The sequence below is a fragment of the Paenibacillus sp. Leaf72 genome, assembly GCF_001422685.1.
GTDB lineage: Bacteria > Bacillota > Bacilli > Paenibacillales > Paenibacillaceae > Pristimantibacillus.
Map to the genome: position 1 here is coordinate 576,717 of NZ_LMLV01000001.1, position 57,671 is coordinate 634,387.

Annotated in this window: 42 protein-coding genes (2 of these 42 cut by a window edge); 7 read left to right on the top strand and 35 right to left on the bottom strand. The window is 47.1% G+C overall.

The window, feature by feature from the left end; genetic code table 11:
- The 8 genes from ASF12_RS02605 to ASF12_RS02640 all read right to left on the bottom strand — a co-directional run.
- A protein-coding gene (locus tag ASF12_RS02605) for a carbohydrate ABC transporter permease (protein ID WP_056029153.1) crosses the window boundary here: on the bottom strand, positions 1 to 877 show its 5' portion. 35 nt of this gene lie to the left of the window's left edge; the window shows 877 of its 912 coding nt (coding positions 1–877); it begins with the start codon at positions 875 to 877; its stop codon lies off the left edge, out of view.
- Entirely contained in the window at positions 874 to 3,426 is a 2,553-nt protein-coding gene (locus tag ASF12_RS02610; RefSeq protein ID WP_056029156.1) for a DUF5696 domain-containing protein, read from the bottom strand. Before ASF12_RS02610 ends, ASF12_RS02605 begins: the two co-directional genes overlap by 4 nt.
- A 16-nt stretch (positions 3,427 to 3,442) precedes the next feature.
- Positions 3,443 to 4,078 carry a YIP1 family protein gene (locus tag ASF12_RS02615; RefSeq protein ID WP_155972734.1) on the bottom strand — a complete coding sequence of 212 codons (636 nt, stop codon included), beginning with the start codon at positions 4,076 to 4,078 and terminating at the stop codon, positions 3,443 to 3,445.
- Complete coding sequence (locus ASF12_RS02620) at positions 4,059 to 5,522, bottom strand: hypothetical protein (RefSeq protein WP_056029159.1); 1,464 nt, start codon at positions 5,520 to 5,522, stop codon at positions 4,059 to 4,061. The genes ASF12_RS02615 and ASF12_RS02620 overlap by 20 nt, the downstream gene beginning before the upstream one ends.
- 16 nt (positions 5,523 to 5,538) lie before the next feature.
- Complete coding sequence (locus tag ASF12_RS02625) at positions 5,539 to 6,408, bottom strand: carbohydrate ABC transporter permease (RefSeq protein ID WP_056032706.1); 870 nt, start codon at positions 6,406 to 6,408, stop codon at positions 5,539 to 5,541.
- A gap of 8 nt (positions 6,409 to 6,416) precedes the next feature.
- Entirely contained in the window at positions 6,417 to 7,376 is a 960-nt protein-coding gene (locus ASF12_RS02630) for a carbohydrate ABC transporter permease (RefSeq protein WP_056029162.1), read from the bottom strand.
- 16 nt (positions 7,377 to 7,392) lie between these two features.
- Positions 7,393 to 10,281, bottom strand: a complete 2,889-nt coding sequence (locus ASF12_RS02635; RefSeq protein WP_056029165.1) for an extracellular solute-binding protein — start codon at positions 10,279 to 10,281, stop codon at positions 7,393 to 7,395.
- A 96-nt stretch (positions 10,282 to 10,377) separates the two neighbouring features.
- Positions 10,378 to 11,790 carry an ABC transporter substrate-binding protein gene (locus ASF12_RS02640; RefSeq protein ID WP_235533022.1) on the bottom strand — a complete coding sequence of 471 codons (1,413 nt, stop codon included), beginning with the start codon at positions 11,788 to 11,790 and terminating at the stop codon, positions 10,378 to 10,380.
- A 283-nt stretch (positions 11,791 to 12,073) separates the two neighbouring features.
- Between ASF12_RS02640 and ASF12_RS02645 the strand changes: the two genes are divergently transcribed.
- Positions 12,074 to 12,826 carry a response regulator transcription factor gene (locus tag ASF12_RS02645; protein WP_056029168.1) on the top strand — a complete coding sequence of 251 codons (753 nt, stop codon included), beginning with the start codon at positions 12,074 to 12,076 and terminating at the stop codon, positions 12,824 to 12,826.
- Positions 12,827 to 12,909: 83 nt separating this feature from the next.
- Here the strand turns inward: ASF12_RS02645 and ASF12_RS02650 are convergent, their stop codons facing one another.
- The 10 genes from ASF12_RS02650 to ASF12_RS02700 all read right to left on the bottom strand — a co-directional run bounded on the left by ASF12_RS02650 (position 12,910) and on the right by ASF12_RS02700 (position 33,013).
- On the bottom strand, positions 12,910 to 13,914 hold the full coding sequence (locus tag ASF12_RS02650; protein ID WP_056032711.1) for an endo-1,4-beta-xylanase: 1,005 nt from the start codon (positions 13,912 to 13,914) through the stop codon (positions 12,910 to 12,912).
- 53 nt (positions 13,915 to 13,967) lie between these two features.
- The gene (locus tag ASF12_RS02655; protein WP_056029171.1) at positions 13,968 to 16,670 is read right to left on the bottom strand and encodes an endo-1,4-beta-xylanase; all 2,703 of its coding nucleotides are present in this window, start codon (positions 16,668 to 16,670) and stop codon (positions 13,968 to 13,970) included.
- A gap of 306 nt (positions 16,671 to 16,976) precedes the next feature.
- Complete coding sequence (locus ASF12_RS02660; protein WP_056029174.1) at positions 16,977 to 18,488, bottom strand: glycoside hydrolase family 43 protein; 1,512 nt, start codon at positions 18,486 to 18,488, stop codon at positions 16,977 to 16,979.
- 35 nt (positions 18,489 to 18,523) lie between these two features.
- Positions 18,524 to 19,519, bottom strand: coding sequence for a glycoside hydrolase family 43 protein (locus ASF12_RS02665; RefSeq protein ID WP_056029177.1), 996 nt, complete (start codon positions 19,517 to 19,519; stop codon positions 18,524 to 18,526).
- A 45-nt stretch (positions 19,520 to 19,564) separates the two neighbouring features.
- Positions 19,565 to 21,004, bottom strand: a complete 1,440-nt coding sequence (locus ASF12_RS02670) for a glycoside hydrolase family 43 protein (protein ID WP_056029180.1) — start codon at positions 21,002 to 21,004, stop codon at positions 19,565 to 19,567.
- 1 nt (position 21,005) lies between these two features.
- A complete protein-coding gene (locus tag ASF12_RS02675) occupies positions 21,006 to 22,667 on the bottom strand; it encodes a response regulator (protein WP_056029183.1) in 1,662 nt (553 codons plus the stop codon).
- Complete coding sequence (locus ASF12_RS02680) at positions 22,660 to 24,402, bottom strand: sensor histidine kinase (protein WP_056029184.1); 1,743 nt, start codon at positions 24,400 to 24,402, stop codon at positions 22,660 to 22,662. The genes ASF12_RS02675 and ASF12_RS02680 overlap by 8 nt, the downstream gene beginning before the upstream one ends.
- An 80-nt stretch (positions 24,403 to 24,482) precedes the next feature.
- Positions 24,483 to 26,156: an extracellular solute-binding protein gene (locus ASF12_RS02685; RefSeq protein WP_056029188.1), complete on the bottom strand. Its 1,674-nt coding sequence runs from the start codon at positions 26,154 to 26,156 to the stop codon at positions 24,483 to 24,485.
- 289 nt (positions 26,157 to 26,445) lie between these two features.
- On the bottom strand, positions 26,446 to 32,184 hold the full coding sequence (locus ASF12_RS36265; protein WP_327204890.1) for a family 43 glycosylhydrolase: 5,739 nt from the start codon (positions 32,182 to 32,184) through the stop codon (positions 26,446 to 26,448).
- A 394-nt stretch (positions 32,185 to 32,578) separates the two neighbouring features.
- Entirely contained in the window at positions 32,579 to 33,013 is a 435-nt protein-coding gene (locus ASF12_RS02700) for an Hsp20/alpha crystallin family protein (protein ID WP_056029191.1), read from the bottom strand.
- A gap of 219 nt (positions 33,014 to 33,232) precedes the next feature.
- Here ASF12_RS02700 and ASF12_RS02705 point away from each other — a divergent pair, with 219 nt between their 5' ends.
- The 6 genes from ASF12_RS02705 to ASF12_RS36270 all read left to right on the top strand — a co-directional run bounded on the left by ASF12_RS02705 (position 33,233) and on the right by ASF12_RS36270 (position 35,339).
- On the top strand, positions 33,233 to 33,472 hold the full coding sequence (locus ASF12_RS02705) for a spore germination protein (protein WP_056029193.1): 240 nt from the start codon (positions 33,233 to 33,235) through the stop codon (positions 33,470 to 33,472).
- A complete protein-coding gene (locus ASF12_RS02710; protein ID WP_046229874.1) occupies positions 33,469 to 33,672 on the top strand; it encodes a spore germination protein GerPB in 204 nt (67 codons plus the stop codon). Before ASF12_RS02705 ends, ASF12_RS02710 begins: the two co-directional genes overlap by 4 nt.
- An 18-nt stretch (positions 33,673 to 33,690) precedes the next feature.
- On the top strand, positions 33,691 to 34,350 hold the full coding sequence (gene gerPC / locus ASF12_RS02715; protein WP_056029197.1) for a spore germination protein GerPC: 660 nt from the start codon (positions 33,691 to 33,693) through the stop codon (positions 34,348 to 34,350).
- Positions 34,343 to 34,558 (top strand): hypothetical protein, encoded by a 216-nt coding sequence (locus ASF12_RS02720; protein WP_056029200.1) that lies wholly within the window; start codon positions 34,343 to 34,345, stop codon positions 34,556 to 34,558. Before gerPC ends, ASF12_RS02720 begins: the two co-directional genes overlap by 8 nt.
- Positions 34,555 to 35,001 (top strand): spore germination protein GerPE, encoded by a 447-nt coding sequence (locus ASF12_RS02725; RefSeq protein WP_056029203.1) that lies wholly within the window; start codon positions 34,555 to 34,557, stop codon positions 34,999 to 35,001. Before ASF12_RS02720 ends, ASF12_RS02725 begins: the two co-directional genes overlap by 4 nt.
- A gap of 245 nt (positions 35,002 to 35,246) precedes the next feature.
- Positions 35,247 to 35,339 carry a dihydroorotate dehydrogenase gene (locus ASF12_RS36270; RefSeq protein WP_099521728.1) on the top strand — a complete coding sequence of 31 codons (93 nt, stop codon included), beginning with the start codon at positions 35,247 to 35,249 and terminating at the stop codon, positions 35,337 to 35,339.
- A 160-nt stretch (positions 35,340 to 35,499) separates the two neighbouring features.
- Here the strand turns inward: ASF12_RS36270 and ASF12_RS02735 are convergent, their stop codons facing one another.
- The 17 genes from ASF12_RS02735 to ASF12_RS02815 form a co-directional block, all read right to left on the bottom strand.
- Positions 35,500 to 37,176, bottom strand: a complete 1,677-nt coding sequence (locus tag ASF12_RS02735; protein WP_056029208.1) for an extracellular solute-binding protein — start codon at positions 37,174 to 37,176, stop codon at positions 35,500 to 35,502.
- Positions 37,177 to 37,237: 61 nt separating this feature from the next.
- Complete coding sequence (locus tag ASF12_RS02740) at positions 37,238 to 38,659, bottom strand: response regulator transcription factor (protein ID WP_056029212.1); 1,422 nt, start codon at positions 38,657 to 38,659, stop codon at positions 37,238 to 37,240.
- Positions 38,652 to 40,406: a sensor histidine kinase gene (locus tag ASF12_RS02745; RefSeq protein ID WP_056029215.1), complete on the bottom strand. Its 1,755-nt coding sequence runs from the start codon at positions 40,404 to 40,406 to the stop codon at positions 38,652 to 38,654. The genes ASF12_RS02740 and ASF12_RS02745 overlap by 8 nt, the downstream gene beginning before the upstream one ends.
- 316 nt (positions 40,407 to 40,722) lie before the next feature.
- On the bottom strand, positions 40,723 to 42,510 hold the full coding sequence (locus ASF12_RS02750) for an ABC transporter substrate-binding protein (RefSeq protein ID WP_235533023.1): 1,788 nt from the start codon (positions 42,508 to 42,510) through the stop codon (positions 40,723 to 40,725).
- A 210-nt stretch (positions 42,511 to 42,720) separates the two neighbouring features.
- Positions 42,721 to 43,620 carry a carbohydrate ABC transporter permease gene (locus ASF12_RS02755; RefSeq protein ID WP_056029218.1) on the bottom strand — a complete coding sequence of 300 codons (900 nt, stop codon included), beginning with the start codon at positions 43,618 to 43,620 and terminating at the stop codon, positions 42,721 to 42,723.
- Positions 43,621 to 43,647: 27 nt separating this feature from the next.
- Positions 43,648 to 44,601 (bottom strand): ABC transporter permease, encoded by a 954-nt coding sequence (locus ASF12_RS02760; protein WP_056029221.1) that lies wholly within the window; start codon positions 44,599 to 44,601, stop codon positions 43,648 to 43,650.
- A 288-nt stretch (positions 44,602 to 44,889) separates the two neighbouring features.
- Entirely contained in the window at positions 44,890 to 45,684 is a 795-nt protein-coding gene (locus ASF12_RS02765) for a Cof-type HAD-IIB family hydrolase (RefSeq protein ID WP_056029224.1), read from the bottom strand.
- A gap of 131 nt (positions 45,685 to 45,815) precedes the next feature.
- Entirely contained in the window at positions 45,816 to 47,006 is a 1,191-nt protein-coding gene (locus tag ASF12_RS02770) for an MFS transporter (protein WP_056029230.1), read from the bottom strand.
- A 186-nt stretch (positions 47,007 to 47,192) separates the two neighbouring features.
- Entirely contained in the window at positions 47,193 to 47,849 is a 657-nt protein-coding gene (pyrE, locus tag ASF12_RS02775) for an orotate phosphoribosyltransferase (RefSeq protein ID WP_235533024.1), read from the bottom strand.
- Positions 47,850 to 47,869: 20 nt separating this feature from the next.
- Complete coding sequence (locus ASF12_RS02780) at positions 47,870 to 48,889, bottom strand: cysteine synthase family protein (protein ID WP_056029233.1); 1,020 nt, start codon at positions 48,887 to 48,889, stop codon at positions 47,870 to 47,872.
- Positions 48,890 to 48,893: 4 nt separating this feature from the next.
- Complete coding sequence (locus tag ASF12_RS02785) at positions 48,894 to 50,093, bottom strand: Xaa-Pro peptidase family protein (RefSeq protein ID WP_327204891.1); 1,200 nt, start codon at positions 50,091 to 50,093, stop codon at positions 48,894 to 48,896.
- A 12-nt stretch (positions 50,094 to 50,105) separates the two neighbouring features.
- Entirely contained in the window at positions 50,106 to 50,486 is a 381-nt protein-coding gene (locus tag ASF12_RS02790; RefSeq protein ID WP_056029242.1) for an NUDIX hydrolase, read from the bottom strand.
- A complete protein-coding gene (locus ASF12_RS02795; protein WP_235533026.1) occupies positions 50,473 to 51,918 on the bottom strand; it encodes a 4-hydroxyphenylacetate 3-hydroxylase family protein in 1,446 nt (481 codons plus the stop codon). The genes ASF12_RS02790 and ASF12_RS02795 overlap by 14 nt, the downstream gene beginning before the upstream one ends.
- Positions 51,919 to 52,393: 475 nt before the next feature.
- Positions 52,394 to 54,355: a glycoside hydrolase family 15 protein gene (locus ASF12_RS02800; protein WP_056029245.1), complete on the bottom strand. Its 1,962-nt coding sequence runs from the start codon at positions 54,353 to 54,355 to the stop codon at positions 52,394 to 52,396.
- Positions 54,337 to 55,794 carry a glycogen synthase GlgA gene (glgA, locus tag ASF12_RS02805; protein WP_056029248.1) on the bottom strand — a complete coding sequence of 486 codons (1,458 nt, stop codon included), beginning with the start codon at positions 55,792 to 55,794 and terminating at the stop codon, positions 54,337 to 54,339. The genes ASF12_RS02800 and glgA overlap by 19 nt, the downstream gene beginning before the upstream one ends.
- 104 nt (positions 55,795 to 55,898) lie before the next feature.
- Positions 55,899 to 57,008, bottom strand: a complete 1,110-nt coding sequence (gene glgD / locus ASF12_RS02810) for a glucose-1-phosphate adenylyltransferase subunit GlgD (protein WP_056029251.1) — start codon at positions 57,006 to 57,008, stop codon at positions 55,899 to 55,901.
- Positions 57,005 to 57,671, bottom strand: the 3' portion of a protein-coding gene (locus tag ASF12_RS02815; protein ID WP_056032723.1) for a glucose-1-phosphate adenylyltransferase. 500 nt of this gene lie beyond the right edge of the window; 667 of the gene's 1,167 nt are visible here — the last part of the coding sequence; its start codon lies off the right edge, out of view — the gene reads right to left on this strand; its stop codon occupies positions 57,005 to 57,007. The genes glgD and ASF12_RS02815 overlap by 4 nt, the downstream gene beginning before the upstream one ends.

The window sequence follows — 57,671 nt, forward strand, 5'->3', positions numbered from 1 at the left end:
ACGAGCTGATCAGCAAAATAATCATGATTGCCAGAAAATAGAGCCATGCCATCGCTGAGCTGAGGCCAAAGTTAAAGGTGGTAAAGCCTGTCTCCCGAATCAATTCCGTCATGTCATTCCTTGAGAACGAATCGATAATCGTATAGATCATATTGACGAGAATGAGCGGGCTGACCATCGGAAACGTAATCTTCCAAAATGCTTCATAGCCGGTAGCTCCCTCCATCTTGGACGCCTCATATAACTGAGGAGATATCGTCTGGATGCCCGCTAGAAAGATCAAAAGCTGCACGCCCGATTGACTTACAATCTGGTAAATACGGTCGACTGCCCCTGTAAGATACAAGACAATGTCTTCATTAACTCCCGCATCAAGCATTAATCCGGCCAGCTCATAAGCGCCAAAGGCATTGATGATGCTGGAGCCCGCATTTTGATCATTGACAGCTTGAATCAAGCTTGTGCTCTCAAGCGTCATAATAACCCCCGAGGCCAAAATGACAGGCAGAAAAAAGATCGACCTTGCAACGGCTCTGCCGAAAAATTTCTGATTCAGCAATACAGCTAAAAACAAACTGAATATAACGATCAACGGTACATTTACGACCATATCCACAATCGCTTCCGTCAATATGCGATTAAAGCTCGTATTGATCGTCAAAGCCTCCACAAAGTTTGAAAATCCGATATATTGGATGCTCAGGCCCTCCGAGTTAGCCGTTATAGAACTAAAGCTGTAGCGTAAGGAGGAGACCATCGGAATAAAAAAGAAAAAAACAAATCCAAGCAGCCAGGGCAGTACAAAAATAAAACCTAAAAAAGCCTTCTGCTGCGCATAAGTCTGCTGCTTCAACCCGAGCTTCGTTATAAGCTTCAAGAGCGCTCACCACCCGTAATATAGCTCTCGGCTTCTACCGTCCTGCCTTCAACCGTCACTTGAGTGCGGTTATAGTTCACAATCACATATATTCCATTCTCATAAACCGTCTTAAATACGCCTTCATCCAGCTTTTCATGCGCGGTAATCCGCTCGTTTCGAACGCTCCTCAGAACCGCATTCACTTCTTGATAGATCTCTGAGGCTTTATCGATCCATAGCTTGTAATTGACGGCGTAGAGGTGATTGTATTCACTATCCTTCACCTTATCGTTCGGCTCGTAAATCCATTCGAAATAAACGCCCGCTCCATATTCCAAATTTTTCAGTACATATTGCTTTTCATTCGTATAAGTAGAAAGATTATACGGTGCCCCCGCGTATTCGATAAATCCACGAATGACCATCTGATAGAAAGGAATTTCTTCATCCTCAAGCTTAAATCCGCTGCCGGACAACGGTGCATTCGTAATATCGGTCAAATAAGGCAGCGCATAGGCGTTTCCGCCGTTAGCCATCACCTTCAACTTTTCATCCCGAATTTTGTCCAGTGCTTCGCCCGATATGGCTTCGGACACCGTTCGATCCATTTGCTTGTTTTTACGGAAATCACTATTTAATTGATCGGCCAAATCCTGCAGCGAGAGGCCTCCAGTCTGCAAATCACGAATGCCTTTGAGCAAGGAATCCGTATAGCCTACTACGAGCCGTGGGGATATGACATAGGACGGCGATTTGGTTATATCACGTCGATTCAGTGCCAGATCAAGCGGATAAAGCATAGCAGGAACCTCTCTTAGCGTTCTTGAAGCATCATCCGACTCATCGAACCCTTCTCCTGTAAGCGCAGTCAAAATGGCAACCTCCGGGAACAAAGAAATCCCTTTGCTCTGGGCAAACGAAACCAATTCCTGCAATCCCTTGCTCCCCCCAATCTCCTTATCGACCCTAACATGGTCCGGGACTTTATGATCGAGACCTTCATTGAACCAGCCCGAATACTTGAGCTTAATATCGCTTATCTCACGCTGCTGCAGCTGCTCGACAATGGTTTGCGCTTGCTCGAATGTCGTAAGCGGTTCAAGTGCCTGATAGGGAATGCCCACGAAGTGCTTCTGCTTGGATATGCTTCCAACTAGCTGCAAATAGAAGGGAGTATCCACTGTCGTATCGTCTGCTTCGTCCTTAACCAATCCATTATTTTTCTCCAAATATTGCTGATAATAACGAGCCATTCCTTGGTAAGAAGCTTGCTTGCCACTTAGAAATGCATAGCGGATCGTATAATCGCTTTTCATCGGGTTTTCTTGAAACCTCGGGAGAGAACGCTGCTGCCCATTCCCATCCAGGCTTACTGTGCCCTTATTGATCACATAGAAATTCGGATAGACATAGTTGTAGCTGTTCAACCTGCCTCCAATGTCCGCATGGATGGTAGCAACAGATGCGCCCTCCTCAATGATCCCGAGAAAAGCTCCGCCCTCCCGAATAATTCCAAACACAGGGAGCCTCACCTTCTGTTCTCTAGCTGCATTCTCGGTTCTGTCTATCGTTTGATCCGCCCCATAGACAAGCTGCTGATAGGCCGGATATTTGGTTTTTCCATTGTTAAAGTGGATAAGTGCGCCTGAGCCGTCTGGAACGAACATCGAGCCGTTCTCATCCGTCCCACCTGCGCCAAAAAAGCTGAGAAGTGAAATCGTGTTTACGGGATATTCATCGGGATAGCGAATGCTGGAAACGGGAATTTTGGCAACTAGGCTATCCGCATCCAGCGCATATTCAATCGATGCTTGAAAAATGCGCGCGGCGGGCTTCTCCTGCGTAAATTGAAGCGCGGCCATGTCCTCCTGCAGCTCCGCTTCCGTATAACCCGATTGTTCCATTGCAGTGAGCGCCCGCTCTAATTGAAGCCCATTCAATGCGCTGTCATTTCTTGTATATACCGCTTTTTCCGTTTCCTCTGTATAAGCGATGAGCAAGGCTCTTTTTCCTGCTTTCTCCAGCTTGCCCGACAATTCCTCGAAACGAGCCTTGCTTAACATTTGGGGTAAATCCTCTGCCGTTTTTGCGGTCGTACCAAATTGATAAGACACGCTGATCCCACTTGGAATCTCTGTGACATTAATCTGTTTATGGGCGACACTGTCTGTGTAGGAATTAATAGAGTTGATCTGACCAAAGCTGTTATAAAAATCAATCTTTATTTGAGAGGACAATAGATCCTTGTTTACTCCCGTAGCAAGCGAATCCGAGCCTCGATCAAGCGGATTGCTGTTCCATATTTCACCCGTTTGTTTGATAAGAACGGCTATCGCCCCAGTCTGATCATCTACGAATAGCCGCAGTTGGTCGTTTTCAGCTACTCCCTTCATACCGGCGATACGAGAGTCCGTGAAAGTAGCGCTCAAGGCCTTCCCCTGCGAAAATACCGGCAAAGCCTGCCCCTCTTCCTCCCTATGATTGCCAGATGGCGTATCGGAGCAGCCTGCAAGGATAATCCCGACCAGGAAGCATGCGATCAACAGGGCATTTTTGGCTATATTCATCTCTATGCCTCCTCCCTTAACTTCTCAAAACCATTTCTTGATAAATAACCGATATAAAAGCCAGCATCTGCTGAATTAAACTAAAGAACAGTAAGCTTAAGAAGGCCATGAATCCCATAGCTGCAATAGTCAAAATGATGGTCCCAATCGTCTTGGACGGCGTATATTGATGAACCGTCATATTGCCGACAAAGAGCAGAAACATACACCATATCATGGCGATGCTGCTGGAAAATTGATAAAACGTCGTCTCCTGCAGCGAAATTAAATTACTCAACCAGATCCATGGAAAATGAACAATAACGAGCGGAATTAAAGCAAAGCATGTTGAAGTAAAGATGTCGACAAATTTCCCTTCCCCATCCATTAACGTCGTCAGCGACCAATTGGCCACGCACCAAAACAATACGGGAACAACGACATACAAAATCTCCATAAAGCTGTTCATTCCATTTGGGTTAACGAGATTGACCACAAACCCGCTGTACTGGCTCTGCATAATATTGGTCAAGGCCAGCAAAAACAGAATCACAAAAGAAATGACGATGTTCGCCTTTTGGCTGCGGTCATATTTCAACTCCCAATAGCCATTAAAGGGATGCAAAATGAGATAGAAAGGGTACTTATACAGCTCACTGTTCAATGGAGGCAACCTGACGTCCCCCTTTCTTTTTTCGATACTTTTTCATAAGCAAGGCAACTAACACAAGTCCAAGAATACCCGTCATAATCGCAGTAAAATGCTCTCGAAGCACTTGTTTGCGATAGAGCAGAAATGCCTTCGAATATCCTCGTTGATCCATGCTTTGTTTAAAATATTTCATGGCCTCGCCATAATCTCCCTGGCGAATCAGTGCTTTGCCAATTCCTGCATAAGCGAATTCCAGATTTGCATTCATGTTGATCGTCTGTTGAAACAACGTAAAGGCCTGCTCTTCATCGCCTTTATAATAACTCCTGACCGCTTCATTCAATGTGCGGCCGTATTCCGTCGATTGAAATACCGTGATTTCACCAAGCGCCTTATCCAATATGAGGTAATCATCACCAACGCGCTCAATCGCCACGGGTGTATGGAATTCACCCAATTGATTGCCCAGCCCACCGAAAACATACATGAAGTGTCCGTCACCATTGTAAGTGAAGATTCGGCCTCTGTTGGCATCCAAAATGGCGTACATCTCGCTGTCAGCGACATCGATATCGACCAATCGGGTAGGGCCATCAGCCGTCATGAAACGAATGTCTCCTTCCGGAGGAAAATAACCTTCCTCCCTTAAAATGTCGCTCCCCTGCGCATTCAATTTTCTGACGTTGTTTTGCGATTGACTATTTGTCGCGTAAAGAAAGCCTTCATCGTTAATATCCAAATTCGAAAATTCCGTTGGCGTGAACATCACCATTTGGCTCCGCTGCGCTTGGGTGGACAGCATTTTCCAGAAATACTCGACTGGGCTGAAAAACACCCGGTTTGCGCCGATAAACGATGTGAATTCGCCATTCGCATTAAACTCCATAAACCCGTCAAATACCCCAGCTGCCATCACATAAATTCGCTGCGCCTTATCCACGACAACTCTAATAGGTTCAAATTTGAAACCATCTTGCAGCAGCTCGGACTTCGGCGCTTCGATAACCTTCACCAGCTTGTCGTCCTGATCAAGATGAACCACCCTTTGATTTCCCGTATCAGCAACGAACACCTGCTTCTCATCCGTTACGAATAGACCTTGCGGGTTCTGGAACGTTTCCTCTTTGCCCTCATGGACGTATGAAGTAATCATTCGCACCAGCTCAAATTGCTGATTCAAAATGACGACACGATGATTGCCTGTGTCGAGCAAATAAATCTGCTTATCAGCCGTAACGTGCAAATCGCTCGGTTCCTTTAACGGTCCAATTCCCATGCTCTCGCCGTTCCATAAGCTTGTTGCTTTGTAGGCCGCAGGAGCGGCTACCGTATTGCCCCAAAATGAATAATTGTAAGAACCCGCATCCTCCGCCGCCTTGGCCATCGATCCTCCGATGCCCATGCTTATCAGGCAGCACAGGGCAATGAAAAGGTATACCTTCGTCTTTAATCTGCCTTTCAACATCCTGCACGACTCCCTTCTACTCTTTCATTCCGGAAGTTGCCATCGTCTGAATGACGCTGCTCTGGGAAATGATAAAGAGTGTGATCGGAACCACCATCAAGATCAGCGCGACTGCCGCTCCAACTCCTGCTCTGGCAATTCCCCCTTGCGTAATTTGACCCAAAGCATAATGCAGCGTCTTTAAATTCTCACTGTAGATAAAGCTGCCTCCATCGGTCCCCCATAACATAGGAAACTGTAAAATCATGAGCGTTAACCATGCAGGCTTCACATTCGGCATGACAATGCTCCAGTAAATCCGATATTCATTAGCACCATCAATTTTAGCCGCCTCCAGCAAGGCATCCGGTATTTGCTCCATAAATTGCTTCATAAGAAAGAGGCCTAACGGAAAGGCGAGTGATGGCACAATAATCGACGCATGCGTGTTAATCCATCCAAGCCAAGACATCACCATATAGTTGGGAATGGCCGTCACATGCCCGGAAAACATCAAGGACAGCACGACAATGGAGAAAAGCGTTTTAGCTCCCAAAAATCGGTATTTGGCCAGCGGATATGCCGCTGCCGAAGCAAGCAAAATATGCCCGGCCGTACCGACAATTGTAATAATTACCGTATTAGCGATATATCGCGTGAGCGGGACCCACGAATTGCCCATAATTGCCACCAGGTCAAAAAAGTTATCCAGCGTCGGGTTGTGCACAATTAGGCGTGGCGGGAAAATAAACAGCTCATCAAGCGGCTTAAACGCATTGTTCACTGCATAAATCAAGGGCATTGCCATAAACGTACCGAATAAGGCCAGAAGCGCGAATAGCAAAAAGCTGACTATAAAGGAACGATTGAGCTTTTTGGGCGTTCGCAGAACCGCGATCATTTTCATGGCCAACGTCACTCACCGACCTTTCGCAGCATTTTCTGTGTCAGCATATTTGTTCCAATCATAATGGCAAAAAGAACCGTCGCAATAGCCGACGCATAGCCCATCTCAAAGCGAATCGAGCCATAATCCATCAGGTGCGTAACCACCGTATGCGCAGCATAGTTGACACTTGGAAAGCCAGCAAGCGCAATGGAGATATCCGCAACCGCAAATGCTCCGGTAATCTGCAGGACGGCCCCGAATAACAGCTGCGGCCTCATGGAAGGCAGGGTGATGTACCATAATTCCTGCCAGCGGTTGTTAATGCCGTCGACGGCGCCCGCTTCAATCAACGTCTGATCAATCGTTTGCAGGCCCGCGATAAAGGCGAGAAAGCTCGTGCCCAGGCTAAGCCATAACTGGACGAGAATCACGATCGGCAAAATATATTTCTCATTCGTCAGCCATAAAATCGGTTCCAGCATAAATCCATATTTGATCAGAAATCCATTCAAATAGCCGTAGCTATCCCCGGAAAATACGATCAGCCATATAAAAAACACATTTCCGGAAATGGATGGCGCATAAAAAATCAAGGTCATGATCGCACGGATCTTCGGTGACAGCTCATTGATGATCCATGCAAATAGAAAACAAGCGATATAGCTGACCGGACCGGTAATGACCGCGAACATAAAAGTATTTTTCAAGGCAATCATGAATACATCGTCGTTAAGAAACAGCCTTGAATAGTTTTGCCAGCCAACAAAACGCGGAAATTCGAGCATATTAAAGTAAAAGAAGCTTAGACCTAAAGAGAATACGACTGGAATGACCGTAAATAAGAAGAAAATGAGCATATACGGACTCATCAAAATATAGTAATGCTTGTTTCTTTTTAACTCATTTAGCGTATGTGCCCATTTGGACATCTTCGTCGGCTGGACGAGTTTAGGAACGGCTTTATCTGTTGCTGCTTCAGCTTGCATCGGCTTTCACCCCAATCTAGTACGGTAAGTTGAATTCCTTCCGTTTGATCGCAATTTCATCGTTAATGTACAAAATATAATCGGATAACGCCTCGCGAGGATTCTCTTTTCCGTTGACAACTTTTCGGAAGGCATTATCCAGATGCCTGCCCGTGAAATAGCCGCCTGGCACCTGCGGGATTCCTCTCACCCACTGCCACTGGCTCTCCAAATTTTTATAGTCCTTAATCGGCCAAGGCAATTGCTGAAGCGCCTCCATATTAGCTGTCGGATAACGTGCGGCTTCACCCATAAGCCCTTCCATCTCGCGTCCGTATGCCACTTGGGTTTCCTTGTCCGTCCACCATTTCATAAATTCCCATGCCGAAGCCTTGTCACTCGCATTCTCAAGCATCATCACTGCGGTTGTATGGCTGGCGACTTCATGATTGATCGAGCCGTTCTGCTGCTCCATGCCGGGCACGATTGTAAAGTCCCATAGCCCTTTTATTTCCGGTGCCATGACCGTCAGTGCATTGTAGGTCGTATAATCCGCAATGCCGACTGGCATCTCACCCGTCCGAAAGCGATTAGGGAAGTCCGCCTGCAGCGGAAACTTGTAGTTCGTATAAAACTTCGACCATGTCTTGAAGGCTTCCATCGATATCTCGGAATCCAAAGCGCTTTTTTTGTCCTCATCCCGATAGAACGCTCCGCCATTTTGATACAGCAGCATCGCGAAGGTCGCATTCGGAACGAGGTTCGCGTTATTTGTTGCCGCCTCAATAGGTAAATAAAATTCCATATTATGCTTTTGAAGAACGGAAATCATGTTGTATACATCCTGCCAGGTTTTAGGCGGCGTCAATTCCAGCTCCTCCAAAATATCCTTGCGATAAAACAGCATCGGGAACGTCTGCTGCTCCGGAAGGGCATACACCCCGTTGCTGTACGCATACGGTGCCAGTGCGCTATCGCGGAATCGGGACGCTACCTCCTTGAAATCAGCAAAGCTCGATAAGTCCGCCGAGGCGTTCCGCATCGCATAGTTGACGGGTACATCTTCGCCAATTTGCATAGCAACGTCCGGCCCCTCTTCGGCTAAAGTGGCTGGCAGAAGGATGTTGCCCGGGACGAGCCTGAGCTTCACCGAAATATTCGTTTCCGCTGTAAAGGAATCGTCAATCAAGCTTTTCAGCACCTGCGCTTGGTCACGTCCTGTCGTAATCCAGACGGTTAGATTTTCTCCTGTATTGCCAATGCTGTCATAGTCTTCGGTATAAGAGGCGATATAGCCGCCAAGCTCGTGCTTGATTCGCTCGATTGCTGTCGCCTCCGCCTGAGGAAGCTCCCGATCCGGCGAGGAGACGACCAAATAATCAAGCGTAAGCGGTTGTTCGCGTACGGTCAAAATCCATGTTCCAAGACCGCCGACATTGATTTTGAATGCATTCAAGCGCCTTGCGACGGTTTCCGGTTTGTCCACCATTTCTTCCAATTGACGAACCATCGTATGCAGAACAGCTACTTTGTCGCTTCGCTCCCCCGTCGCTAACTCCAAATAATCGGCCACACGTTGAATCGTTGCCGCTTGCTCCTTGAATACCTTCGTCATCTCCGGTATCCGCTTCTCCAATTGATAATCGCGATAGGGATCCGGCGTATTTGAGGTAATGATCAATATTTTCCTGAACATCTCATTAAGCTGCAGCACGCTGGACTCGACCGTCCGCAGCAGCGGTGCAATTTCGCCGAGAGTAACCGCCATCCGGATCCGATGCGTGCCTTTCGTCAGATGGAATAAATACGGCTGCGCTCCTCCGAGTACATTCATCTGCCAGTTCATATCGAATTTAAACGGGATTTGCTTCATTTCCTTAAACGGGTACTGCCCGTCAATCATCAGGCTGCGCGTGCTGTAAACGCCCCGGAGCTGATCCTGCTTGCGCTTCAAGGCAATTTGATAGAGGCCATCCTCCTTCACCTCTACTTCCCACTCTATCCACTGCCCGGGCAGCTTCCAGTTCAGTCCGCCAATCGTATTGATTCTGAGCTTGGAAACATCGTACGGGATAACAGACGAACTTGATCTGTCGGAAAGCGGGCTTAAGGTTGGAGATGACTTCAGCACGGCCTCTTCCGCCTGAATCGTTACGTATTGATCTTTAACAGGCGCTAAACCTGCGGCTTCATATTCTTTTTTGATTTCCGCATAAGCTTTTGCGGTTTTCTCCTGATACAGCTCGATATAATCGATAGCCATTGGCTCCCTTGATGAAGTCAGCGATAAGGTTTGCTGGCCTTTGTCAAAAAAGAATAAATACGGCTCGTCATAATAACCGCCGCTATCCGTTAAAGTCTTGAGCTGCCACGACGGCTTCTCAACCTGTCTCGGGCGCAGATCGTTTCCTCTATCGTCACTTCTTATAGCATCCTCCAGATTACCCCACAGTCGGTTAAACAACAGCATTTCCGCACCCTTGAATGGCACTTTCTCATTAATAGCAAGCTGCCTTTCGATCGCAGAGCTTTTTCCCTCTATTGGGTAATAATGAATTCTGACGTTGTAAAGTCCCGGCTCTGCTATCTCCAGATTCCAGCTAATGGTTCCAGCCTCTGGCGTAATCACCGCTTTTCCATCCAAGCCTTCAAACCGATCTGCCATTTCAAAGCCGTCTCCAACCGTTTTTGAAAAGCTTTCCCCTTCGATTCGGATAACCTCAGCCGGACGCTCGGCATTCGAATAGCTGTTCAAATAGTCGTCATAGCCGCCCTTGGCATAGGAATGCTCTCCCATCTCAAAAGCACTCTTGGCTTGAACTCTCCCCATGTCAGATTGATTCGGAGGGTTATAGCTCCAAATGGACAAAAAAAATAAAACTAGAGCAAGTATGGCGATTGCGTATTTCTTCGCTTTGCTGTTCAATTCTTCTCCCCTCCTGCTGCTAGAGATAAAATATTCCGAACAGCCCCCATTAATAGAATGGCTAATTAGGGACTGTTCGACATTCGAAAGGAATCGCTATTTTTTATACACTTCGTCAATTGCTGCTTGAACATTCGCTTTAAATTTGCTTATTACGGTAGAGACCGAGTTGCCAGAAGTAAGGTCGCCTATAATATCGTAATAAGGCAATTTCGGGAATGTATTGTGATCGAGAACAAGCATGCCTTTTCCGGAAATGATTGCGTTCTCAATATCATCCTCATTCGTAAAGTTACTCTCCAGCGTAGCTTGGTCAGGATAATCATAAATCGAATCGACATCGTTTATTTTTTCCCAAATGTACATGAGCTGCTCTGGATTCTCGACTTTTTTGGGAATCGCCAGAGACTGGAAGAGAGCTTCTCCAGAATGATAGGCGGAAGCACTCGGGCCTTTAGGGAAGGGAACAAAGCCAATGTCATAATCCTTCATATCATTCTTGAGTCCTCCGATCTCCCAAATAGCGCCTGCATGCATCAGCGTATTGCCCTGACGAAAAAATTGGCCAGGCTCTGTCCAATCTCCGCCTTCCGTAGCTCTTGCAACCTTCTCGGTTGCCACACGGGAAATGAAATTAAAGGCTTCAACCGTTTTGGGATCTTCTAAATTTTGTTTATCTCCTAGAGTAAGACTTGCTTCATTGGAGTACAGCGCCTGATCCATCAGCGAGCCTTGTGAAAGTCCCCATCGATCCAGCTTCCCATCATTATTCGTATCCTTGTTGGCCTCTTTGGCAACTTGAATGAACGTATCCCAATTCCAATTATCTTCATTTACATAATCCTGAAGCGGCTTAAGTCCTAGCTGATTCAGCAGAGTACGATTATAGAAAATGCCAGAAATCAGATCAGACTGATTTTCCGTAAAACCATAGCCTCTGCCTTCATACTGCATAAACTCATTTGTAACCTTCTGGTTGAATACCTTCGTATTTTTCGTATACTCATCAATCGGCCAAATTAAATCTTGTTGGACCAATGTCGGAATCATATAGGCTTTACCCAGTCTGACGATATCGCCCAGTGGCTCGCCTGCCACCAAAGATGCGACAGCTTTCTGCTGATACTCACCGTAGTCAACAGCGACGTATTCCACTTTAAAATTATGCTTCCTCATTAGATCTTCCAGATTTTTCTTGCGCTGAATGTTGTCTGGATTGTCCTCGGATATCGTCATGTCCCACCACGATACGATTTTGATCACCCGTCCGCCCATGTCGAAATCCATCTCTGGCGTCGACAGCTCATCTCCGGTTTCCGTCCCAGCCTCATTAGTTCCAGTTGGATCGGCTGTCTCCAAACCTTCGTTTACGCTTGCCTCTGCTTTTTCCGTATTGCCGTTACCGCCGCTGCTTCCAGTGGCATCACCGCCTGAATTTCCGCTGCATGCTGCCAATGTAAATATCAACATTAAACTTAAAAAAACGACTGCCATTTTTCTCACTTGCACATGGATCCCCCCTGAAAATGGATTACATAAAAAGTTTAGCGCTTACATTTCTGAGCAACAACCTGCCTGTATCTAGATCAATTACCCGCCAAGGTATAGATTCGGATGAAATCGCTTTCTCGCTTTGCCTCTCTCGTTTTCAAATGGTAAACAAATGGTTGAGGGATAAAGAAATGCACGTTGTGGCGAAGCCGCACGTTGAACATAATGGAAACATAATTACTTTATTCGTGCGGAAATTCACCCGCAGACTACTATCTATTATGAAAGTGAGGTTCTTACCGTGTATAAGATATTGCTTGTTGATTCAATGATTCATTCGAGGGAACGAACGCAGAACATGCTTGACTGGAGCCATTTAGGTTTTATCATACAAGCGTATGCGGACAATTCCTCGGACGCCCTGGCTTTATTGGATAGGGAGCCACTTTCCCTTGTTCTGATTAATATTAAAAACACTCAAGCTGATAGCATGCTGCTCTGCGAGCATATCCGCGAGCAGAGCCGTGTTCCCATTATCCTCTTGGAGGGCAGCGATGATTTCCAGTTGGCGAGGAAAGCTTTGGCTTATCAAGTAAGCGATTACATTTCACAGCCCGTTCTCGCAAGCGATTTAACGGCAAGTTTACTTGCTGTAAAAAAAGAGCTCGATTCCTTTTCAGATGATCCACCTCTTGCAGCTTCAGCGCCGCTTCCCTTCAAGAGAAAACCTCATGCTGCGTCCATTATCGATGTCGTGAAAAAATACGTGGAGGAAGAACTGCACCTTAACATTACGTTGAAAAAAATATCAGCCCTATTGCACTTCAACTGCGCTTACTTAGGTCAAAAATTCAAGGATCATGAAAACATGTCGTTTAATGAATACCTCCTTCAGCAGCGGATGGAAAAAGCAAAGCTGCTGCTCGAAAAAACGGATATGCGCATCTATGAAATTGCTAATGAGGTCGGTTACACCGAAATCGATTGGTTCTACAAAAAATTCAAAGCGTATACAGGAGCCAGTGCGAACGAATATAGAAAGCAAATCTCTTAAATTCATCGCTGTAATGGCAAGCATAAAAATACAAGCCAGCTTCCCTTGGGTGAGGAAGCTGGCCTGCTGCATGTGTGGTAACGTTAAAATCCAGCAGATAGATTGACAACCTCGTAATAGGCGCCTTTCGGCCGCTGCTCCGTATCAAACAATAGCGGCCAATTTTTGCGTCCTCTTACCGGGAAATAATCCAGCCACGTATAGTCGTCTGCTGCTCCCCAGAAGGTAACGCCGGTCAGCACATCCCGATATTCGCGGAAAAGCTCAAAAAACTGCCGGTAACGTAGTTCCTGCTGACGCAGCATTTCGGCTGTCGGTGCTGCCAAATCCGTACGTCGGTCGTCAAAGGCGAAGACCGACACATCCATCTCCGTTATTTGCAGCTTCAATCCAAGCGATGCATAACGCTCGATTGCCGTGCGAATGTCAGCCAAAGACGGCTCTGTTAAATTCCAGTGCGCCTGCAGACCGATGCCGTGTACTGGCGCTCCCTGCTCAAGCAGCGATTTGACGAGCCGATGAATTTTCTCTCGCTTGCCCGGGTTGCACTCGTTGTAATCGTTGTAGAACAACAGCGCAGCAGGGTCGGCTTCATGGGCAAAACGGAATGCTTGGGCCATATAATCGTCGCCAATGCCCTCCAGCCACCTTGAGGGCCGCAGCCATTCCTCCCCATCGTCAGTGACCGCTTCGTTGACGACATCCCAGCAGTAGATCGTATCGCGGTAACGCTGTACAACCGTCTCGATGTGAGCCTTCATCCGGGCAAGCAGCGTTTCCCGAGCTGCCGAACCGCCGTTTCCATCGTCGAATACCCAATCCGGCGTCTGATTATGCCACACCAACGTATGTCCGCGCAGCTTCATGCCATGCTCGCTGGCAAACTGGGCAATTCGGTCAGCCTCCTCGAAGGTATACGTATTTTCAGCAGGGTGAACGCTCGCGAATTTCATCTCGTTCTCCGCCGTTACACTGTTATAGTGCCTCACCAGCAGCTCGCGTTGGCTTACGATTGTGTGACTATTAACCGCAGCACCGATCAGAAAATCATTTTTGAAGCTTCCCGCCAGACTATCCGTCGCATTCATATGGTTCTTCTCTGCCATTCTTCTGCCACCTTTCGCTTCTTTATATGACGACGCTACTTTCCGTTCACGCCCGTCAGTTTCAAGACCCCAAAGCCGAATGTATTCTGGTACGACTGTCCGGACCGATCATTCCAGACGGCCACACTATCGCGGTCCCCGTCGCCATCCTCGTCATTGTTGACCTGTACGTCAAAGCCGATCAGATCTCCGGCTTTTGGAGCCTTTCCGATCCACGCGATAGATGCTTCCACTACATAACCATTCGCTGTCCGCTTCGCAGCTGAGATCAGATTTTCGCTTAGTGAAACCGGACTGACACTCTGCTCATTAACGAAGTTAATCCGGTACTGTCCGTCATCGGACTCGTAGTGGCTGCTCGCTGCATTATTTTGATCGATGAAAATTTCCACCGAATCCTGCTCCCACGCATTAGCACTCTTTTTCGAAAGCAGCGAGTCCGTTACTTCGGCCAGCACGTACAAACGGCGGCCGTCCCATAACGTCCTGACCTTGGCCTTCGATCCACTTGATCCATTGACCCAGCGTTCGGTCACGATTGATTTTGCATTTGCCCATACCGCATCAATGCTGCCATCAATGACTGGCGTACCTTTTACAGCTTTAGCGTATTGAGGTCCTTCAACCAGCTGTAAAACACCGAATTTGGACGTATCGGCATCCTGCGAATTCGTCGTGTCATTCCAAGATGTCTTCGTTACTATGCTGCCGGATTTGTCAACGATTCGCACATCAATCCCAAGCTCTTTGCCAAGCACCAGACCGTTTATTGGAACCGCAGCTTCTATTCGGTAGCCGCCAGCCGTCTTGACTGCTATATAATTCACGGTTTTATCCTTATTCGCTCCACTGCGCCGGAATGTATATTTTTTGTCGTCCGCCTCGTAAGACGTTGTCTTGCCATTGTTGCCGTCCATATAAAGCTCGACCGCATCGCTGCCATTCGTCGTTTTATCCAACACATCTACCGTTACATAAAGATACCTTTTATCCCATAGCGTCTTAATCTTGGCAATCGCATCGCCTTCCTTCAGCACGGATATGAGCGGTGCTCTATTCCACGCCTCCTCCAGCTTGCCATCGATCTTCGCGCTTCCCTCTGTCGCCGTTGCTTGCATCGTTTCGACTGGCACCTTGCTCGGATCAACGAGTGCCCAATACGCGAATTTCGCCTGAAGCCGTTCATCGAACAATAGCGGCCAATTATTGCGCGTGACAGGGAAGGTACGGAGCCATGTATTAATGTCGTCCTTGCCCCAGAAGATTACTGCAGTGATCTGGTCCTTGTGCTTCTTAAACACTTCGAAAATTTCCTTGTACCGGTTCGCCTGCTTAATCTGCAGCTCAAGCGGAAACGTATCATAGGAATCCGTGTCATTCGTATAGACACTCATATCCAGCTCCGTGATCTGCTGCTCAATGCCTAGGTCCCGGAAAGCCTGAAGCATATCATCAAGAGACTGAATGGACGGATCCGCAATGCCAATATGTGTCTGATGGCCGACACCGTCCACAGGGATGCCCTTATCCTGCAGGCGCTTGATCAAATCATGCAAATATTGCCGTTTTTCAGGAATATTCGTATTGTAGTCGTTAATGAACAGCTTGGCCTCTGGATCCGCTTCATGCGCATATTCGAACGCCTTCTCGATAAATTCCTCGCCAGCTATTTGATACCATAAGCTGTTGCGCAGGCCGTTCGGCTTCTGGTCACCGGGCTCAAGAACCTCATTTACAACATCCCAAGCGTAGATTTTGCCTTTGTATCGGCCGACTACCGTCTCAATATGCCGCTTCATCCTTGCAAACAGCAATTCCTTGCTGGCTAAGTTGGCGTTCTCATCGTAGAACACCCAATCCGGCGTTTGGGAATGCCAGATGAGCGTATGGCCGCGTAAGGCAATGTCATTGTCTAAAGCGAAATCAACGATCTTATCCGAGCGTGTAAAATCAAATTGTCCTTCCTTCGGCTCGGTAGCATCCCACTTCAGCTCATTGCCTGCGGTCAGACTGTTGAAATGCTTTTGAAGCAGCTGGGCATCCGGCCCGGCAGCATCTTCAATTTCACCCACGAGCAAGGAGGATCCGAGTAAAAAATCATCGGCAAATACATCTTTTAGAGCTGGAATATCCTTTTGAATTTCAATGGGTACCGAATCTGGCATACGCTCAATAACAACATCGTCCACATTGAATTCCAGTTTCGCATGATCTATGGATTCAAAGTAAATACCTAGGGTCTCAATCGGATGGAGCAAGGTGTACGCACCCGTTAGCTTCACCCAGCCGCTTTCCGTTACCGTTTTGGCAGCAACTGGCTCATAAAACAAATTCCCATTCGTTTTCCGCTCAATCATCATAGAGATAGAGGAATCAGGCATTCCCGCAGGCAGGCGAACCCAGGCCGAAAACGCGTAGGTTTTGCCAACCTCCATAAACGATGCCAGATCGAGCATCGGACCGTTCCATCCTTCCGTTCTCCCCGTAACCTGAAGACCGTATGCTCCCGAATGGGCGGCCGAGGAGGCTGCTGTCAGACTTTCGTTGCCGCCGCGTCCATGCCAGCCTTGTGTAGTGCCGTCTTCAAAATCCGTCGCGAGCCGTTCCGCTTCGCTTGGCGTCTCTGCGCCAGCTTCCGCATTCGTCTGCTTTGGCAGCAAACTAAGCGACAAGGCCGTCATCATCAAAATGGTAACCAATAACAATGAAATAGAGCGTTTCAATCGATTTTTCTTCATTAAAGACACCTCGCCTTTCAACTTTTATTCCATAAAGTCCCCACTCGGGGCGTGTCATGGCAGCCTTTTAACCAAATCCACCCTGATTCAGCTCCTCCATGAAAGTATAGCGCTTTCATATTTCAGCAACTACCCGTCGATCTTTGTGAATTTACCCGATAAATCATAGATGCTAAAGCGTAGCAACAGGAGAAAAAAGCAAACGAGCGGCCCCTTCGCACAGGCCGCTCGCTCATTTGCTTCATCTCATCCAGTATATGCTCAGTTATACTTCACATCACCCGGTAAAAGCTAGATTGTACTACGTTAGATAATCTTGCAATAACGGAAATAATCGAAATCGACATATCCGCCTGCTTGCTCGGTGGCGTAATTAAACAGCCCAATCCGATAGCCCATAAAATGCTCCAACCTATATTTCATAGGTAAAGAACGGCCGACTCGTATCCATTCCACTCCATTCGCAGAATAGTAAAAGTGAGCGATATCCGCACTGTCCTTAAAATTAAAATCGATTTTCAAATGTATTTGGCTGCCTTCGAATGGACTTTGCTCAACCGCTTCTTCACCGCCGTCGCTCTGATTCATACATGTGACCACATAGCGGTCGCCATTGTCCGCAGCCCGAATGCCTACTGTCCCGAATAAATGCTGCAAGGCAACCAAGCCTGCATAGTCACCCGGTTTCATCTGGGAAACATCCATCATTGTCATCCCGCTGCAGACCGGGCCTTCCGTCCGCTGTGTTAACGTATTGCGGGCATATGCAATACTGCTTGCCGGATTCCCCGTCATCAATCGCAAAAAACCCGGCCTAGCCGTTACGGACCAAAGTCGATTATCCGGGTTATGGTTCCACTGCCAGTTCAAGGCCAGTTTGTTTTCCGCATACTCAAACTCATCGCTAATGACTAACGGTTTAGGCTCCGAATTCGGCAAGTGCACGTCAAATGCTGGGGGAACTTCACCGTCTATGCCGATAACCGGCCAATCATCTATCCAGGAGACAGGCAGCAGGCAAGGGATTCTGCCTACGGCATCATGGTCTTGAAACAGTATTGCAAACCAGTCTTCTGCGGGTGTGTCGACAATGCCGCCTTGCGCGATGCCATTGTTGCGATAGCCCATATCATCATCTAGCAGCAGCTTGCTCTCATAAGGGCCCAGAAGCGCTCGGGAACGGTAGCATAGCTGTCGTCTGCGCCGATTTCCGGTATTCGGCCATTCGATGAAAAACAAATAATAGTACCCATTCAGCTTGTAAGCATGACAGCCCTCGCAGCGCAGCCCAATTCCATCCCGCTCCGTCTCAAACAGCAATTGATCGATCCCGCTCGGTTTGAGAGCCGTCGCATCTGCTGTGAGCTCCGTAATACGGATATCCCCGTTCCCGTGGATGACATAGACGCGTCCTTCGTCAAACAGCATGCTCGGGTCATGATGGAGTCCTGGAATGGCGGAGCGTTCCCAACATCCATTCTCGATATCCGTCGTCTGGTAAACATAGAACTGGTTCATGTCGAGGCTCGAGAAGCATACATAAAACCTGCCGTTATGATGGCGCAAGCATGCGGCCCACGAACCTTTGCCATAAATACCTTTCCCGTCAAGCAAATTATGAGCAGCATTATCCTCGAAAGTATCGAACACATAGTTTACAATTTCCCAATGCAGTAGGTTCTCCGACTTCATGATTGGGCACCCAGGCATCGTGTGCATGCTTGTGCTAACCATATAGAAGGTCGTTCCCACTCTAATGACGCTTGGATCAGGGATATCTGCCCATATGATTGGGTTGGTTATCATCGTCTTGCTCACACGATTCACTCCTCAAGCATTATCGTATTTATATGCTATGCTTTGCTTTCCTTCGCATAAGGATCGATCATCTGAATCGTCCCGTCCTCATTGTAGTGCAATTCTGTAAATTTAACACAGCGCTTGTGATTGACTCCTTCAGAGAGGGAGCTGTCGTGATAGAATAAATACCATTTGTCCTCGAACTGCACGATAGAATGATGGGTTGTCCAGCCGATTACCGGCGTAAGAATGGTCCCTTTGAACGTATAGGGACCCATCGGGTTACGGCTAACCGCGTAAACCAGCTTATGCGTAGTCCCTGTTGAGTACGACAAATAGTACCAGCCGTTATACTTATGCACCCAAGGTCCTTCGAAATATCGTCGATCCTCATCACCAGCTAAAATCAGGCTGCCGTTCTCGTCGAGAATCGAAATCTCCTGTTGATCCTCTTGGAAAGACAGCATATCCTCGCTCAGCAAAGCGACACGCGGACCCAGCGCTGTCTCCCCCTCATTCGGACCTGCTGCGTCTGCCTCGAAGACGCCGTTCTGCCATTTTTCCAATTGTCCTCCCCAAAGACCTCCAAAGTAGATATAGGACTTATCGTCGTCATCCACGAATACAGCCGGATCAATACTGAAGCTGCCCGCAATGTAGTCTGGCTCTGGGGCAAAGGTACCCGCTGGTGTCGTGCTTGTGGCTACGCCAATTCGAAATATCCCTTCATGATCCCGAGCGGGAAAAAACAAATAATACAGATTGTTCTTATAGGCAGCATCCGGCGCCCATAGCTGCTTGGAGGCCCATCGTACATCCTTTAGATGCAAAACCTCGCCATGGTCAACAACAGCCGTTTCAAAATTATCTAGGGATAGCACATGATAATCCTCCATCGCGTATTGATCCCCATTATCGTTGTCAGGGCCATCGTGGTCGAGGTCATGAGACGGGTAAATATAGATTTTGCCTTCAAATACGTGTGCAGAAGGATCTGCCGTAAACATATGGGTAACAAGTGGTTGATTAGGTACTGGTGCATGAGACATAGGAATTCTCCTCCAATTCAAGGTCATTTCAAGCTGATATACCGCTTATTCGCCAAACTGCCAATCGTAAAATTTAAACAATGGATTGCCAGGTTCCCCGCAGAATACAAAGTACAAATCGTGCACACCGTCAGCACCCGAGACTTCTGTTTGCCATTCCATCCAGCCCTGACCGGTCATGTTCGGAATCGCGAGCGTCCCAACCAGCTTTCCGTCCGGGGCATTCAAGCGGAGCTCCATTTTGCTAGCCGCACCTACATTCAAGACGGAAGCCTTAAAAGCCGCGGCTCCTTTCCCCCCAAATTCCACCTTGGATAAAGCGAGCCAATCCCCGTTATTAATGTCCGTTACAGCCATTAGCGGGCTTTGCGGATCGTTCTCGCTTGCGATGGCTTCCACAGCAACGCCCGCACTCCACCCCATCGTCACCGCGCCAACACGATCGTAGGGATTAAATGCCTTTACTTGCCGGACACCTTCATAATCAGCATGGATTTCTTGAATCAAACCATCCTTAAACGCAAGCTGGTTCAGGTGCGTGGAGCGATAGCCGTTCGGAACGCCAAGCGTTTTGGATAAGGTCTGGGCATGATAAGCGATATACCAAGCATCATGGAACTGGAAAATGGCATGATGGTTGTTTCCGCCAATACCGAAGAAGTGCACTGGATTTTTGAGAATCGTTCCACGATAAGTCCATGGCCCCATCGGCTTGTCGCTTGTCATATAGGCAATTTCGCCTGCGGGCGGACTCCCCTCCAGGCGAGCGCCATTATAGAAGTTCGAGCAATAGGTATAGTAGTAAATCCCATCCCGCTTATTGAGGCCGGCATCCTCGAACATATACGGGGCAGGAATGACGGCTGCCTCGCCGACAACGCTCGTCATATCATCACCTAACTGCATGACGCGCGCAGTATTGGGCATCTCATCCTTCCCCTCGGGAACGCCCCCGCCAAAATAGATATAGCCCTTTCCGTCATCATCGACCAATACGGCAGGATCGAAAAGCCACGTCACATTCTCCACGCCAGGCGTTGATCTCGAAATTAAGGGCTGCCCAATGGGATCAACCCACGGGCCTACCGGGCTATCGCTTGACAATACGCCAATTCCGCTTGCATTGTTGGCAAAATAAAGAAAATATTTATCCTTGCCGTCGATTATTTTATGCGCTGCTGCTGGCGCCCACGACTGCGTGGCCCATTTGGCTGCGCCCTGCGGGCCTGCCACCCGGATTTCGCCATGATCCGTCCAGTTCATCAAATCATCCGAGGAAATAACCGTGATTTTGTTGATGGTTCCATACGTATTTTCTTTCATATTTCCATCTTCGCCATATTCCAAAACATCGTTCGTCATATAGAGATAGACGCGCTTCTCTACTACTAAGGCATACGGGTCTGCTCCAAACTTGTGGGAGACAAGCGGATTGCCTTGTGGCGGCACCTTCCCGAATGCACTCGCGGGCAATAGGTCATTCATTTCATATCCTCCTTGTACGTTCGCTTTCATTTATTCCTGTAGGAAAGGTATCCCGATATTCTTGCGGCGTTATTCCCGTAGCCTTCTTGAAAAAGCGCGTAAACGAATGTGCCGCTTCGTAACCGACGGCGGACGATACTTCTCGAATTTTAAGCTCCCCGTTCCTTAGCAGCTCTCTCGCTTTTTTCAAGCGGCAGCTATCTATATATTCAGATAAATTCACTCCGCGCTCCTGCTTAAAAAAACGGGATAAGTAGGATGGATTAAAATAATTAATTTCCGCCAGCCGCACTAAGGACAAATCCTCGCTTAAATGTTCTTCGATATATCGGCATATACGGTCGATTACACTGGTTGCCCGCTCTAGCTCGCCGTTATGCTTAACTTTGAATAGGCGTTCGGCAATGACATGCAAATAGGCAATCCCCTCCTTCATGGATGAATGCTCATCCAGACGCATCAGTTTTCCATAATCACCGATCTGGTGATAAAGTCCCCCGCGATTAATGGAAGAAAGCAGCACGAGCGCGATAGAATAATAGCTTTCTATCGTTCGGTGAACATGGGCCGTTGCATGCAGCATGCTGGCCGTCAATTCCTCCAGCACTTCACAAAACTTATCTTTCCTCCCAGCCTCAAGATAGGCTTCCATTAACTCTATTTTTTGAGCAAGCATACCGTCTTCTTTCCTGTTTGAAGGCTCAAGCTGCTCCGTGCGATCCATTAAAATAATCGATAACCCGTCGGCAATTGTCATTTGATGCAGCTGGCGCAGCCTTTCATATTGCTGCGTTACCGCTTCCCATTCACAAGAAGCACCGCTTATGGTGAAGGCAATCGTTAAGCCGAGCGATTCCAAGCATGTCTCCTGGATGAGCTCCAGCGTTCCTTCCAAATAACGAATCAAATGATTATATAGCCTCTCCTCGACATGTTCTGAAGGCTGAAGCAGCCATAACAAATCTCCGTGCTTATCAACAATTCCAATATGCCGCGTCTGCTTTGACAAATAGGAATGCCAGATCATTCTGGTGGAATGAACAAGCTCGCTTCTATCGGAGTAAGTGGCCTCAGCTGGATAGGACAAATGACCAACTACCATTACAACCGGAATCAAAGGATTCAGATCGATGTTCAGTTTGCCGAATTCCTTGACCAGCACCTCTTGCTCAAGGCATAGAAGATGGCTTTTTTGCAGAAGATGTCTGATATACTCTCCTTGCGCCATAAATTCAAGCGCATCAACCTGTTCGCGGGATTGCTCGACTAATGCGCTCAATTGATTGTTTTGATGAATCTCTTGAATGACTTCCTGTACAACTTCAGTAACTTTCGCATACCCTTCTGTTTTCAATAAATATCGAACATTGGACATTTGAATCGCCTTATAAGCATACTGAAACTCGCTATAGCCCGTTAGGAAGATGATTTTGCATCTTGGCCAATACATCTGAATCTCATCCGACAATTCTAAACCGCTCATGCCTGGCATGCTAATGTCAGTCAGAACGATATCAATTCGGGTACGTTTCAACCAATTTAGCGCTTCTTTGCCAGAGTACGCTTTACAGACATCGAGCTTGTCTGGCATCCATTGCTGGAACACTTCATATAACCCATCCGTAATGATATCTTCATCATCCACGACTAACAGTCTAAGCAATCCATTTCTCCTCCTTCAGCTTGATGCGAATGACGACCTTAAGACCGTTCAGCTCGCTTCTAGACAGAAGCAATCCGCTATTTTTTCCATACGTTAAAAGAATGCGCCTATGAATGTTCATCATGCCTGTCATTTCATAGGATTCTGAAGGGCTGTCCAGGCGATTCTGTAAGTCTTCAATTTCGGTATCGCTCAGTCGATTCCCATTGTTCTCCACGATAATTTGAGCTGCAGTCTCATCCAGCTCAAAAGCAACTCGAAGCAGACCATCTTCCGTCATTTTCTCTAGACTATGCTCATATGCGTTTTCGATAATAGGCTGAATGATAAGCCTGGGCACACGGATATTCGCCATTTCCTTTGGCAATTCATCAAATTCCACACGAATCCGCCTTGAAAACCGGAGCTTCTGAATTTCGGTGTACATGCGGGAGTGCTTCGTTTCCTCAGCTAGCAGCACATTATCCTCCCCATTACGGGTAATGAACCTGAAATATTCCCCTAGCATATTTGTAAATTCTTCAATGCGCTCCGTATCTCCGGTTCTAGCCAAGGAATTGAGAATAAAAAAGCTGTTATAAAGAAAATGGGGATTGATTTGAGATTGAAGCTGCTTCAGCTCTGCCCGCTGCATCATCAGCTTTTGCTTGAAATCCTGATCAATCAGTGCCTGCAATTTATTCAGCATTTGGTTGAACCGATTATACAGGTAGCCGAATTCATCCTTTTCCTCATGCTCAATATGAATATCCAGTGCACCTCCCTCCATTCTCCTAAAGCTCTGAACGAGGAGCAGCAATGGTTTATGAACGAATTTATAAGTGGAATAAGAATAGATAGCGATGGCAATGAAGGTCATGATCGCGAATAGCCAAGCCCAGATTACAAATTTGCCCAGCGGTTTGCGTACGGTTTCCTCGGGCAAATACGAAGCGACGGTAACACCCAATTTATCCGAATGTGCTTTGTCAATATGATACTTTTTGCCATCAATAATCAGCTTGGTCGTGCTGGCTTCTTCTACTTCTCTTATATCGCCTTGAAGCCTTCCACTTAATTGCTCGTCGCTCATCAATACAAATCCCGTTGTATCCGAAATGAGAAATGACCCGCTTTCCGGATAAATATTGACTTGGTCCAAGGCATATCTCAGCTTTTCCCTATCTAATTCAATTTGTATGACGAATAGCGGCTCTTCTCCCTTCATGCCGTTATACTTTGAGGTGCTAAGATGAAGGGTGTTCCCCCACTTTACAAGTCGCTGCTCGCTCCTCCCAATACTGAAGCGAAAGTAATTGAACTTTTCAACGTCAAGATCAGAGATCGCATTGCCGAACGAAATTGTTTTGTTAACAGGACGGATATGCACATAAACATCTTTAATATAAACACTGCTATTTTTAAAAGAAGTTAAGCGACGGATCAAATAATTTAAGCTCGCTCTTTTTTCAACATTGTCCATCATCTCCCAAGTGACAACGAGCCTATTCAATTCATTATCTTCCAACAAGTCGAACTCCTGCAGCTCCATCCATTCAATTTCCCGATTAAAGGCTTCCAAATAATTCGATAATTGCGCCTCGGAAGTTCTTGACAGGCCTTCGCTCGCATTTTTATAGCTCCAATTATACAAATAGACGCCTAGCAGGATGATAGGCAGAATCACAATGAGATAAATAATGACCTGTCGCATGAATATCGTATTTCGCCATGAATGGGCGGGAAATTTAAGCAAACCAATTCCTCCGATGCTGCTTTAATAAGTGATGAGCAAGTGTCTTGTCTTCTAGCATACAGAGTCGAAGGAGAGTCTTCTTACTTAAAATCACTGCCTCTTTCCGCATACCACTGATTTACCTCCGCTGTTATACGACTCCCGCCCAGCTTATTCCAATCGTCTACAAACCGATCAAACTCGTCTATGGGACTGCCAAGTATAATATTCACGAACGTTTCGATCTGTTGATTATACAAAATGGCTTGCTTCACTATCATCGTTTCCGTTGGAGGCCCTACAAAGCTTTCGTACAATAGCTGATTATTCTTCATGTATTGATCAAGGATCGCAAAAGCCCCATTCGGCCCATAGGTCCGCTCCCATCCCCATCCTGACTCCTTGTTCACATGGCCAGTACGGTAGGTTTGAATGTTTTTGTAGATGGAACTGGCTTCATCCTTTAAGACAGAATGATCGCCGGTTCTTTCTGACTCAGCAATTTGGCGATACGCCTCCAAGTTTTTCATCGCTGGAAAAGGGGTAACCGGTGAAAGCTTCCATACCGGTAATGGAGAGCTGTAATAGGTTTCATATTCAGCCGTTTCCCCCCAGTTTTTCTCCAAATGCAAATTAAAAAGCTTAACGATTGCTTCAGGATGGGGATAAGCTTTTCTAACGGCAAGAAACTGGCTCGTGCTGAACCGCAGCGGTACCATCGGCTCTTCTCCTGACACAGAAACGATCGGAAATGCCTGCCACTCTGCATTTGGTTGAGCAGCACGGCTGGTTTGAGCTAATAAAGACCCCCATTGCTCTCCATAAAACATGCCAATATGGCTCTCAGCAATTAGCTTTTCTTCTTTCAAACCATCCTTAAGCCCAAACTCGCTATCGATTTGACCATCCCGATACGTATTTTGAAGCACCTTTAACGCCTCTTTCACTTCGGGTTGAATCCCGCCATATAAGAGTTTTCCCGACTTGTCCTTGATCCATAGGTTAGGGTAAGCCTCATAGCCTGCCATAAAGCCTGCCAAGCCCATAACGGGATCGAATAAATATTGGGTCACGGCTAGTCCAAACGTATCATTAATGCCATTATTGTCAGGGTCATTTTCTGTAAACGCTTTCGAAATAGCTAAAACGTCGCCCATCGTTTTCGGCGGTTTTAAACCGACTTGCTCCAACCAATCTGTACGCAGCCAAATAAACATCGCCCCTTCAATAGAAGAGCTGGTCTCTGGTATTCCCATCAGCCTACCATCGACCGTTGCCGCTTCGAAAGGGCCCGTCCCTTCTTGGCTTAAAATTTTCTTCGTAAACGAAGAGGCATATTGCTCGTAAGCAGCAGATAGATCTTGAATCAGTCCAGCATTGCTGAGCATCCTCAGCTGCTGCGCATTGACTCTGACGACATCGGGTATATCTCCTGAAGCAAATGCACCGCTTAGTTTCTGATGATAAAGGTCCCCCTTGGCAACCCAATCATATTTAATTTTAATGCCCAGCATCTGTTCATATAGTCGATTCCACCTATTATCCTCAAACGTTTCTTCTGGCAATTGGCTGATTAAATTCTCCAAGCTATCGTCGCTTTCTCTTGCAAAGGTTAATTCAATAGCTGGATTATATTGGCTTAGCGCGGCACCCTGATAGGCAGTCTCTCCTTCAAATTCACTAGATACTTCTTTGTTGGTGCCGCTGCTATAGTCGCATGACGCAAGGAGTTGAACTGACAATAATGCAGTAAGCAAAAGCTTGACCTTGTTCATTATTGGTATTTTCAACAGGTGTGACCCCATTTCACATTTGAAAATATCGATCCATTTCCATTCTATGCTTCTAATTATCCGAATTACGGGCTAATAACACAATACACATCTCTTTATTTTGTTACCCGTCCTTTACTTAAAAAAATAAATCATCCGCCCATCTCCTTTATTGGATGATGGACGGATGCGCTTGAAACTTCTTCGTCAGATGAAATAGGGCCGAAATAAACGCTAGTAAGAAACCACATGCCGACATCGGTATGCCTACACACCCGAACAACTCCAAAAATTAGATTAAATCCGACTTCTGCAGCAGCAGCTGCACCATCTTGGCAACCTCGGCCCTTGTCACTTGCGCTTTCGGAGCAAGTATAGCTTCATTTCTACCAGTTACGATGCCCGCTTGTATGCTGTCCGCTATTCCGCTTTTCGCCCAGTCAGCCACCTCCGATGCATCGGTATAGGGCTTTAATAGCTCGCTCGCAGCTTGACTGGAAAGCTTCGCTTTCTGACCGGTCATGACCATCGCCTTTGCTAAAATCGTCATCGCCTGCTCGCGAGTAATTTTCTCTTTCGGCCGGAATGTGCCATCCTCGAATCCTTGGATAAGTCCGTAGGCTTGGGCAGTCATGACCGCGCTGCTGTACCAATCCTTCGCCAAAATGTCCGAGTATGGAGGTGTGCCGCTTTCCAGCTCCAATCCCAGTCCCCTTACAATGATTGCTGCGAATTCGGCCCGTGTGATGGCTGCACTTGGGTTAAACAAATTTTGGCCGATGCCATTAATGACCATTCTTGAGCCCATATCGTTGACGGCATCCTTTGCCCAATGATTTGCGACATCCTTGAACATTACGGGATGATAAATAATCGAGTAGGTGCTGTTCGACAAGCTGTTCAGCAACGCATAATACTTGCCGTCCACCTGAACGATTTTAGTTGGCACATGACGAACTATTCCATCAGGCTCTATTACAATGCCTGTTGTTATTTGGTCCGGATGAATACCCTCTGGAAGAGTAATTGTCCGCTGGACATAAGCATTGAACTTCGTCAGATGAATGACAGAATCTTTATTTATTAAACTAATTTTAAAATCAATTGGCGGTATGACTAGGTTAAATCCCTCCCGAGCAGCCGCATTCTCTACCACTTTTGCCATTTCCTCGGACGCTTCTGCAATTTCAAATTGCATCGTCGTATCTTGTAAATTGATCATGGCCCCCAGTTGACCGATTATCACGTTCCTTTCGATTTGCTGCACAGGCACAGTATAGGCTGCCCGATCGGTTTTGATCTCGATTACAGCTTTCTTCTCTCCTAAGCCTTTTAGCATTTGCGCATTCAACTGCCCGATAACGATGTCGGAGCCGTTATAAACGGGAATCGTAATGACCGCATTGTCCCCCAACGAAGCAAGCAGCTGCTTCAGCTTCTGCTCGTCAAACACAACCGTTGTAACGGTTTTCCCATTTTTATTTGTCACATCGGCAGTTCCAGTTCCGGCACTCACAACCTTGCCGTTGATTAGGATGTCGATACTGCTGCTTCCTGTCCCTGGTGTAGCTGCTGGTGCACCGCCACCGCTGCTTCCTCCGTTGTTTCCACCATTGCTGCCACCATTACTGCCTCCGTTGTTTTCGCCCGTTACCGTAATTTGCGTTACCGCTTTTTTCTCTTTGCCTCCGGCAACAGCAGTTAATGTCAGCGTCCCTAATCCAGCCGACAAGCCTTTAATGGTTACGGCAGCTTTGTTGCTGTCGCCTACGATGCTAATAGAACCGCTAGCCTCCCATTGATAAGCGGGGTTGGTTGCATCAGTTGGATCAAGCGCCGAGTTAACAGCCAATTGCTCATTCACTTTAAGGGTTTGTGCCCCATATGAAATGCTGACGGATTGCAGGGGAATGTTTTCCTCCGTTTCAAGAGCGGTGAATTTCCAATCATCCATATTAAAAAGATTGCTCTCGCCTTCTCCTTTGAACATCAAGAAAACATTGTGAACCCCTTTAACAGAACTTACATCTGTTTTTATCAGCTTCCAAGCTTGCTCCCCGCCTGTAGAAGCCGCATCAAGCGTACCTATAACCTCACCAATAGGACTATCTATACGAATCTCAATTTTCCCGCCTACGACTGAAGCAATATTGGCTTCGAATGACCCGGCCCCATCATTGCCGAAATCAACATTCGCAACCGCCAGCCAATCCCCGTTATGAATATTTGTGACATTCAGATTAGGGTTTGTGCTTTGGCTGCCTGGCGCTTCAAATATTTCTGTCAAAATGCCTGCTTGCCATGCAATTGTTTCTGCTTCCGTTCTTTGATAGGGATCGAGCGTTTTCAGTTGAGCGACACCTTCCATATCAGCTTGAATCTCTTTCATTCGTCCATTCTCATAAAATTCAACCTTATTAATATGAGTGGAACGATAGCCTTTTCCGTCCCCTATAGAAGCTTTGCTGACGGTCTGCGCATGGTAGGTAACATACCACTCTCCATTAAACTCGAAAATAGCATGATGGTTATTGCCGCCAACCCCGAAAAACGTATACGGATTTTTCAGAATTGGGGCGACATACGTAAACGGCCCCATAGGACTGTCGCTCACCATATAAGCAATTTCACCTGGAGGCGGTGTGCCTTCCGGATGAGTACCCGCAAAATTCGAACAATAGGAGTAATAATATTTTCCATTATACTTATGAATGCCGGAATCCTCGAACATGAAAGGCGCATCGATCGTAACCGCCGACCCTACTGTACTGATCAAATCATCACCCAGTTGAATTACTCTGGCGGTGTTGGGATGAGCCATTTGTTCTGCGGTCGAGTTAGGTTCACCAGGAATGCCCCCGCCAAAATACAAATAACCTTTGCCGTCGTCATCAACCAGTACTGCCGGGTCAAACAGCCAGACGACGCCGGGAACGCCAGGCGTATTTCCGGTTATCAACGCTTCTCCGAGCGGATCAATCCACGGTCCGAGCGGGCTGTCCGCAGTCAGCACGCCAATTCCTCCCGCACCATTAGCAAAATAAAGGAAGAACTTATCCTTTCCGTTTATTTGCTTATGAGCAGCTGCCGGCGCCCAAGAAAAAGTCGCCCAGTCCGCAATGCCGCCCGATCCCGCCACTGGAATTGCGCCATGATCCGTCCAGTTCACCATATCTGCCGAGGAAATCACATGTACTTTATTCAAATTAGCGAACGAATTATCTTTAATATTTCCGCTGCTATCATATTCGAAGGCGTCACTCGACATATAGATGTAAACTCTTCCATCAAAAACTAATGCATACGGATCAGCTCCCAGCTTGTGGCTCATCAGCGGATTGGAGTAGCCCGGGATTTTCGCAAGCGCTTTCGTATCCAACTGCTTTAATCCAATGCTCGCTACTGCATCATGAACGTTGTAAACGACATTTCCGCCTTCAACAGCAATGTAGTCTGTGCGAATGAAAACGGTACGATCAGATGGCACAAATCGATCCACCTTCAGCTTGATCGTCGCAAAAAGGTCGGAGGATGCGTTGGCGAACTTCACCTTGTCCCCAGATACATGCAGCTGAAGATGATGATCGTCATACGTATACGCCCCCTTTCCAGTCAGATTGTCAGCATTAAACGCAACATCGGTTACCGTTAAATAATCAGGGATGTTGAAGGACGCTGAAATCGACTTATACCCCTCATCCGGAAGCGCTTCCATCTTTACAGGTACGGAAAGCTCCATATTCTGAACGCCAATAACATCCGGCAAATCTCCCAAATCTGCTTGCAGGACGGTTGCGGCTGAATCGGTTCCCGTCAGCTTGTCGGCTGCTCTAAAGTAATCAAAATCTACATATCCGCCTGTAGTCTTGGTAGCAAAATTAAACAATGCGAATCGATAGCCCATAAAATGATCAAGCTTATAGCTCAATTGAAGGGTATTTCCTATTGCTCGCCATTCAACGCCATTTAGACTATAGTAGAAATTGGCTTTATCGGTAAAATTCCTATAGTCAAATTCGACTTTTAAGTAGACTCTGTCCTGTGTGAGTGGAATACTTGCCAACTCTTCTGCTGTTCCTGAGCTTGCATTCACCATAACGAGGGATTTCAAATTCCCCTCCATTTTCACACCTACAAATCCATAGTCCTTCTGAAAAGCGGCGAGACCAGCAAAATCTCCATTTTTCATTTGGCTTATATCCATTGCCACTTTGCCGGAGCTTTCTGGCCCAAACGTTCGTTGGGTAAGCGTATTTCTAGCATTTTCGATGCTTGTGCTCTTCCTTCCGTTCGTAAGCCGCAAATAGCCTGGACGCTGTGTCAACGACCAATGATTTTGGTCCGGGTTATGGTTCCACTGCCATACTAAGGCAAGATTGGAGCCATTGTAGTCATATTCTCCGTCGTTTGTTTGGTCCACACCTTCGGCTGGAGTAACGTCAATGAGTGACACGTCATCCACATAAAAATTCATCAAATCCTTAACCGGATCTTGCTCAGCTGTCCAGGATGTTTCGATGAAAATAATCGGCTCATGAAGCTCGGCATCTGCCGGGATGGTGTAGGTGCCTGCAATCGTTCCCCATTCCCCTTTGTTTACCATAGCTGATCCCATCACCTTGATCGTTGTCCAATCTCCATCCTGCATTGCGACATTAAATTGCCTTCTAGCAGGAAGCGAGTCGTCACCTTCATATTTTACTTTTGCCAAAAATTTATAGGTGCCGCCAGCCTTTACTTTACTGGCAAGCCGTTGCTGAACCCCTGCCCCTGTAGCCTGTCTGCTGCTGACGTGCATGCTGTTGGAGCCGCTGTGATATACGCTGTCTGTTACCGTAACAATGGCCTGATCATGAGCTGTCCATGGGTCTTGACCTTCTTCAAAGCTGCCGTTGAGCAGAAGCTCTTGTCCTTCCTCTGCGGAAAGCTGTGCATCTAGGCCTGAAATTTGTTGCATAGCAGCCGCATTCGCTGATGAACGGCCTAATGCATTAAATTGTGAAGCTCCCACTCTCTCTGCGTTCTGGTAGAACTCATCGGAAGCTGCAAAATTGCTGTTTGCGCTTACTCCGCTTACAGGCATTTTAATGTTTTCCGGAATTGTACCGTTGACGCCGAACACCGGCCAATTATTTTCCCAAGCAACGGGTACCAGAAACGGTATTCGTCCTACTGCGCTGTGATCTCTGAACAACAGGCCATACCATTTGCCGTCTTTCGTGTCGACAATGCCACCCTGTGCAGTTCCTTCGCTTAATGCAAGTCTTCCCTCATATGTACCATCGATTGTTGAGGCGCGATGGACGATTTGAACACGAGGTGAATTTTTAGGCCATGCGATATTGAATACATAATAATATCCATTTATTTTTTGAATGTGAGAGCCCTCTGCAGGTAAACCTACGTTCTCTATTGTGCTTGCTACCAAGCTGGCGTCGGGGATAAGGATTTTGTTTAGACCGCCGACTTTAATCGCAGTCGCATCTGCGGTAAGCTCAATGATTTTAATATCCCCGCCGCCGTAAACCATGTACACACGCCCATCATCATCAAACAGCAACGACATATCATGAAAAACCCCGTCAAGCTCGGATCTGGTCCAAGGCCCTTTTTCAATATCGGCCGTTTGATAGATATAGGTTTTACCGGTACTGTATGAAGAAAATGCGACATAATAGCTGCCATTATAAAACCTTAAACTGCTGGCCCACGAGCCTTTGCTATAATCGCTCTTTCCATTTCGAAACGTCTGCTCGTCATTATCAGCCAAAATATCATACACATAATTGACGATTTCCCAGTGTACGAGATCAGTTGATTTCATAATTGGTACACCTGGATTCATATGCATAGTCGTACTGGACATGTAATAGACGTCGCCTACACGAATAACATCTGGATCTGGAACGTCAGCCCATAATAATGGATTTTGAAATGCAGCCTCTTCCTGCTGAGCGAATATGAAGGTGCTGGGCAATACGTTTAGCCATAATGTAAACGCTACCAATAATGCAAATGACTTTCTGAACATTTTTTCGTCTCCTCCTTCAAATGATCGTTTCTGTGTTTATCATAAAATAATTACCTTCACTAATCGATGTGTTTTTTTATTTTAAAAGTGAAAATTATTATTAATTTATTTCTATTTACCATTATTTGATTTAAAAAAGAAATGAAAAATAGAGAGCAGCACAGTAGCTAATCCGCTCTCTTATCTCCTACATTTTCGAATGGCCTAAGCAAGGTTGTCCCTTTTTTATATGTAATCGCTTTCAAATTTACTCTTTTATTATCGACTAAGTATCAGACAAAAAACAACGTTCATCTTTTTACATGGCCAGCATTCCTTTTCTTCTTGAGCTTCAGGCAGCGGGCAAGGAAAACTTGTTCAGCAAGGTTCAATCGTCTTGTATACTTCTTCCGCTCTACTCCTGCCACCGAATATCCGCCTCATAATACTTCCGCCCCACCGGCCGCTTGCGCAGCTTCACACGAAGCTCGCCGTCCTTCACAATTGCTCTGCATACGCGTGGGCGCACTCCAACAGGCAGCTTAATCATTTCCTTCCTATTGCCGGGCAGCCCTTCAACGCGCAGGCGGTCTTCCTTTACCCATAAACGAAGCTCTTCCGAGCGCACATGTGCGGGAAGCGGGTATTTGACGATGATAAATTGCTCGCTCTGGGAAAAAGAGTACGGCGAAGCTTGCTCCGCAATGGCTCCGGCAGCTTCAGGCAGCGCTTTGGTCATCATTTTGCGCACAAATTGCTCCACCCAGTCCGGCTCGCGCAGCACATCAAAGCCTTTAGGCAGCTTCTGCCCTTCTACCCAGCGTTCGAGCTCATCCCATTTAGAATCCATCGTTTACCTCCCACCTCCCGGCCTATCTCCACTATATGCGCCGCCCAGTTAGGCGGATACCTCTTTAGCTGCTTCTGCGGCAAAACAAAAGTAAAGGAGATATGGCTTTTCAGTATTTGCAAATATCGCTGTTCTCAACATATACCCAGCAGGGAACCTCTGGGCGAATGCCGCATACGATATTACAACCATACGCTTAGCAGCAAGGAGGTCTTTGCTATGCCCGCTATAGTCGGATTCGTAAAAATCGTTAGCGTCGGCTCCAGCTCCATCGTCCAGTTTGGCGACGCCGTGCAAATGTCGCCCTCCAGCACTTCCAAAACCTATGCTGGCTCAGGCTCCTTCCTTACCGGCAGTCTGACGAATTCAAACAACGCCGTAAGCGCCACGAATACGCTTGATCCAGACGTACAGGACAGCTCGCAAAATGAAGTTGCGAGCGGGGTCAATGTCGTATGAATTGGACCGTTCATCAGACGATTACGATTCATCAGCTCCGCGTGGACAGCGTTTCGAACAGCTCTGTCCTGCAAATTGGCAGCGCAGGCTCCATTCGCTCCTTGTCCCAGCTGTATAATACGGGCGGCTTCACGGGACCAGCCGCCCAGCTGGGGGGCGAAAATCCGCTTTCCTTCGTTCCGCTGCCCAATCCGACCTAAGGACAGGAGGTTTCAACGATGCAGCAGCAGCCGAATCAGCTGTCGCCATGGCAGGCCTGGTCGCTTGACGTCGCAAAGCAGCTCCAATGCCAGCAGGAAAGCATCACCGCGTTGGAGCAGCAGCTTGCGGCCATCTGCGAGCAGCTCAAAAAGCTTGAAGCGAAACCTACTTATAATGTGGAAAATTTGCAGTACCATTTTGACCAGTTGAAGGTAGAAAAGCTTGAAGGCACGCTCAATATCGGCATGACTCCACAGGGATCGCCGAATATGAATGGCGATATTGAGCAGATGGCCATATCCAAGCCGCTCGTCTATCCCGCTCCGCCTAATGATGCAGCTCAGCCAACAGATCCCTATGCTCCGATTCAAAATGATATGAATCAGTATATCGACAATGAAGGCGCACAGAAGCTGATGCAAATGGAAAAACAGTTTTGCATGCCGCTTGATCCCCATCACCGCAGACTCATTCTGTCCGATATCCGCAGCCAAATGCCTGCCCGCATCCAATATTACGCCAGGTCACTGCCCCGCCAGGATGGGGTTAGCGAGGAAACCGCTGCCCAGCAAAACCGAGCCGAGGTGTTCGCCAAAACCGCTCGCGATGCCGATGCGGCAATGCTTCAATATATGCAGCAATTACAGAATGGAGGCGTAAGGAAAGCCCATGATTAAATTTGTCGTACACAATGATTGCCTAAGCGTTGGTAAAGTTGACATACTTGGCATATCCAGCGCATCGCATTTTCAAATCGGCGATAGCGACTATGTTACGCTTTATTCCATTTTTGATACACCGCCTGAATCCGTAATCGTTGGTCCACTCGCACCTTTTCCAGAACCAGGTGGCGCCAGCAGCGCGGAAGGGGAAGGCTCGGAATGAGCTACCCGATTCGTACGGCTGAGGTTGGCGGTTTGACGATTATCAGCGCCTCGGGAGCGGCCATCGTCCAGCTCGGAGATCGCGGGCAATCGACGCCGAAGCTTCGTGCGCTTGCGCTGCAGCGGGAAATTGACCACACTCGGGCGGGCGATGTTTATTTTGAATCATATGATTTATTCACCCAGTCGTTTCCAATATTTGATGATTTTGATGGCCCAGCTAAAGACATCATCCATATTAAGCGTACCAATCATTGTCCGCGCATCGTAGTGGGCTGCGTTTATATTATTGCTATGGGCTCATCATCGAGCGTACAAGCGGGAAATGCGATGGAAACGATCGCCGAATCGCGGATTAAACATATTCGCCAGTTCAAGCGTCCTATTCCAGTACCAGGCATCGGCTGCCCGCTTCCTCCGGTCAAGCCTGCGCTGTATAGATGAATGGCAGCATAGTAAACAGCTGTGCTGTACGAAATACCCGCAAGGCAATATGCCCTTGCCAAGCTTCCGTTTTTTCAACTAGGCATTAGCTGAAATGCGAATGTGACGGTACAAACGTCCAATTTTTCCACACGCCTCCGGCATACATTAACCATGTGAACAAAAGCTTCACACTAACAAAACCATTCAGGAGGTTGTTAATAGTGGGATACCCTGTAGCAGGCGCTAACGTAGGTTGCGGTCCAATCGCGGGTGCCAACAGTTGTTGGACAAATACGGGCACAATTCTCGTTCTCTTTATTTTGCTAGTTATCATCTTGCGTACCTTCTGCTTCTAAGCTTATTCACACCATTGCACGTTAGCGCATATTGATATGGCTTGCTTTAAAGCCAGCTTCATTTAAGCAGCACTAGCAATAAAGGGGTAGGAGGATACAGACACGGCAATAACCGGCAGGGGGCATGGGGCCCTGCCGGTTATTGCCCGTGCATGGATAACTATTCCTCGGAAACACGCGCCGCAATCTCTTTCGTGATCTCATCCCCGCCCTGCAGGCGCCACTGCTTGACGAATTCATCAAAGCTGTCCAAGCTTTGGTCGCCAACAATGATTTTCAAATAGGTCTCGTTCTCCAGCTGCTCCAGTGCGGCCCATTTTGTGCCCATCGCTGGTGTTGCGCCGTAGAAAACGCTGTTTACTTTAATCATGGGTGTTTTTCGAATGACACCGACGCCATATTCGTAAGCTGCTGCGGGCTTCCATGCATCCAAATTTTTCTTCGGGTTCTGATGCTCGGTTTCCGTCATTTCATACAGCTGGTAAGAGTCAGGATCAAGCGTCGATGGGTCAAGCTTGCCTTCCAGCACGCCTTGCAACTTATCATAACGGTTGTCTACCGCATCCGAATAATCAAGCAGCAGGTCGAACGGATAATAATGGCGCAGCTGCACGCCGGACTGGGATGCATATTCATCCAGCCATTGGGTTTCCTGAATGTTCGGGTCTAGCCGCCGCTCCAGGCGGGTAAATACATTGAGCAGCTTAACGACCGCCTCAGGATGCTCATAGCCTTTACGCACAACGAGATAACGATCCGTTACCGGTGCGGTATGTGTCACATACTCCCCGTTCGCATCAACCGGAGCCGCATAAGCGCGCCACTCTGCTTTCGTATTCTGGGCTACTGCCTCTGATAGCGGCCAATAAGGCATCCACCACGGCCCAAAAAACATCCCTGCTCTGCCATCCACAATCGGCTCCTCCGACTCCCGATACAGCACAAACTGTTTGTCGATCAGCCCTTGCTTGTACCAATCGGCCAGCTGGCCGAGCGCAGCCTTGCTCTCCGGTGTAATCGAGCCGTATACAACATTGCCATCTGTATCCCTCGTCCAATTTTTCGGAAACGCATGGAACGAATGAAAAATAGAATCAAAGCCGCTTGGATTCGGCTTCTGCCCGAATACGACAATTTTGTCTCCGGCTATACCGACGGTATTCGCCTTTCCGTCGCCATCAGGGTCACGCTGTACGAAGGCTCGGGCGACCTCTTCAATATCGCGAAGCGTCTTCGGCGGCTCCAGCCCTAGACGATCCAGCCAATCCTGGCGCACCCATAGCAAGGTGACCGCATCCATCTCAATTGCCACATTGGGCAGGCCGTAAAGCTTGCCATCACGCGAAGCCTCCTCCAGCGCCTTGCCGCCAGATGAAGCATAAATATCGCGTACCAGCTTGGAGCTGTATGCCGCATACGTACCCGTTAAATCCTGAATCATGTCGTTGTCGATAAGCTTCCGCAGCTGGGCGCGGTCAACGACCATTGCATCCGGCATATCGTTGCTTGCAATGGCAAAGCTGATTTTTTGCTCAAAGGCATCGTCACCCTTCGCTTCCCAAGCATGAACCACCTTTATATTCGTCAATTGATCCAAGTAGCGGGAAATGGGGTTGTTGTCATTAGTGTCGCTGCCGGATAAGCGGGATTCGGGTATTTTGAACCCTACCCGAACGCTGACCCGCTCTGGCATGCTTCCATAAGCGAGTGGCTCCGCGCTGCTGTCTGCCCGTTCATCCCCTTGCAAGCCGCTCATCTGCGCTGGGCTATTATTGCCCGTACACGCGCCGGTCAGCAGCAGCACAGCCATTATAAGCAAAGCTACTCTCGCTTTCATTGCTCCCCCTCCATTTCCCCTTGGATTGCCGCCGTCTCAACCGCCGCTTGCTCTTTGTATGCTAATAATAACCGCCCATACGCACTCGCTCGGCACGGAACTCGCTAGGCAGGCTGCCTACCAGCTCGCGGAACAGCTTGCTGAAATATTTATCATCCTCAAAGCCTACAGCGCAAGCAATTTCGTAGACGGGCATTTCTGTCGTGAGCAGCAATTCTTTCGCACGCTCCATTCTTATGCCGCGAAGCATAACGCCAAAGGGCATCCCGGCAAAACGGGCAAAGCAGCCGCTAAAATAGCTCCGGCTCATTTTCACATAATCCGCCACATCAACCTGATTAAGCTTGCCGGCCGCTTCGCGGCGAATATAGACCGTTGCACGCAGCATGCACTGAAACACCTCTTTGGATAGCGACAGCGCAAGCATTCTGCGCTGGGCATAATCCGAGAAGCGGCGCAGCCAGCTTTTAAAGTCCTGCCAGCAACGCGAACGCCCTAGCTCCGCGCGAAGCCCTTCCGCCTCACTTGGGTGCATGAGCAGTGCGGCCCAGCTCTGGCATAAGCTTTGCCCCCATTGCATCAGCTGCTCCTCACTCGCCCGCAGCCCCTCCAAGCGGCTTATGAACGTTTCCCAAGCAGCGGGGTAAAGCGCCCAGCGCAAATCAGCCATATCAGCATCAAGCAGCAGAAGCTGAGCCTCCTGATCAGTGGATGCCGTAAACTGCTGAAGCTCGCCAAAGCTCATTTGAATTCTGTCATGCTGGCCGGACGCCTTATAAAACATCACGGCAGCAAAGCGATCCTCCAGCAAACGCTTCACATCAGCGAGTTCCTTTTCTTGCAGCCCCGTAACGACAGCATAATGAAATCGGCCCTTTAACAGCTGGGCCAGCTCCCGCTGCCATTCGGAATCTGGGGTAAGATGCGGCAGCGGGATCAGCCATAGCCCTTTCAGCTCTAGCAGCGTAAAATTTTTCAAGACAGGCAGCCGGCACAGCTCTTCTTTCCCTGCCCCTTCCTCTAGCGGATAACACACCAGCGCAGCATCCGCCTTCATCCGCTCCGCTGCGGAGCTCAGCTCCGCCCCCGAGCGAAAGCTGTTTTCCCATCGAAAGCGCTGAACGATTCTTTGCATCACTTCATCCGCTTTATCGGGCTCGAGCAGCGTCTTCACAATATAATCAATGGCCCCCAGCCGCAGCGCCTCCTGGACATAATCAAACTCATGATGGCAGGTCAGCACGACGCTGCGAATAGTGGGAAAGCGCTGCTTAATTTGCTCGATCAGCTCAAAGCCGGATAACTGCGGCATCGTTATATCGGTGAATACGAGATCAACCTCCGTATGCTCCAATAGCTCAAGCGCTGCTTTCCCATCCCCCGCCTCGCCAACGATCGAAATGCCGAACATTGACCAGTCGAACAACGAAATAAAGCCTTTGCGCACCAAGCGCTCATCATCGACTACAATCGCTTTAATCATCGAACTCCTCCTTCGCTTTACGTGGAATCACGATGGTCACTACCGTTCCTTGACCCAGCTCGCTCTCAATGCGAAACTGCATCTGCCCATTATAAAATTGCCGCAGCATTCGGTTCACATAGGACAGCCCAATGCCAAGCCCGCGCTTCGCCTTGCTGTCGTCACCAGACAGCAGCTTTGCAATCGTCTCCGGCTCAATGCCGGAGCCATTGTCCTCTACCCGCAGCAGCATCTCCGCGAGGCCGACAGGCTCAATTGTAATAACGATGCGCCCAGTACGGTCGCTCATCCCGTGGTAAATGGCATTTTCGACGAGCGGCTGCAGCAGAAAACGCGGAACCGCAACCTGCAGCACCTCATCGGCAACGTTGAGCTGAAATTCAAATTCATAATCATAACGAATGCGCTGCAGCTCCATATAATTCGTCATCGCTTCAATCTCTTCATCAACGGTTACGATCAAGCTTTGCTTGCCCAAATTATAATGCAGCACCTTGACGAGCAGCGTGACCAGCTTATCAATTTCCTTCTGCCCGTTCATCCGGGCCAGCCACTGTACCGTATTGAGCGTATTATGCAAAAAATGCGGATTAATCTGGCTCAGCAGCTTTTCAATTTCGAATTGTCCTTTTTGCTTTTCCTTGTTGGCAACCTCAGCAATCAAATCATTAATCGTCGTTTTCATATTTTGAAAATTATTAAGCACGAAGTCGAACTCCTCGACATTGGTAAAAGAAACCGGGCTTGTGCGATTTTCCGCCATGCGCACAATTTCTACATTGACCTTGCGCAGCGGCCGATAAATTTGCTTCCAAATGAACAGCGCCAGCAGCAGCGCAAAGACGAGTGTGGAGCAAGCCAGCACGAGCATTTTACCCAGCCAGGCATACATTTCGCTGTTAAAGGCCGATTTGCTGACGACGGCTATAAGCTGCCAGCCTTGGGCGCTTGGATAACGGAACAAATGATAATCCGCCACCTCCTTATGCAGCTCGGGAAAACCGGCATCTACCGCGTCCCGCACCTGCATCGGCATGCTCTCGTCCTCCATATACGTCATGCTGCCCTGCTCATTGACGAGCACATGTGTAACCTTCATACCGTAGGTCTGCTGCTGCAAAATACTGCGAAATAAATTGTAATTCGTTTCCAAATAAATATATAGCTTATGCTCGCCGCCTACCCGAACGATGCGCTGCTCGGAGAACACCATATTGCTGCTGGAGCTGTACTGCGTTGGATGCGGCCCATAATAATCCGCGCCATTATAATGAATAAACAAGGGCAGCGCTTCGCTGTCAAAGTTCGGATTCATTGCCAAATTGGAAAACAACACCGGGTTTTCTTCGCCTGGCATAATGTAAGCGGTCAAGCCCAAATAAGGGTTCGTGAAATTAACGAGATTGATTTTCTGATCAATGGCGGTCATCATTTGGGATTTGCGTGAAATTTGCCGCTCCTGCAAAAATTCAGAAACCTCATCTACGATTTGGCCATCGAGCGCAAATTGCTTGGAGGCAAAGTCAAGATTATTGATAGCGTTTTCAAGATTTACCGCCTCTTGGCCCAGGCTGGCGCTAATTCCGCTTTGAATTTTGTTGGAGAAGATCGCATAGATGGAGGAATACGTCAGAAAGCCGACCAGAACGAGCGGCAGCAGGCAGCCCAGCATCACATAAAAAATTAAGGTGCGCCGCAAGGAACGGGCCGCAAAGCGGTTGTGAAGCACCGGCTGTTGTGCTGACATCGCGGGCTGATCCCTCTCTTTCGGACATGTCGCTGACAGTGCTATATTTTTACGTTCATTTACTATAGTTAGAAAATCTTGTTATTATCTTACGATTGGCTTGCCATTTATGCAAGGGGGGAATGGACGCTTTTCGCGATTTTCTTTGCCACCGGATTTAGTCGTGGTCCCATTCAATCATGGAGCGTTCAAGCCCGAGTTTGCCGCAGGACGTAATTAGCCCCGCCAGTTGGCGGGGCTATGAGCTATTCAACAATGAGATCCTAAAACCTTTAGATTCTATGCTGCTATTGCCTACTGCTTATTACCCTATTGCCTACTGCTTGCGATAGCCGAATACTTTCTTATTTTGCTCAACGTTCCACGCCAGCACGTCATCATAGCCAAGGCCTTTCGCCTTATCGAGCATTTCCTGGCGCAGCTTATTGAATTCAGCTTCATTTTTCGCAAAAATCATTTTCCACGAAAATTGCTTGATTACCTGTGCCACTTGGCCGCGCTTCTGCTCCAGCTCATCGCTGATGACGGAAGGCGGTGTGCCAGTGAACAGCGGACGCATGATGGCAAGCTGATTATTTTTCTCCAAATAATCCTTAGCCGTCAGAGCGCCGCCCATCGCAGCTCTCCAGTCTTGATCAAGCTTCGTTGGCGATTTCTCAAGCGTTGACTGCCATAGATTATAATCGTAAGGCTCGCCATTGTCGGGATTAATATTCGTATTTTTGAAAGTAGAATTGTTCAGCTGGCTCATGCCATCCTTCCACGTACCGCCGCCAAACTCCTCTGGTACTGCTGTATCATTTGCTGGCAGAGCCTGCTCGCCGAATGCAGTCAGAACCGGCTTGCCATCCTTCAGCTCCCAGTTAAGACCTTCTGGTCCATTAGAGGAAATCATATTGCCTTCTGGGCTGTACAACCAATCGATGAGCTCCAGAACGCGATCGGGGTGCTTCGTTTTTGAGCCAATCGCCCAAACGCGGTTGCCTCCATAGGGGTCATAGCCATAAGAGAACGTCCGCTCATCCTTGAACGGAACGAGTGCAAAGCCTTTTCCTGCTGCCATATGCTCAGCGGTATTGTACGTATCATCGAGCCATGGGAAGAAGGTGAACAGCAGCTGGCCGTCCTTCATTTTGTTCACAACATCCTCAAACTTCTGCGTCATGGAATCTGGGTCAACAAGTCCCATTTGATTGGCGTCAAAATAAAGCTTGAGTCCGCGCATATAATAGCCATCTTCATCCAGCACGCCTTGATATTCGTCCTTGTCGGCCGAAACGAGCGAGAAGCCGCCAGGATTAAAGCCGTCGCCTTCGTCAAAGCCGTGAATGCCTGCCCATGCTTTCGTCAGCACCATCATATTGCCATCCCAATCCGCCCACATCGAGAATGCATAAGTTGGTCGCCCGGATTCGCTTTTCGGCTCCAGCTCCTGCATTTGCTTGAGCACGGGCAAATAATCTTCCATCGAATTGATTTCCGGTCTGCCCAGCTTCTCATACAAGTCCCAGCGCAAATTCGGGTTGTAGGTCAAATCCTTCGCCTCGGATGGGCCCGGCTTGTCGTCGCCAACATCAAAGCCGATGCCGTAGACGCTGGAACCGCCGCCAAAGTTCGCTTTATTTTTCTCAATCGCCTTCGGAGCGTATTTCAAAATATTTTGGCCCTTGCTGTCCAGCAAACCATCCTTCGTCCAATCCACCAGCATGCCTGCTTTGATTGAATCCAAATACTTCTGGCCATCATCGCCGAAAATAACTAAATCGCCAAGATTGCCTGCCGCCATCATCGTGGCGAATTTGACGTCGCCGCCGCCTTCGAGGTTCGAAGCAATAATGTTCAAATTAATATTGAATTTATCTTTAATGACTTTGGCAAACCAGCCCGTCTGTTCGCCCGAGAAATTGGACAGCATCGAGAACACATCAAGCGTAATTTCTTCTTGCTGGCTGCTGCCTGCCGTCTCGGTTGCTCCTCCAGCTGATGGTGCCGTGCTGGCCGTATTGCCTGGCCCATTGTTCGTGTTCGATGTACAAGCTGCTGTCGATACGATCAGCATCGCCGCCAGTAACAGCAAGGAAAATGTTTTACGAAATGATTTCAATGCAGTTGCCTCCCTTTTTTTAAAATATAAGCATTTATAAGTTTTACACCTATAAATAGGCTTATATTTCTCGGACTGAAATGCGCTGCGCCACCAAAGGACGGCGACAGCCGTTTCACCTTGTTTCATGCTTATGCTTGACCTCCGACTTCGGCAGGCCACCCCCTTTCCATGCATGCACATGGCTGATCACTCATAGCCACTTGGCCCTTAACCTTTTACCGCGCCAATCATAATGCCTTTGACAAAATACCGCTGGAAAAACGGATATACGAACAAAATCGGAAGCACGACAATCATTGAAACCGTTGTTCGAATCGAAGTGGCTGTCTGCTTATTCGTCAGGTCGATATTGCCTACCGCGCCTTGGGAGTTGCGAATAATCGCGGCGAGCGATGTCGACTCGTTCAAATACTTGTAGAGTACAAATTGCAGCGTAAACAGCTTGCTGTTCGTCATAAGGAATACGGTATCGATAAAGGAGTTCCACTGGCTGACCGCCGAAAAAATCGCGATGGTCGCTGCAATCGGCGTAATGAGCGGCATAATGATTTTGCTGAAAATAACGATATAGCCTGCCCCATCCATTTCCGCCGACTCCTCCAGCACATCCGGTATCGATTCCACGAACGTTTTGACGAGAATGACATAAAACGGCGAGACGACTGCAGGCAAAATATACGCCCAAAAGTTGTTCGTCATATTCAGCTTCATCATAATGATGTACCACGGAATGATGCCCGCATTAAAATACATTGTGATGATGACAAAACGGTACCAGAAGCTTCTGGCCCACATTTTGCGCTTCGTAAATAAATAACCGAGAAAGGCCGAAGCCGCGACGGTGAGCAGCGTGCCAATAATCGTTCTGCCGCCCGATACAAGTGCCGCCTGCGCCAAGCCCTTTAATTGCAGCACCTGAATATAATTGTCAAAATGAATCATTTTCGGGTACAGGGTAACCAGTCCCCTGGCGCTGAGATCGTTGCTGCTGATCGTATTAATAAACAGGTAATAAAAGGGAAACAGGCAAAGCAGCGTAAACAAGGTGAAAAATCCATAGTTGCAAATATGGAACAGCCAGTCCCCAAGCCGGCGTTGCGTATGCATGCGCCTCCTCCTTTCCTCTCGTTCAAGTTAGATGATCGATTCCCCGCGGACGATTTTGGACAGCTGATTAGCGAAAAACAGCAAGACAATGCTTATAATCGATTTGAGCATGCTGATCGCCGTTGCAAACGAGAAGTTGAAGCCGAGCATTCCCGTGTTGTACACGTACAGGTCAAGCACCTCGATATGATCTTTGTTAATCGCATTTTGGAAGACGAAAAATTGCTCCATGCCGTTGTTAATGAAATTAGCGATGGAAAGCAGCAGCAGTACAAAGTACGTCGGCATCAGCCCCGGAACGGTAATATGCCAGATCATCCGGAAACGGCCTGCGCCATCTACCTTTGCCGCATCATATTGCTCCTGGTCAATGGAGGAAATGGCTGCGATATACATAATGGCTCCCCAGCCCAGCCCTTTCCACAAGCCCCACAGCGTCATCGCCAGCCAAGTGTGGTCGTCCTGCGCCAAATAGTTAATGCCCATTTCCTGAAAACCTAGGGCAATCATCCATTTATTGACGACGCCGCTATCTACCGAAAACATCATGAAGGCTATCGAATAAACAAGCACCCAGCTGATGAAATTGGGCAGCGTCGTGAGCACCTGTACCGTTTTCTTATACCAGGTTGTACGAATTTCAGTGAGCATAATAGCAAAAATAACGGGGAACACCGACGTTAAAATGCCGAGTGTACTCATCGCAAGCGTATTGCGCATCACCCGCATGACCTCTTGCGTCTGGGTCGGGTTGGAGAAAATCGCCTTAAACCATTGCAGGCCGACGAACGGCGTCTCCGATAACGGAAAACCTGGCCGATAATTGTAGAAGGAATATAACCAGCCGTATAGCGGAAAGTAGCTAAACAATAAAATCAGCACGAGGAACGGAGAGGCAAATAAAAATAAACGGAATTTGTCCGGTATCAAGCTGCCGCTTCGCCGAGATATCGAGCTTTGCGGACGGATAGCCGCCTTCATGTAATCCCTCCTGTAAAGTTGTCGCAACCGCATGCCAGGCTTCCCGCTTCGAGTAAGCGCTTACTCGAAAATGAATCCACCAGTACCCAGCGGTTGATCTTGCCTTTAGTTTAGCGTGAATAGCGCTTCAGCAGAGAGTGACAGCTGTTTCAGCTCGAGAGAAAGTCGTTTGGGATATTTGCACGAAATTCCCCCTGCAGTGAACCAAATTCTTACCTTTTCCTACCTGGCCTGCCGACAAAATAAAAAACCACATGGCGTTTTACACTCCCATGTGGCTTGAAAATTTTAAAAACAATATTTTTGCAAGGCGTGGTACACACCATCCTCATTATTTGACAACGTAATATCGTCTGCCAAAAGCTTTAACTCTTCCGGAGAATTATCCATCGCGATACCAAGCCCAGCAGATTCTAGCATCGTTATATCATTATAGTAGTTTCCAATCGCTAAAATTTCCTCTTTCTTTATCCCCCTCAGCTCGGCTAAGTTTTTCAAGGCATTACCCTTATCAGCTTGAATATTCAAAACATCTATAAAGGTATCCGCCGATCTTGTAATATTGAGCTCCTGGCTCAACAGGCTTAAATCAATTTGCAATTGATTTAATTGCTCACTTGTACCGATACAGGTGAATTTAATTAACGGATCTGCAAGACTATCAAATTGCGGGAGCGATCTAGGATGAATATAAAAACTGGCGTATATATCACCTATTTCTTTACTCATCTGCTCCACTTTATCAACATAAAGATCAAACGGCGTGTTAATATCAAAATGAATCTGGTGTTTTCGGCAATAGCTCATAAAGCTTTCAAGTTGAGGAGCGTTTATCGCATATTGATTAATAATCTGGTTATTTTCAAAATCGATCGTAATCGCTCCATTAAAAGTGATGCCCACACCATTTATGCCAATGATGTCCGTATAAAATTTTGTGCTTGTCGGCCCTCTGCCGGTACATAATACGACTTCTGAGCCTGACGAGGAAAGCTCCTTAATGATGTTTATACTTTTTTCAGAAATCATATGATGATCATTTAATAAGGTGCCGTCCATATCAATTGCGATTAACTTATACATGGCTGAAAAATTCCCTCCAGTTAGTCCTTATTTCCATTGTGCACATCTCTGGCTTGCCAATGCGCCCTCAAGCTTCCATTTGCGCTTGACCATTATATATAAAAATTTCATAAACTTCCACTATTATTAAATCAGCCCGCATATTTCTCCTTTACCTCCGTTTTGGAGGGGATGCTGCCTGAATCCACTTGTTTTCTTAAAGCGAAAAAGCCAATCAAAGCGATAAACACGGACCATGCAGCAAATACATACATATAATTCCCGCCGTAATTTTGCTGAACCGCACCGCCTATGGACCCTCCCAAAATGCCTGATACGCCTAAAAAAATCATAGCCAGCAGCGATTGGGATGTTGTTCTAAATGCTTTAGGCACCACTAAAACCATATAATTTACGGCTGATGCCCAAAATAGGCTGTAGGTTATCGCTTGAAACAACTGCAACGCTAAAATGATATAAGGCTCGGTCGTATACACATAACAAACCCATCGAATGATATAAAATAAAGACGCCACAATGATCAACTTTAAGGGATGGAACCTTTTCAATAGTTTAGCCGACATATAAAAACCTATGATCTCGCTCAAGCCAATGATGGCCCAAGCCCATGAAATCATAGAATCACTTGCACCGATTTCTTTAAAGTATATGGAGAATAAAGCATCATTCATTCGGTGGGGCACCGCTAAAAACAATAAAAAAATCAAAAAGACAAATATTTTTTTATTGCCTATTAACTGTACGAGGTCTTTCCAATGAAATCGGCTGCTCTCCTGTCCGTCCACTTCATTTAAATTAAATAATATAACGATGGCGGCAAGCCAAATAGGAAAATAGATTTTAATTAATGCGTCTAATCCTCCGATACGTTCAAAATAAGCGCCAAGAAATACAGCGACCATACAAAAGCCGATAGAGCCCCACAATCGGATCGTACTGTATGTACTTTTGAATTTTTCAGCCATTTTCACAGTCAGCGTATCTACCAATGGAATGGCGGAAAGGAAAAACATAAATAAAGAAACGACAAAAACAACCGACAACAGCTTGCTGCTTATATAAAACAAACCAACTGCACTTATTCCTGTCAAGCCCCATAAAAGCAATAAAATCCGTTTTACTGCATGCCATTTATCACTAATGTAACCTACAATGGGCTGAAGAAAAATTGCAAAGAAAGGGCCTACCATAAGCAGCAGCCCAATTTGAGCGATGCTAAAGCCTCTCTCTGAAAGCAGTAACGGAAGATAAGGAAGCAAAATTGCGAAGGTCGAAAAAACTAAAAAATTTAAAGCTTTAATTTGCATCATTACTCTACCCATTGTCAACCTCTATCCTATGCTAGTTTGTCTTACTGCACAAGCGCAAACGGCTTTGCCGTCCTCTGGCGGCAAAGCTTTCGTTTCAAGAGTGGAATATAGAGAAAGGATAACGAAATGATATACTTTCCTATATTTAAAAAAAAGAAGCCAATTTTAGGCTGAAATGACTTCTTTTCATTTAATTCCTTATTTCCCATACACATTTAGATATTCCTTAATTTTTGTCACATGCTGCTCTTTATCGGCAGCATCGGACATGTAGGCTACAACATCTGTTATACGAGCTACGACGTATATGTTCACATTATAGGCTTTGCTTGCTTCCTCCAATGCGGATAATGCCGTTTCGGAGCCTTTTTCTTCTCTATCCAACGCAACTAGAAATGCCGTTAATTGGCCTCCCTCGCTTTCGACGAGCTGCTTCGTCTCTTTAATCGTTCTGCCTGATGTAAGCACATCATCGACCGCAAGAATTTTTTTGCCAGCAAGGGATGCGCCAATGATATTTCCGCCCTCGCCGTATTGCTTCTGCAGCTTGCGATTGAAGGCGAAACCAACATTAATGGCATCGTTATTATGCAAGGCCAGTGCTGTAGTTAACGCTATCGGTATACCTTTGTAGGCGGGCCCAAAAATAATATCGAATGGTATCTGTTCCTTCACAATCGTATCTGCATAGAAGCTTCCCAGCCGCGCTAACATCGCAGAATCATTGAAGGAACCAAAATTAAAAAAGTATGGGCTTAATCTTCCCGATTTCAATGTGAATTCACCAAATTTAATGATGCCATCATCGACTATAAACTTTGCAAATTCCTTACTAATATCTCGCAGCTCATTCACCTTCCATCTCTAATTAACGTTTAGGATAAAACATTCGATTTCATTTGTAATGAATCAAACGTTTTATTTTGAATCGTTTGCTGCAGCTCAGAGCGATCAAGCAGCGTTATATTTTTTTCAACAAGCCATTCGTCATCGTAAAACTGGTCCAAATAATTGATGCCCGTATCCGGGATAATCGCAACAGCAGCTTGTGAATCACTATTATTCAGCCAAGCCAAAGCCGCTACTACCGTCAAGCCGCCAGATCCCCCTATTAAAATACCATGATGTCGAGCAAGCAAACGACACATCGATATCGCTTCCTGGTCGCTGGCAATGCACACCTGATCCAACACTGAAATATCTGTATTATCGCTTCTCCAGCTTAGTCCTACACCATTAATCAAATAAGGAGAAAATTTTTCTCGGAACACAGCCGAACCCGCTACATCGCAAGCAACAATTTTCACATCCGGCCGCTGCTCTTTCACATATTTCCCAATTCCACACAGATGCCCGCCTGTGCTGACTGCGCCAATAATAGAATCTACCGGCAAATCCACGATTTCCAATGCGGTCGTTTGAGAATGATATTGCGGATTTTGCGGATTATCATATTGGTTTGTCCAGTAAGCATTAGGAAATTGTTGAAGCAGCTCCTGAACCCGGTTCAGCCTCGCTCGTTGAAAGCCGCCATCCGCTGCTGGTGAAGTGACCATGCTGATTTCTGCCCCATAAGCCTGGTACCACCTAAGCAAGCTTTCGCTTACTTTTGGATCAACAACAATAATGACCCGAAACCCATACACAGCCCCTAGCATAGCCAGAGATTTCCCAAGATTGCCTGAGGTAGATTCTACTAATATACTGTCATGATTTAATTTTCCTGAAGCAAGAGCCGATTTCACTAAGCCAAGAGCCGTTCGATCCTTGATGCTAAAATTGGGATTAAAATAATCCAGCTTTAAATATAGTCTTTTGCCCTTAGGAACTAAATCATCAGCTAGAGCTAGAACCGGCGTATTTCCGATGCATTCCGTAATATTGTTATATATCATTGCGTCACCCCACAATTTTAATTAAGCTATCACCCGTAGTCAGTATTTTATTGCCGCTCTGCAGCACGACGATAGGATCTTCTACATGCAAGGCTCCAAGACCAAATTCATAATAAGGGGTCTCTATGGAAAGAACCATTCCTTCTTCAATAACATCATCGCTTGCTGGGGATAAAATAGGCAGTTCGTACGGCTCTAGGCCAATTCCGTGTCCAACATGATGCCTTCTATAGCTTTCAAAGCCTGCTTCATGAACAGCATTCATCGTCAGATGGAACACATCCTTGCCCTTCATCCCCGGCTTAACCCTTTTTATCGCCTCTTGCTGCCCTTTATGCAGCGCATTATATTTCAAGTATTCGGCTTTAAGCTCCTTGTAGGCGAAAACTCTGGCAATATCCGCCCAATAACCATCACATACAATGTCGCAATCAAACCATAAAATATCTCCTGGCATTAGACGGTTGTCAGCACTAGGCTTTCTTTGGCCGCCGACGGCATGTCTGCCCACTTTAATCATCGGCAATGTAGCTACAGCACCTTGCTCTGCAATCGAGCATGAAAAAATTTTGACAATTTCCTGTTCATTAATGCCCTCATATAGCTGATCAATAACGGTTTTAATCGCTTTCTCGATACAAATAGACGAATAAGCAAGCGCCTCTATTTCAAAGCTCGTTTTAACCGCCCTAACGCTTCGGATCACCGCCGAGCTTTCAACCCATTCAACCTGAGGGAGCTTGCTTTTAATCATCGACAAGCGGCTTCCTCTCATGCCATCCTCATCAATCCCTACTCGTTCACTCGCGAGATTAAGCTTATGGATTAACGCAACAAGACCTTCTTCGGCATTTACATTTCCATTGTCATGATTTGATAAATCGTTCAAACGCTGCTCGTCTTCCGTTAATGGGGTGTCTGCTCCATATTCCCGATAAAAGGTACCATAGGTTATGACTTCCCCAATGGGGACTCTCGCATCTAAAATCTGGTCAATTTCACCAACGGAATGCACAATATGAACCTTATCGGGAGCACAGCTTGTAATGACTGCGAAGCATTGTCCAAAATAAGGGTTCAACGTTTTGACTACAGGCTCAAATCCTGTAAAATATTTTATATTTTCTTTGGTAGCCGCAACAATGGCCGACAGATTATGCTCTTTCATTTTTGATAATAATCGCTCCGTATTAAACAGCATCATTCACCTCATGTTTTATTCGAACTCTAATTGCTCAACCAGCTTAATAACGGCAGGGGCAAGCAAGCTATTATCGCTTGAGTCCACCCAATCCACTTCACTAATTTCCGAACACGGCACGATATGTCCAGCCCAGGTTGCTGTATAACAGATGAGCTCAACGTTGGCATCCTCTTTATAGGCAGGCCCTATTACCGTTGTCAAATGTTGAATGCTTTCCCTCTGAACTTCTATATTCAGCTCTTCTTTCAATTCCCTTACTAGAGCTTCCTGCGGGTCCTCTCCTGGCTCTATTTTCCCACCGGGCAAATACCACAGCTCATTATCCCTAACCCTAACGAGAAGCAGCTTGTTTTTATCCTGTTTTACAAGGCAGGCACAGCTAATCATTGTCATGCAGCAGCACCCTATCTACCATGTTGATCATGTTTTGCTTGTCATAATTTATAAAATGTCCTGCGGCAATTCTCATCGGGTCCCCAGCATGAAAAAATTCATAGACTAACTGTCTTTGCCCAAAGCCATCACCGGATGCATCCCAAGCGAGATTTAATAATTTAGTCCGGGATAACGCATCCGTCTCACCTGTAGTAAGCGCACTCCCCAAGTCGCTTAAATCCGAATTAAGAAAATCCTCATAATGCGGGGTAGACAACATGGAACCAGCGGCAAGAGATTGCAAGGTTTTAACCATCGTTTCATACATTTTCGGAAAATTATAGCGAATCGCCTGAATCGCGCTAATGCTTGGCGTTATAACTCCTTCCTCACTTATCGTTGCCTCTGCCTCACTCCATGCGATGCTCGCTTTTACAAGCTCAACATAGGAGGTTAGCTCTCCTAACTTTTCTTGAATATTAATAAATCCATCAAGCTTCAGCATCTTCGCCAGTTGAATGGAAATGCCTGTGAGGAGCTCCGCTTTAGATAAACCTCGCACAATACCTTGATGCCCCGTATGGTTTCTAGCAAAGGTTTTATCGTAGAATAAATTTGATTTAGCAACATCTCTAAACACGAACACCTTGTCCCAAGGAATAAATACTTCATTTAAAATCAAATAAGCATCAATTTCATCAAAAGCGTTAGCTAGTGGGTGATCAAAGGAATGATAGGCTGGATTCACCATCGGTTTTCGGCAAATAATTTTCACGCCTGGGTAATCGATTGGCAAAGCAAAAGAAACCGCGTAGTCCTCGTCACCCGGCTTTAACCCTGGCATATTAAAAATGAGCAATTCATCTGCAATTGGCGCCAAGGTTACGATCATTTTTGCCCCAGTAACGACGATTCCTTTTTGATCATGGCTTACGATTCTCACGGCCGCATATTCATTGATTTGGGAGCCAAGAGGCAAAGAACGATCAATTTGCGGATTAATAGCCCCATGCCCTACAAATAAGTTATTCTCTTTCACATATTGATAGTAAGCTCTCATATTTTCCGAGAAATTAGCAAACGGATTGCTTCCCAGCTGCTTAGAATGAGCATATAACGTAGCTAAAGCGGCATTGATAAAATCTGGCGTTCTGCCCAACATCCCAAAGGAAATATCCGCTACAGCCTTGTAGGATTTTCTTTTCCGCTGCAAATCCTCGATTGTTGAAGGGACTAGCAGACTAATTGCGGCATTGTGGCTGCCATCGTTAAAACAATGAATATCGGATTGTTCTTCCTGCAAATCATAATACTTTTCAATACAACCAATCGCACCCGCAAAAGCCGGGTTTGTCGCTACATCCACTTGAATCCCGTTTAAATAAACAGAATTTCTCCCTTTCATTCTTTTCAAATAGGCACTTTTAGCTGAAAATTCATAGGTTTGCACGTTATTCAACACCTCTTACATTATTTTTTACCATAAAAATCTTGATAATTAGTTTATAAAAAATCTAAATTAAACATAAAATAAAAAATAGATAATTATAGCAAATTACATATGTAATGGTAATTTAATTTTATGAAAAAGTCTGTCGAAATTAGCTGTCGAATATAGACTTTTTTTGTCGTAATTAGCTTTGAAAATGGTTTAAAACGATAAAAAGCAGCCGCTCCCGTAATGGAAACTGCTGCTTTTTATCTATTTATCGCGAAAACTAAAGCCATTCTATATGTCATGTAAGCGTTTTATTATTTGTAAATATACGACATTTATATTGATGGTACAGACAAACTTTCCTGTATATAACAGCAGATCTTCCCGTCAGAGCAGGATGCGGTTTCCGCAAAAAAATAGCAGGACAAAGAACGATTGCTGCGTTCTTTATCCTGCCGGAATTGCTTATGAATGATACTTGATAGATTTAGCCCTTGAGCTGCTTATACTTCTCTGCGTATTTGCTAACGCTCTGAATGAATGTCGCATGCGACCAAGTGAGCGGTGCGACAGAGAGCGGGCTGCCGTCGAACGGATTCAGCTGCTCTGCCAGCAATCCGCTGGATAAAGCATGATCCACGACCCATTGCAGCGTCTGCTTCGGCCCTTCCAGATCATCCAGCTTCTGTGCAGAAGCAATTTGGTAATTGGCGACCCATAGCGTGCAGATAATCCACGGATTGCCCGGAATTTTATCAATATCGCCGGTTTGCTGGAAATAATAATCGTTCGTATACCGTGCATGTCCGCCGACGTCGGTCTGGATTTTCAACCCATCTCTGATCGCATTCATCGTCCGAACAACTTTATCATCATCGACCGGCAGCACGCCAAATTCCCAAATGCCGAATACGCTGCTCTCCAGCGTCATATCCTTCACCCAGCCATTGTCCTTCTGAATAAGCCCTCGCGCGAACCGTCCGCTTTCCTCATCCCACAGCTGTGTCAGCATGCCGTTCTTAAACGTCTGGGCTGTATTCCGGTAATGGTCGCTGCGCTCATAATCGCCGAACAGCTCGGTGAAGAAGGCTGCCGCCATTAAGCCGCCATATACAGAAGCGACGGTATAGGTCCAGATGCCATAACGCTCTTCCCACAGGTCATAGCTCGGTTTAGGCAGCGACAGCTCAGGCTCTATATAGCTGCTAAGAAAGGTAGCTGCCTTGCGAATCAAGTTGCTGTACAAGGACTGAGGCAGCTCAATGACTTGATTGCGCAAATAATCCTGCCATAACGCGAACAGGACGAGCGCCGTCTCGTCTTCCTGAATCGGAAGCCGCTGGCTGCCCTGTACGATATACGGATGCCAGCTGGAGCCGACCGTTCCATCCGGATTGTATTTGTGATACAAATAGCCATCTGGCGCAAGCGCTGCTGCGCAAAAATTGAAAAATGGCGCAATAACGCTCTGGTAGCCGGCAAGCGACATCGATTCGGCGATTAATGCGCCGTCACGCGGCCACATGTAGCTGTAATGGTCACGATTGTATTGCAATATATCCGTATCATTCGCCGCCAAAATCGCGCCGCGCTCATCTACCTGCGTGCGCACGATGAGCAGGCTGTGACGGAACATGCGGCTGATGCTCTCATTTAAATCGCCCAAATCGCTCTCGGCTCTTCTCAGCCAATGATTCCAATAGATGACGACGCGGCTAAGCAGCTTTTCTGGGCTATTATCAAGGACGTATTGATTAAGCTCCTTGACCTCCTCCAGGTTTTTGCCAATCGACATCCAATAATAAAACGTTTTTTCGCCGTCCCCCGGCACATTGGCACTGAGGCCAATCGTACTGTCTACGGAGCCTTGGGCAATCGTATTGCCCATTAGCACGCCATCCTCTGCATCACGCCAGGTGCCTTCCGCAGAGTGGAACCGTTTGATTCCCGTCGAATATTGCATCAAGCCGCCTTCATCGCTTGAGCCGCTGAACATAAAATAGTTCGAGCGCTTGTAATGAAACAGCGTATTATTTTCCGGGTAATACGCAGCTGTATCGCCTACCTCCGAGCCATCGATCATCAAATCCTGATGAAAAAACAGCCTTGCCTCGCGGCCATCATTGCGTAAATTTCGTACGACGACCCGCTTAATATAAATGCATTCACGCTGATGAATGCCATCATTCATCTGCAGCTCGACACCAAGCCCAGCATGTCTGGCTATGATGTTCGTAACGAGCGAATCGTCAATATACCCAAGCTCAATGTTCCACTCGGGTTCATCCAGCCAGGAGAAGACGCCGCCAATCCAAATTCCGAAGCGGCAATAGTGGCCGCCCACATGATTGAGCTGTCCCACATAAGGATAATAAATATCGCGGATGTAACAGGTTTGATCCAAATTCACTAACAGCTTGCCATTGCCAATTACAAGGTGACGGGGCATGGTTTGTTCTCCTCTCGCTGTAACAAAAGTTGATGATATACGGCTACGTAGGCTTTGGCCGAGCGATTCCAGCTATAGTTCTCCTTGGAGACATTGTCTATAATTTGCTTCCAGGCCTCTGGATTGCGGTATACGCGCAGCGCTCTGCTAACCGTACTCCAATATTCATCGGCATCATAGCCCACAAAGCTGAAGCCATTTCCTTCACCAGTATATTCATCAAAAGACTGGACGGTATCCTTTAATCCCCCGGTCTCCCTAACGATCGGGACAGCACGGTAGCGCAGCGCAAGGAGCTGGCTGATTCCGCAAGGCTCGAAGCGTGAAGGCAGCAAATATAAATCAGCTCCTGCGTAGATGCGGCGAGCAAGCCTCTCGTTATAGCCAAGCTTTACCGCAATTTTGTCAGGATAACGCAGCGCGAACTGCTGCAGCTGCTGCTCATAATGCCACTCGCCCGAACCAAGAATGACGAGCTGGATATCCTCCTGCAGCAGCAGCTCAAGCCTTGCCGTGATGAGGTCCAGCCCTTTCTGCTCTACAAGCCGGTTGACCATGCCCATGAGCGGAATTTCCTCCGATTCCGGAAGCCCGAGCTCCTGCTGCAAATCGATCTTGTTTTTCCGTTTTCGGCTAATTGAATTACGGTATGGCGTATGCAGCGAGGAATCCTTCATTGGATCATAGGACTCATCATCAATGCCATTAACAATGCCCAGAAGATCGCTTTCGCGATGCCGCAGCAGCTCCTCCAGACGCTCGCCATATTCACTGCCCTTGATTTCTTCCGCATAAGTATGGCTGACTGTCGTCAGCTTGTCTGCATACACCAGGCCGCCCTTCAAACAGCTGGCTGCGCCATGAAACTCCAGCCCATCCGGGCCAAAAGCTTCATCATCCGCACCGGTTAAATCCTGAAGCTGCTTGATGCCTAGTACGCCCTGATATTTGAGATTATGGATGGTGAAAACAGTGCGGATATGTGCCCATTGCCCCGCATATTGCGTCTTGAGCAGAAACGGAATGAGCGCGGTCTGCCAATCGTGGCAATGGATGACATCCGGAAGCACATCCATAAAGCTTAGCGCCTCCAGCACAGCAAAGCTAAAAAACACAAAGCGCTCAGGATCGTCTCCATATCCATATAACCCTCTGCGCTTAAAATAAAACTCATTGTCGATCAAATAATAGCAAACGCCTTCGATTTCTCCACGGAATAACCCGCAATATTGATTACGCCAGCTAAAGGAAACGTTGAAGGAAGCGATTTGTTCGAAATATTCCAAATATTCTGCTGGAATGTCCTCATATTTTGGCAAAATAACGCTTGTGCCGATTTGACGTTTAACCAATGCTTTGGGAAGAGCGCCTGCAACGTCGCCCAAGCCGCCGGTTTTTGCGAGTGGCGCGGCCTCCGAAGTTGCAAACAAAATATTCATTTTTTCTCCTCCTGTTTCGCTCAAAAATGTAGCCAGCAGAGGCTGCGACACGCTGTAGATAAGTCCCAGCTTTACCCCCAGCCTCATGCCTGCTATTCATTTAGTTAGATCGTCTTGCGCTTGCCTGCCAGGAAGGGCAGCTTCTCCGCTCCTCTTATATCGCGGTTGCAATCGACTCGTACGTCCTTATCCAAAATGCTATGCTGAATCAGGCTATTTTCGCCAATGATGCCATTTTGCATAATGATGCTATTGCGAATGACTGCCCCTTTGCCAATATGGACACCCCGGAACAAAATGCTGTTCTCCACGGTCCCTTCAATACGGCAGCCATTAGCGATTAATGAATTATTAACCTTGGAAGATTCCAAATACCGCGCAGGTGGCTCATCCTTAACCTTCGTGAAGATCGTGCCCGGCTGGAAAAACAGTTCCTTCCACACTTCAGGGCAAAGCAGATTCATGCTATTGGTAAAATAGCTTTCAAGCGTATTGACTACGCCCAAATAACCATCGTATAAATGTCCATAAACCCGCAGCTTGTTCAAGCGGGAGAATATCGCATGGCGTACGAGATGATCCTGCCCTTGGGCGAGCGAGGTTTCTACGATTTCCATGAGCAAATCCTTCTTCATCACATACATTTCCATCGAGGAAATATCGCTCAGCATGCGCCCATAGTTTTCCTGAATCGATGTAATTCGGCCATCGCTGCTCATCTTGACCTTGCGCGCCTTGCCGGCCAGATCATGCTGCTTCTTGCACACGATTGTAATATCCGCCCCGCGTGCCTCATGCTCATCAATAATCGGATTGAAATCAATATTGCAAACCATATGGCTACGCGTAATGACAACATACTCCGTCGTTGAGCGGTTGAAATAATCGCGATTTTGATAAAAATGGTATAAATCGCCGCGGCTGATTTCCTGCAAATCATCCGTAGCTGGCGGCAAAATAAACAACCCGCTCTGACGATTGTTCAAATCCCAATATTTACCTGATCCAAGATGATCCATAAGTGAGCGATACTTCGTATGCGCAAACACCGCTACCTTGTTAATGCCAGAGTTCACCATGCTGGACAAAATAAAATCAATGAGCCTGTAGCGTGCTCCAAACGGCACGGTCGCAAGGCAGCGGCTTTGCGTTAAATGCTCCAACTCGTCCGACTCGTGTATTAAATTGATAACGCCCATTATCCGGTTGCTCATGATGGCTCCACCTCCAGCAATACGTGATCATTCGCAACGAACTGTCCAACAGCTACGACGGTAATCGCATCATCCTCCGGATCGCCAATCTGCACGCCGTCTTCGATTACAGCGCCTTCGCCGATAATTGCCCGATAAACGCGTGCCCCTTCGCCAATTCGCACATTCGGCATAATGACGGACTCGCTCACCTCACTGTCCTTCTCCATCTGTACGCCATAGAAGAGAACGGAACGATCTACCCGCCCTTCCACAACGCAGCCCTCCGTCACCATAGATGATTTCACCTCGGCGCCCGCCGCTACGTATTGTGCCGGCCGATTGGGATTGACAGAATAGATGCGCCAATCTTGATCCGATAGATCTAGCGAAGGCTCCTCTGCGAGCAAATCCATATTCGCCTCCCATAGGCTTTCAATCGTGCCGACATCCTTCCAGTAGCCGCGGAACGAATAAGCGCTGACGATGAGGCCATCCCGCATCATAGCCGGAATAACGTCTTTGCCAAAATCATTGCTGGACTGGCGGTTCGCCTCGTCATAAATCAAATACTTTTGCAATACCGACCATGTAAAAATGTAGACGCCCATCGAGGCGATATTGCTGGTCGGCTTCGCAGGCTTTTCCTCAAATGCAGTTATACGGTCTTCATCATCGACATGC

What these genes read in the sequence shown, in the direction of transcription:
- ASF12_RS02610 (WP_056029156.1), bottom strand. Translation starts at nt 3,426, where the DNA reads ATGAATATAGCCAAAAATGCCCTGTTGATCGCATGCTTCCTGGTCGGG.
- ASF12_RS02620 (WP_056029159.1), bottom strand. Translation starts at nt 5,522, where the DNA reads ATGTTGAAAGGCAGATTAAAGACGAAGGTATACCTTTTCATTGCCCTG.
- ASF12_RS02625 (WP_056032706.1), bottom strand. Translation starts at nt 6,408, where the DNA reads ATGAAAATGATCGCGGTTCTGCGAACGCCCAAAAAGCTCAATCGTTCC.
- ASF12_RS02630 (WP_056029162.1), bottom strand. Translation starts at nt 7,376, where the DNA reads ATGCAAGCTGAAGCAGCAACAGATAAAGCCGTTCCTAAACTCGTCCAG.
- ASF12_RS02650 (WP_056032711.1), bottom strand. Translation starts at nt 13,914, where the DNA reads ATGAATGCGACGGATAGTCTGGCGGGAAGCTTCAAAAATGATTTTCTG.
- ASF12_RS02655 (WP_056029171.1), bottom strand. Translation starts at nt 16,670, where the DNA reads ATGAAGAAAAATCGATTGAAACGCTCTATTTCATTGTTATTGGTTACC.
- ASF12_RS02665 (WP_056029177.1), bottom strand. Translation starts at nt 19,519, where the DNA reads ATGTCTCATGCACCAGTACCTAATCAACCACTTGTTACCCATATGTTT.
- ASF12_RS02670 (WP_056029180.1), bottom strand. Translation starts at nt 21,004, where the DNA reads ATGAATGACCTATTGCCCGCGAGTGCATTCGGGAAGGTGCCGCCACAA.
- ASF12_RS02685 (WP_056029188.1), bottom strand. Translation starts at nt 26,156, where the DNA reads ATGAACAAGGTCAAGCTTTTGCTTACTGCATTATTGTCAGTTCAACTC.
- ASF12_RS36265 (WP_327204890.1), bottom strand. Translation starts at nt 32,184, where the DNA reads ATGTTCAGAAAGTCATTTGCATTATTGGTAGCGTTTACATTATGGCTA.
- ASF12_RS02700 (WP_056029191.1), bottom strand. Translation starts at nt 33,013, where the DNA reads ATGGATTCTAAATGGGATGAGCTCGAACGCTGGGTAGAAGGGCAGAAG.
- ASF12_RS02705 (WP_056029193.1), top strand. Translation starts at nt 33,233, where the DNA reads ATGCCCGCTATAGTCGGATTCGTAAAAATCGTTAGCGTCGGCTCCAGC.
- ASF12_RS02710 (WP_046229874.1), top strand. Translation starts at nt 33,469, where the DNA reads ATGAATTGGACCGTTCATCAGACGATTACGATTCATCAGCTCCGCGTG.
- gerPC (WP_056029197.1), top strand. Translation starts at nt 33,691, where the DNA reads ATGCAGCAGCAGCCGAATCAGCTGTCGCCATGGCAGGCCTGGTCGCTT.
- ASF12_RS02720 (WP_056029200.1), top strand. Translation starts at nt 34,343, where the DNA reads ATGATTAAATTTGTCGTACACAATGATTGCCTAAGCGTTGGTAAAGTT.
- ASF12_RS02725 (WP_056029203.1), top strand. Translation starts at nt 34,555, where the DNA reads ATGAGCTACCCGATTCGTACGGCTGAGGTTGGCGGTTTGACGATTATC.
- ASF12_RS02735 (WP_056029208.1), bottom strand. Translation starts at nt 37,176, where the DNA reads ATGAAAGCGAGAGTAGCTTTGCTTATAATGGCTGTGCTGCTGCTGACC.
- ASF12_RS02740 (WP_056029212.1), bottom strand. Translation starts at nt 38,659, where the DNA reads ATGATTAAAGCGATTGTAGTCGATGATGAGCGCTTGGTGCGCAAAGGC.
- ASF12_RS02745 (WP_056029215.1), bottom strand. Translation starts at nt 40,406, where the DNA reads ATGTCAGCACAACAGCCGGTGCTTCACAACCGCTTTGCGGCCCGTTCC.
- ASF12_RS02755 (WP_056029218.1), bottom strand. Translation starts at nt 43,620, where the DNA reads ATGCATACGCAACGCCGGCTTGGGGACTGGCTGTTCCATATTTGCAAC.
- ASF12_RS02760 (WP_056029221.1), bottom strand. Translation starts at nt 44,601, where the DNA reads ATGAAGGCGGCTATCCGTCCGCAAAGCTCGATATCTCGGCGAAGCGGC.
- ASF12_RS02765 (WP_056029224.1), bottom strand. Translation starts at nt 45,684, where the DNA reads ATGTATAAGTTAATCGCAATTGATATGGACGGCACCTTATTAAATGAT.
- ASF12_RS02770 (WP_056029230.1), bottom strand. Translation starts at nt 47,006, where the DNA reads ATGGGTAGAGTAATGATGCAAATTAAAGCTTTAAATTTTTTAGTTTTT.
- ASF12_RS02780 (WP_056029233.1), bottom strand. Translation starts at nt 48,889, where the DNA reads ATGATATATAACAATATTACGGAATGCATCGGAAATACGCCGGTTCTA.
- ASF12_RS02785 (WP_327204891.1), bottom strand. Translation starts at nt 50,093, where the DNA reads ATGATGCTGTTTAATACGGAGCGATTATTATCAAAAATGAAAGAGCAT.
- ASF12_RS02790 (WP_056029242.1), bottom strand. Translation starts at nt 50,486, where the DNA reads ATGACAATGATTAGCTGTGCCTGCCTTGTAAAACAGGATAAAAACAAG.
- ASF12_RS02800 (WP_056029245.1), bottom strand. Translation starts at nt 54,355, where the DNA reads ATGCCCCGTCACCTTGTAATTGGCAATGGCAAGCTGTTAGTGAATTTG.
- glgA (WP_056029248.1), bottom strand. Translation starts at nt 55,794, where the DNA reads ATGAATATTTTGTTTGCAACTTCGGAGGCCGCGCCACTCGCAAAAACC.
- glgD (WP_056029251.1), bottom strand. Translation starts at nt 57,008, where the DNA reads ATGAGCAACCGGATAATGGGCGTTATCAATTTAATACACGAGTCGGAC.